General features: G+C 44.4%; 52 protein-coding genes and 1 pseudogene (1 of these 53 running past the window's edge). 7 read left to right on the plus strand and 46 right to left on the minus strand.

Features of this window, described 5'->3' with window-relative positions; translation table 11 throughout:
• From DXD11_RS12445 to DXD11_RS12480, 8 genes and pseudogenes are all read right to left on the minus strand, one after another.
• Positions 1-869 (minus strand): annotated as a pseudogene (locus DXD11_RS12445) (site-specific integrase); the annotation flags it as partial.
• A 286-nt stretch (positions 870-1155) separates the two neighbouring features.
• Positions 1156-1920: an endo alpha-1,4 polygalactosaminidase gene (locus DXD11_RS12450; RefSeq protein WP_243003535.1), complete on the minus strand. Its 765-nt coding sequence runs from the start codon at positions 1918-1920 to the stop codon at positions 1156-1158.
• 405 nt (positions 1921-2325) lie between these two features.
• A complete protein-coding gene (locus DXD11_RS12455) occupies positions 2326-3663 on the minus strand; it encodes an aspartate kinase (RefSeq protein WP_117550958.1) in 1338 nt (445 codons plus the stop codon).
• A gap of 318 nt (positions 3664-3981) precedes the next feature.
• Positions 3982-4323, minus strand: coding sequence for a hypothetical protein (locus DXD11_RS12460; RefSeq protein ID WP_022216291.1), 342 nt, complete (start codon positions 4321-4323; stop codon positions 3982-3984).
• 117 nt (positions 4324-4440) lie between these two features.
• A complete protein-coding gene (locus DXD11_RS12465; RefSeq protein WP_243105869.1) occupies positions 4441-5430 on the minus strand; it encodes a sensor histidine kinase in 990 nt (329 codons plus the stop codon).
• A 278-nt stretch (positions 5431-5708) separates the two neighbouring features.
• The gene (locus DXD11_RS12470; RefSeq protein WP_117874485.1) at positions 5709-6443 is read right to left on the minus strand and encodes a LytR/AlgR family response regulator transcription factor; all 735 of its coding nucleotides are present in this window, start codon (positions 6441-6443) and stop codon (positions 5709-5711) included.
• A gap of 115 nt (positions 6444-6558) precedes the next feature.
• Positions 6559-8229, minus strand: coding sequence for an InlB B-repeat-containing protein (locus DXD11_RS12475; protein ID WP_243003534.1), 1671 nt, complete (start codon positions 8227-8229; stop codon positions 6559-6561).
• A 42-nt stretch (positions 8230-8271) separates the two neighbouring features.
• Positions 8272-11391: a diguanylate cyclase domain-containing protein gene (locus tag DXD11_RS12480; RefSeq protein ID WP_118017139.1), complete on the minus strand. Its 3120-nt coding sequence runs from the start codon at positions 11389-11391 to the stop codon at positions 8272-8274.
• Between the two features lie 197 nt (positions 11392-11588).
• Here DXD11_RS12480 and DXD11_RS12485 point away from each other — a divergent pair, with 197 nt between their 5' ends.
• From DXD11_RS12485 to DXD11_RS12495, 3 genes are read left to right on the plus strand one after another with little or no spacing between them, the layout of a single operon-like run.
• Positions 11589-12416 carry a pyridoxamine kinase gene (locus tag DXD11_RS12485; protein ID WP_118017137.1) on the plus strand — a complete coding sequence of 276 codons (828 nt, stop codon included), beginning with the start codon at positions 11589-11591 and terminating at the stop codon, positions 12414-12416.
• A 23-nt stretch (positions 12417-12439) separates the two neighbouring features.
• A complete protein-coding gene (locus tag DXD11_RS12490) occupies positions 12440-13099 on the plus strand; it encodes a TatD family nuclease-associated radical SAM protein (RefSeq protein ID WP_117550966.1) in 660 nt (219 codons plus the stop codon).
• Positions 13100-13137: 38 nt separating this feature from the next.
• On the plus strand, positions 13138-14016 hold the full coding sequence (locus DXD11_RS12495) for a YitT family protein (RefSeq protein ID WP_117550968.1): 879 nt from the start codon (positions 13138-13140) through the stop codon (positions 14014-14016).
• A gap of 75 nt (positions 14017-14091) precedes the next feature.
• On the opposite strand, the gene DXD11_RS12500 is transcribed toward DXD11_RS12495, so the two are convergent.
• The 4 genes from DXD11_RS12500 to DXD11_RS12515 form a co-directional block, all read right to left on the minus strand.
• A complete protein-coding gene (locus tag DXD11_RS12500; protein WP_242992711.1) occupies positions 14092-15102 on the minus strand; it encodes a KAP family NTPase in 1011 nt (336 codons plus the stop codon).
• A gap of 159 nt (positions 15103-15261) precedes the next feature.
• On the minus strand, positions 15262-16614 hold the full coding sequence (locus tag DXD11_RS12505) for an MATE family efflux transporter (protein WP_117550970.1): 1353 nt from the start codon (positions 16612-16614) through the stop codon (positions 15262-15264).
• Positions 16615-16743: 129 nt separating this feature from the next.
• The gene (locus DXD11_RS12510; RefSeq protein ID WP_117550971.1) at positions 16744-17898 is read right to left on the minus strand and encodes an SGNH/GDSL hydrolase family protein; all 1155 of its coding nucleotides are present in this window, start codon (positions 17896-17898) and stop codon (positions 16744-16746) included.
• A gap of 68 nt (positions 17899-17966) precedes the next feature.
• On the minus strand, positions 17967-19013 hold the full coding sequence (locus tag DXD11_RS12515) for a GDSL-type esterase/lipase family protein (protein WP_117550973.1): 1047 nt from the start codon (positions 19011-19013) through the stop codon (positions 17967-17969).
• A 255-nt stretch (positions 19014-19268) separates the two neighbouring features.
• On the opposite strand from DXD11_RS12515, the gene DXD11_RS12520 reads away from it, so the two are divergent.
• Positions 19269-20630 carry an MATE family efflux transporter gene (locus tag DXD11_RS12520; protein WP_022216274.1) on the plus strand — a complete coding sequence of 454 codons (1362 nt, stop codon included), beginning with the start codon at positions 19269-19271 and terminating at the stop codon, positions 20628-20630.
• 85 nt (positions 20631-20715) lie between these two features.
• Here DXD11_RS12520 and DXD11_RS14360 read toward each other — a convergent pair whose 3' ends face one another.
• The 16 genes from DXD11_RS14360 to DXD11_RS12595 all read right to left on the minus strand — a co-directional run bounded on the left by DXD11_RS14360 (position 20716) and on the right by DXD11_RS12595 (position 36822).
• Positions 20716-20877 (minus strand): hypothetical protein, encoded by a 162-nt coding sequence (locus tag DXD11_RS14360; RefSeq protein ID WP_015533608.1) that lies wholly within the window; start codon positions 20875-20877, stop codon positions 20716-20718.
• 35 nt (positions 20878-20912) lie between these two features.
• Positions 20913-21332 (minus strand): hypothetical protein, encoded by a 420-nt coding sequence (locus DXD11_RS12525; RefSeq protein ID WP_055147572.1) that lies wholly within the window; start codon positions 21330-21332, stop codon positions 20913-20915.
• Positions 21333-21452: 120 nt separating this feature from the next.
• A complete protein-coding gene (locus DXD11_RS12530) occupies positions 21453-21731 on the minus strand; it encodes a TIGR04076 family protein (RefSeq protein WP_117550975.1) in 279 nt (92 codons plus the stop codon).
• The gene (locus tag DXD11_RS12535) at positions 21728-22546 is read right to left on the minus strand and encodes a pyridoxamine kinase (protein WP_117550977.1); all 819 of its coding nucleotides are present in this window, start codon (positions 22544-22546) and stop codon (positions 21728-21730) included. Before DXD11_RS12535 ends, DXD11_RS12530 begins: the two co-directional genes overlap by 4 nt.
• 39 nt (positions 22547-22585) lie before the next feature.
• Positions 22586-24718 carry a TaqI-like C-terminal specificity domain-containing protein gene (locus tag DXD11_RS12540; protein WP_117550979.1) on the minus strand — a complete coding sequence of 711 codons (2133 nt, stop codon included), beginning with the start codon at positions 24716-24718 and terminating at the stop codon, positions 22586-22588.
• 305 nt (positions 24719-25023) lie between these two features.
• Positions 25024-25527, minus strand: coding sequence for a DUF2798 domain-containing protein (locus tag DXD11_RS12545; protein ID WP_117550981.1), 504 nt, complete (start codon positions 25525-25527; stop codon positions 25024-25026).
• A 296-nt stretch (positions 25528-25823) separates the two neighbouring features.
• Complete coding sequence (locus DXD11_RS12550) at positions 25824-27740, minus strand: ABC transporter ATP-binding protein (RefSeq protein ID WP_199412501.1); 1917 nt, start codon at positions 27738-27740, stop codon at positions 25824-25826.
• 60 nt (positions 27741-27800) lie between these two features.
• Complete coding sequence (locus tag DXD11_RS12555) at positions 27801-29552, minus strand: ABC transporter ATP-binding protein (RefSeq protein ID WP_117550985.1); 1752 nt, start codon at positions 29550-29552, stop codon at positions 27801-27803.
• 423 nt (positions 29553-29975) lie between these two features.
• Entirely contained in the window at positions 29976-30530 is a 555-nt protein-coding gene (locus DXD11_RS12560) for a phosphatase PAP2 family protein (protein ID WP_199688746.1), read from the minus strand.
• Entirely contained in the window at positions 30530-30871 is a 342-nt protein-coding gene (locus tag DXD11_RS12565; protein WP_117550989.1) for a phenylpyruvate tautomerase MIF-related protein, read from the minus strand. The genes DXD11_RS12560 and DXD11_RS12565 overlap by 1 nt, the downstream gene beginning before the upstream one ends.
• A gap of 251 nt (positions 30872-31122) precedes the next feature.
• On the minus strand, positions 31123-33096 hold the full coding sequence (locus DXD11_RS12570) for an NAD(+) synthase (protein ID WP_118758532.1): 1974 nt from the start codon (positions 33094-33096) through the stop codon (positions 31123-31125).
• 36 nt (positions 33097-33132) lie between these two features.
• Positions 33133-33591, minus strand: coding sequence for a GtrA family protein (locus DXD11_RS12575; protein WP_117550993.1), 459 nt, complete (start codon positions 33589-33591; stop codon positions 33133-33135).
• 2 nt (positions 33592-33593) lie between these two features.
• Positions 33594-34535 (minus strand): glycosyltransferase family 2 protein, encoded by a 942-nt coding sequence (locus DXD11_RS12580; RefSeq protein WP_117550995.1) that lies wholly within the window; start codon positions 34533-34535, stop codon positions 33594-33596.
• Positions 34536-34547: 12 nt separating this feature from the next.
• Positions 34548-34880 carry a hypothetical protein gene (locus DXD11_RS12585; RefSeq protein ID WP_117550997.1) on the minus strand — a complete coding sequence of 111 codons (333 nt, stop codon included), beginning with the start codon at positions 34878-34880 and terminating at the stop codon, positions 34548-34550.
• Entirely contained in the window at positions 34861-35649 is a 789-nt protein-coding gene (locus DXD11_RS12590; protein WP_119998051.1) for a hypothetical protein, read from the minus strand. The genes DXD11_RS12585 and DXD11_RS12590 overlap by 20 nt, the downstream gene beginning before the upstream one ends.
• Positions 35650-35946: 297 nt before the next feature.
• Positions 35947-36822, minus strand: a complete 876-nt coding sequence (locus DXD11_RS12595) for a phosphoribosylaminoimidazolesuccinocarboxamide synthase (protein WP_004850368.1) — start codon at positions 36820-36822, stop codon at positions 35947-35949.
• A 434-nt stretch (positions 36823-37256) separates the two neighbouring features.
• Between DXD11_RS12595 and nrdD the strand changes: the two genes are divergently transcribed.
• Complete coding sequence (gene nrdD, locus DXD11_RS12600; protein WP_022216859.1) at positions 37257-39452, plus strand: anaerobic ribonucleoside-triphosphate reductase; 2196 nt, start codon at positions 37257-37259, stop codon at positions 39450-39452.
• 121 nt (positions 39453-39573) lie between these two features.
• On the opposite strand, the gene DXD11_RS12605 is transcribed toward nrdD, so the two are convergent.
• From DXD11_RS12605 to DXD11_RS12680, 16 genes are all read right to left on the minus strand, one after another.
• Positions 39574-39789 carry a hypothetical protein gene (locus tag DXD11_RS12605; protein WP_117551001.1) on the minus strand — a complete coding sequence of 72 codons (216 nt, stop codon included), beginning with the start codon at positions 39787-39789 and terminating at the stop codon, positions 39574-39576.
• 12 nt (positions 39790-39801) lie between these two features.
• Entirely contained in the window at positions 39802-40005 is a 204-nt protein-coding gene (locus DXD11_RS12610) for a hypothetical protein (protein WP_055280430.1), read from the minus strand.
• A 131-nt stretch (positions 40006-40136) separates the two neighbouring features.
• Complete coding sequence (locus DXD11_RS12615) at positions 40137-41579, minus strand: DUF6034 family protein (protein WP_117551003.1); 1443 nt, start codon at positions 41577-41579, stop codon at positions 40137-40139.
• A 70-nt stretch (positions 41580-41649) separates the two neighbouring features.
• Positions 41650-43128 (minus strand): DUF6034 family protein, encoded by a 1479-nt coding sequence (locus DXD11_RS12620; RefSeq protein ID WP_117551005.1) that lies wholly within the window; start codon positions 43126-43128, stop codon positions 41650-41652.
• A gap of 173 nt (positions 43129-43301) precedes the next feature.
• A complete protein-coding gene (locus tag DXD11_RS12625) occupies positions 43302-43580 on the minus strand; it encodes a hypothetical protein (RefSeq protein ID WP_015533590.1) in 279 nt (92 codons plus the stop codon).
• A 46-nt stretch (positions 43581-43626) separates the two neighbouring features.
• Complete coding sequence (locus DXD11_RS12630) at positions 43627-44091, minus strand: threonine/serine exporter family protein (protein WP_055222929.1); 465 nt, start codon at positions 44089-44091, stop codon at positions 43627-43629.
• A gap of 13 nt (positions 44092-44104) precedes the next feature.
• Positions 44105-44917 (minus strand): threonine/serine exporter family protein, encoded by an 813-nt coding sequence (locus tag DXD11_RS12635; RefSeq protein ID WP_118758533.1) that lies wholly within the window; start codon positions 44915-44917, stop codon positions 44105-44107.
• Between the two features lie 42 nt (positions 44918-44959).
• Positions 44960-45607: a DUF6709 family protein gene (locus DXD11_RS12640; protein ID WP_118758534.1), complete on the minus strand. Its 648-nt coding sequence runs from the start codon at positions 45605-45607 to the stop codon at positions 44960-44962.
• 29 nt (positions 45608-45636) lie between these two features.
• A complete protein-coding gene (gene truA, locus DXD11_RS12645; protein WP_118758535.1) occupies positions 45637-46380 on the minus strand; it encodes a tRNA pseudouridine(38-40) synthase TruA in 744 nt (247 codons plus the stop codon).
• A 99-nt stretch (positions 46381-46479) separates the two neighbouring features.
• Complete coding sequence (locus tag DXD11_RS12650; protein ID WP_117551011.1) at positions 46480-47109, minus strand: sugar O-acetyltransferase; 630 nt, start codon at positions 47107-47109, stop codon at positions 46480-46482.
• A 537-nt stretch (positions 47110-47646) separates the two neighbouring features.
• Positions 47647-48399 carry a PAQR family membrane homeostasis protein TrhA gene (gene trhA / locus DXD11_RS12655; protein WP_117551013.1) on the minus strand — a complete coding sequence of 251 codons (753 nt, stop codon included), beginning with the start codon at positions 48397-48399 and terminating at the stop codon, positions 47647-47649.
• A gap of 134 nt (positions 48400-48533) precedes the next feature.
• Positions 48534-50132, minus strand: coding sequence for a putative ABC transporter permease subunit (locus DXD11_RS12660; RefSeq protein ID WP_118758536.1), 1599 nt, complete (start codon positions 50130-50132; stop codon positions 48534-48536).
• The gene (locus DXD11_RS12665; RefSeq protein WP_117551017.1) at positions 50129-50839 is read right to left on the minus strand and encodes an ABC transporter ATP-binding protein; all 711 of its coding nucleotides are present in this window, start codon (positions 50837-50839) and stop codon (positions 50129-50131) included. Before DXD11_RS12665 ends, DXD11_RS12660 begins: the two co-directional genes overlap by 4 nt.
• Positions 50840-50899: 60 nt before the next feature.
• A complete protein-coding gene (locus tag DXD11_RS12670) occupies positions 50900-52342 on the minus strand; it encodes an MATE family efflux transporter (protein WP_117551019.1) in 1443 nt (480 codons plus the stop codon).
• A 207-nt stretch (positions 52343-52549) separates the two neighbouring features.
• Complete coding sequence (locus tag DXD11_RS12675) at positions 52550-53098, minus strand: hypothetical protein (RefSeq protein WP_117551021.1); 549 nt, start codon at positions 53096-53098, stop codon at positions 52550-52552.
• Positions 53099-53132: 34 nt separating this feature from the next.
• On the minus strand, positions 53133-53972 hold the full coding sequence (locus tag DXD11_RS12680; protein WP_117551022.1) for an ATP-binding protein: 840 nt from the start codon (positions 53970-53972) through the stop codon (positions 53133-53135).
• A gap of 145 nt (positions 53973-54117) precedes the next feature.
• On the opposite strand from DXD11_RS12680, the gene DXD11_RS12685 reads away from it, so the two are divergent.
• Positions 54118-54804, plus strand: coding sequence for a Crp/Fnr family transcriptional regulator (locus DXD11_RS12685; RefSeq protein WP_117551024.1), 687 nt, complete (start codon positions 54118-54120; stop codon positions 54802-54804).
• A gap of 103 nt (positions 54805-54907) precedes the next feature.
• Positions 54908-55144 carry a hypothetical protein gene (locus tag DXD11_RS12690; RefSeq protein WP_015533578.1) on the plus strand — a complete coding sequence of 79 codons (237 nt, stop codon included), beginning with the start codon at positions 54908-54910 and terminating at the stop codon, positions 55142-55144.
• An 89-nt stretch (positions 55145-55233) separates the two neighbouring features.
• Here the strand turns inward: DXD11_RS12690 and DXD11_RS12695 are convergent, their stop codons facing one another.
• Together DXD11_RS12695 and DXD11_RS12700 are read right to left on the minus strand one after the other, a co-directional pair.
• Positions 55234-56967, minus strand: a complete 1734-nt coding sequence (locus tag DXD11_RS12695; protein ID WP_117551026.1) for an ABC transporter ATP-binding protein — start codon at positions 56965-56967, stop codon at positions 55234-55236.
• 1 nt (position 56968) lies between these two features.
• On the minus strand, positions 56969-57671 hold the final stretch of the coding sequence (locus DXD11_RS12700; RefSeq protein ID WP_117551028.1) for an ABC transporter ATP-binding protein. Its footprint extends 1061 nt past the window's final position; 703 of the gene's 1764 nt are visible here — the last part of the coding sequence; the start codon falls outside the window, past its right edge; the stop codon is at positions 56969-56971.

Below are 57671 nucleotides of genomic sequence, written 5' to 3' on the forward strand. Positions count from 1 at the left end.
ACTATAACGCATAAAAATACCCTCCTTACTGGTTGTCCAGTAAAGAGGGTACATATCAAAACTACCTTAAACATCTTCTGTGACATCGGTTTTTCGTCCTTCTTTTCAACCTCCGCCTGTGCCTTTCTAAACTCTTCCATCCGTTTCAATTCTTCCTCTGCATCATCAAACCCAATATGCGTGTACACATTCATGGTAACGCTAATATCCGAATGCCCCATGAGGTATTGTAATGTCTTTGGATTCATTCCCGATTTTGCCATATTCGAACAATAGGTGTGTCGGCATACATGAGGTGTAATATTTGGCATCTGCACCCGGTAGATGTCATTGTATCTGCCGACCATATGATTGAATCGATGTTGCCAATGCATCGCAACAAGTGGCATTCCATTATCATCGTAAAACAGGAATCCGCTATATCCGTCTATGGATTTCTCCACTTTCGGTGCATTTCTGTCCTCAATGATTGCCTGAAACATTTGTGCCACCTCCTCTGTGATTGGCAATACTCTTGTTCCGGCATCCGTCTTTGTGGTTTCTATGATATACCGCATATCTGATGTTCTCTGCAACTGGTGGTCAATATTTACAGTTCTGTTCTCAAGATCAATGTCCTTCAACGTCAGTCCACAAAATTCCGATATTCGCATTCCCGTATGAAAGAGTATGTACACCACTTCATAATATTTACAGTACACCACATCGTCATGCACAAACTTCAGGAACATTCTCATCTGGTCTTTTGTGATTGCCTCTCTTGTAACTGCGTCATTTACCAATACCCCGGCAAGCTGGAATCCGAATGGATTCTTTACAAGAATGTCATCATCCACCGCCATCTGAAATGCCGGGTGCAACACTCCCCGGCTCGGTAGGCGGCAGAAGCGATAGCGGACTGTCCTGCGCTTCTCTTCTTCCAGTGCCATTCTACGCAGTGCCTTATCAATATCCCGTTCCAGGAAAAGCAATCGCATACCCAGTCACTATTTTTCTTTACATTTTTTCTTCAGCAACAGCAGCATTCTCACTTTGGCATCCCGCTTCGATGATAGAGTTGAGCGCAGTCGCCTAATCAAATTTCACCTTCTCTGCTAGTATTCATAGGTCGAACTTTTTTAATTTGCTCATCTTTTTCGTATTTCTCAACACTCATTATCTAAGTTCAAGGGAACTGGAAATATAAAAATGGAAATCTTGCTCCTTGCAGTATTCTTTTATTTTTTTAATCAGTTTTTGATTAGTTGTATATTCCAACAGATACACTTCCACCCCATCCGCCTTGCACGTTTCCAAATATTTGCAGAAATAATCTCTCGTCTCGCTCGTTTGTTCACCAAAAGTTCCGCTATCAAAATCAATACTGCTCCATACTGATTCCTGATTTGCACCTGTCATAATCTGATCAATCGCCCCATAGCGTTCCCTATATTTCGCCACATAAGTATCTCCACCGTTGATGATGACCGCTTTTCCAAACGTCATTATGTTTTGTAGAATCGCTGTAATGCCTTCAAAAATACTCTCGTGCGGATCGTAATAATATACATCACAATTATCTATAAAGAATCCGTCAACACCTTTTTCATATAGTTCCTGAGAAAGCTGTCCTATAAACTTCTGCCAGTCTGGGTTTGCTACATCTACCCATTCTTCTTCCTCCCAGTGCTCATACTCACCGATTGCCAGTTCCGCATAGGTTGTATAGTACTCCCTGAAGTTTTCAATCGACCCAATATTTAGATATGTATATACGACTGTTCCATTTTGATGGAGCAATTCAATATCCCTTTTTGTAAAATACTGTGCATCAATTACAATCGTTTCATACATTTTAAATCGTTCCAAAGATGAGGCGTCCGCATTTAAAAACACCCCATAATCGTTTTTCTCAAATTCCTTTGCTTGATTGGCTTTCACAAAAAAACATCCACCAATAAACATTAGAACAAATAATACAGCCAAGGCTACTAGTTGTTTGGTCCTCTTCCCGCACAATGCCTCCCACACCCTTTCGGTAATTCTCGTTTTTTCCTCATGACTATCACATTTTACACATTGATGATTACGTTTCCCCAGATTTTTTGCTCAATTTGCATTCAAATTATACCATAACACTTGTGAACAGTTCTACCGTCATTTCTCTCATTGCTGCTTTTTGTGGGCTGTTTTTTCTTATTGCCATAAAAATAACCTCCAAACTGAGTAATTTTATCTTACATCAGTTTGGAGGTTTTCCGCCATATTCTGCCCTGTGCTGCCCCATTCTGCAAAGGTATGCATTATCAATACGTGCCCACCCCTACGATGCTTAGCAATCTGTTATTACTTGTCTGTTATAAATGTGTTATATATTGCCTTTATGGCTGTCTCAAAATCACTGTTCTTTACTCCGATTATGATATTCAGCTCTGATGAACCCTGGTCTATCATCTTTATGTTGATGCCTTCCTTTGCAAGTGCACTGAACAACTTGCCTGCTGTACCACTTGCTGACTTCATCCCACGGCCTACAACAGCTATAAGTGCAAGTCCTGACTCAATCTCAACTGAATCCGGCTCTGCAAGTCTATGGATGGCAGATATAACTCTCTGCTCCTTGTGTACGAATTCATCTGCATGAACTACGATAGTCATCGTGTCAATACCTGATGGCATATGCTCAAATGAGATATCATTCTCCTCAAATGCCTGAAGCACCTTTCTTCCAAATCCTATCTCTGAATTCATCATAGCCTTCGTAATAAATATTGTACAGAAATCCTTCTTACCTGCAATACCTGTTACAACATAATCCTGCTTCTGGCAGGTACTCTCAACGATCCATGTTCCTGCGTCCTCAGGCGCATTTGTGTTGCGGATATTGATTGGGATACCACAGTGGCGTACAGGGAATATCGCATCCTCATGGAGAACTGATGCACCCATGTATGAAAGCTCACGAAGCTCTCTGTAAGTAATATATTTGATCGGCTTTGGATCTGGAACAATACGTGGGTCAGCTACAAGGAAGCCTGAGACATCTGTCCAGTTCTCATATACATCGGCTCTGCTTGCCTGTGCGACTATCGAGCCCGTTACATCTGAACCGCCTCTGGAAAATGTCTTTACCTTGCCATCCTTGCCAAGTCCATAGAATCCTGGAACAACCGCATGCTGTGTCTTGGCAAGTCTCTCACCAAGTACCTTCTCCGTCTTATAGCTATTGAGATTGCCCTCTGCATTGAAAAAGATAACCTCTGCAGCATCTATAAACTCAAAGCCAAGATATGCAGCCATAATCTTACCATTGAGGAACTCTCCTCTTGATGCCACATAGTCCAGTGTGCACATTGGGTCCGGATTGGTAAGATCCTCCAACTGCTTTGTAATCTCCTCAAAATCCTTATCAAGTGAAAAATCCTTAATCTCAAGGCCTGTGATGATCTCATCATATCTGGCCTTGATCGCCTTCACTTCCTCTGTGAAATCATTCCCTGCCTTCGCAGTTTCATACACATGAAGGAGCATATCTGTTACCTTTGTATCATCTGAAAATCTCTTTCCAGGTGCAGAAGGAACAACGTATACACGGCTCTCATCTGATGTGATGATTGCTCCAACCTTTTTAAACTGCTCTGCACTTGCCAATGAACTTCCGCCAAATTTTACTACCTTTTTCATAATTCCACTATTTCCTTTGCCATATTCTTATTTGAATGTCTTTCTTCTTAAGATTCGCTGGCGAATCTTGCCGCAAGCTGCCAGTCAGCTCTGCTGACATATATCATATCAGCGGCTCAGCAATACTCACGGAGTGTATATCTCCGTCGAAGATAGAGAGTCCAGACTGAGATATAAAACATAAAAATACACATGCATTTTATACGTCTTTTTGCAATATAGCAAGAGAAATTTAATTTTTGCTATTAAAAAAGGGCAGGCACTCCAATGCGCCCGCCCCTCTGGTATACAGTCTTCACCACATGATCTAATAATAAACTATTTTGAAATTTCTTCCTTAACCTGAGCAACCCACTCATCAACCGTACCATACCAGTCGATCATTTCCTGAAGCTTTTCTTCCTCAACATCATCATCGCTCTCTAAGATCTGTTTATGCTCATTGAGCACTCCGGCCATGTCGACCATTGTATCAACCAAATCCTGATCATAAGCCTGTGGATTTTCGTTGATAATGTTTGCAACCTCATTAAAAGATGTACTTGTCTTATTGAACGCATCAATCGCAGGCTGCTTATCTGCACCGCCGCACGCCACCAGCGACATTCCCATCATCATGGTCATTATGAGAACCATCAGTTTTTTCATTGTCTTTTTCATAATAATTTCCTCCTCTTTATTGCAATCACATAATCTGAGTATATTTTATTATGTATTTGCAATCAGTGAGGTCTAAATGCACGAATCGTACCAAAAATGTATCGAATCGACACTCTTTTACAATGACAGTCTGAGCGTAAACTTGCCATCATTTTCTGCAAAGCTGAAAACCCCGCCGTAACGCTGCACGATCGCACATATGCTCTGAACGCCTATACCATGTCCTTCCATATCAGACACAGGTATTCCATTTTGAAACTTTATGGGAGCTTTACAGTCATTTACCACCTGTAAAAAAAGGTGTTTATTTCTTTCATAAAAATTCACATCAATCTCGCATGATCTTCCCTCTGCAGCCAAAGGCACACATGCATGCAAGGCATTTTCCAAGGCATTAGATAAGAGCACACACAGATCACTTTCCGACACCGTAAGATCTGCGGGAATTGCACATTGTATCTTTATTTCAATTTCTTTCTTCCTGGCTCTACCCGCAAATGAAGATAGGATCAGATTCACTGCCTCATTTTCACAGTATATTTGGACCTTCTGCGCCTCAATCTCCTTACATATTCCCGATATATAAGCCTGCGCCTGTTCAACTTCACCATTTTCTATACATGTAGACACATACTGCAGGTGATGACGCATATCATGGCGATACTGTCTGGTCAATGTCTGCGACTCACGCAGACTGCTGATTTCCCTCACCGCCTGACTTAACTGCAGATCCAGATTATTCCGGATCAGCTTCATCTCATTCTGCATCTGTTCCTTTTTGGAGTTATATAAGAGAAAGGCCAGATATGCAACACAGCATACAAAAGGCATAAATTCCGCTACAACGTAACTACCACTCAAAAGAAGGTTCGTATACACTATTGTAAAATAGTCAAATACATAATATAGCGCCGGTATGATTCCAAACTGCCATTGCTCCCTGAGACTTTTATCTGACAATCCTCTGACTGCAGGTGACACAAAATGAAGCAGAAGCAGCAATGCAGGGATTGTAACCACAAGTTCGGTAATATCCTGCATCATCTGCCTTCCCGAAAATGCAGCAACTGTGGCAAGTGCAACCCATCTTCTAAGTTCACAGCACAAGTATGCCGCCTGTACAGAAAAAACAGACCACAGCAATTTTCCCGTCAACATCCAGAGAACAATGACCAATGGAAGATGCACCGCCAACGGATAAATATGTCTTACAAAATCAGCGCCCTTGCTGAAATATAATATGCTCTGTATCAGCGGGAGTAAAACCATGCATCCTATGAAAATGAGTTTTCTTTTCCTGGTGGACAGCGCATTACAAAAAGACGCTGATAATATTCCCCCAAAAAAGCTCACAGCCATATTGTTAAGAAGCGAAATATATAGGCTCATATCATTACCTGCCTGTTCTGGAACGCATATTCAAGGAATGCATCCTTTACTTCATTGTATTTTCCCCGTGGAACCGGTATTTCTGCAAGACTAGACATGGTAATCCCCCTAAATGTTATGTTTTGCACATATTCCAGATTTACCAGATAAGAACGGTGAGGTCTGTGAAAAAAAGGATACGTGGAAAGCTGCTTTACAAGCTCATCCATGCTGCCGGCGCTTTCCAGTACTTTTCCTGTATTCAGGTGAAATATAAGGGTGCGGTGAATGACTTCGCAATATTCCAGGGCTTTTATATCTATACGGGTGATTCCACTCTTACATCGCAGAATGAGGCTGGTCTCCGCCTCCTTTTTACAGGCTGCAAGCACAGAATCAAGCAAACGGAAAAAGCTCTCTGCCCAGATGGGCTTTAATTGATAATAGTATGCACCTATAACGTAAGACTGCACCGCAAACTCAGAGGACGAAGTGACAAATATGATCTTGACGTTTTTATCGTATTTTCGTATCTCCGTTGCCGCTTCAATTCCATTCTCTCCCGGCATCAAGACATCCATAAACAGGATATCATATCTGTTTCCCTTCTCTATTTCCGCCACCAGGTCAAAAGGATGATTAAAAATACTGTATTCTATTTTGCAGTCTCTCTCCGCACAATACTGTTCCATAAGCCTTTGCATCTCAGCAAGCACAGAAACATCATCATCACAAAACGCAATCTTTGCCATAATCCCCTTTATGCCTCCTTGGCGCCAAATATTTTCTCCAGCACTCATTATCGCATATTTTTCACAATTCGACAACAAAGGGGCTATTCTTCGTTTTGCATCGATTTATACGAATTTATTTTCTCACCCACCTGGCATAGAGTTTCCTGCTGCCGGTGCTGCCGGCTGCAATCTTCGTAACCTTTTTCTTGAATTTTGGATCGCTGTACCACCCCTTGAATGTATAACCCTTTCTGACCGGCTTCTTCAAGACTATAGTCCTAGATCTGACGGTATAACCGGCTGGATTGGACCGGCTGTTTGTCCCCTTGCCAAGCCTGTACTGGATCTTATACTTTACCAGCTTCCATCTTGCGTATAATGTCTGATTCCTGGTGGTCCTCACAACCGAGCTGCTGCCGATCCTGCTGCCGCCACTCTTTGCTGTGTACCAGCCTGCAAATGTATATCCCCTTCTGGTCGGTGCCGGCAGTGCTCCGTAAGTTTTTCCACAAATGACTGTCTTACTTCCAGAACTCACACGCCCTCCATTTGGAGCAAATGCTATTCTCACGCGCTTTACTGTGTCCGTATATTTTGCAGTAAAAGAAAGCTTGGTGGATGCTCCCGCCACACGCAATGTAACTTTTTTACTTCCCGCCTTCCACGTCATCTGATTTAAGGCATATGCGATAATCCCATTTTGAATACCCGAAATGCTCGGCGGATATGACGCATTGTCAGTGCTAACTTCGAATTTGGTTTTACCTGCATTGAGATTTTTCTGAATCCTGTCAGCGTAGGCCCGCGCCCACTTTGCGGCATCTCCGTTTCTGACAAAGTAGTTGTCTGCCAGGCTTGTAGAACGTGTACCATAACCGCTTGCCATATAAATCTTATTATGACCGTTGTGTGCCAACGCCATGAGTTCATCCGTCAGTCCAAAATACAAATGCGTAGGATCAAAGTTATAATAATTGTCTTTTGTATCATCCCATGTACAGTCCACCTGATACCATTTGCCATCCAGCTTCATGGCATTCCAGGTATGTCCATCATAGGTATCCCTTGTCTCAGCATTTGTTATGCCGGCTGCAGTAAGCAGTTTTGAATAGGCACTCTCATAGGCTTGACATGTCCCCAGCTTTCGTGTCAGTGCGCTCTCTGCCGAAGACCATTTCAGGGAATGATCGTAATCAAGCTGCTGCAACAGCCAGTCATGCAGCCACAATGCCTTTTCATAGTCTGAACCATCAGTCTCCTTGCTGCACTTTTTTACCGCAGCATTCACGATGTCACCCACGCTCGGATAAGCCCTGTCAGATACCTGTATATTTGTGCTCACACGCATATAATAGACCCCTGAGGTTTTATCCATTACATAAAACCTGAAGTTATAGACTCCCGAAGCAGCCATTGTGAATTCAAAGTCGTGAGATTCGCACTCATCTGTGTATTGAATCCACGCTCCGCGGCTTGGATCCGCCACGGATTCAAAACTATACTCACCCGGGTTGGAATAACTCGGTGCATCCATTCTAAACAAATACCGGCCACTGCCACCATCCGCCGAAACGTGGAATGTTGTATCCTCTCCTAATTTGGGTTCGTTCCATTCAACCTTTAATGCGACACCTTTTTGAGAATCACTTTCAGCACTGTACTTATATTCTGTAACTCCATCTTGGGGATTTGTTGATGAACCAGAAGATTCTTCCTGCGCATAGCCTATCACACGAATCGTCGATACACCTGTCATCACCAGTATTAATGTCAACATAAATGTTGCAAATTTTCGTTTTATCATAAGCAATACCTCGTCACTTTCACAAATCATGCACCCTTAAATCTACTCCCCATGCCTCTTCACCTCAATCCTGCCTCTTCCACTCTCCTTAACATCATAGAGGGCGTTATCCGCCTCCTCATACATCTCGTTGAATGTCAGTTCAGTTCTTGCGATCACCGCACCCATGGAGATTCCTGTTCCTCCCTCTGTGGCCTTCACAGTCAGGTTCACCTTGTCAAATATCTGCTGGGCACGTTCCCTTATCACATCATCAGACACACTCTTGTTGAAGAACAGCATAGCTGCAAATTCATCACCGCCCATACGGCATGCATGGTCATCACCGCGAAGTGCTGCCTGCAGTGCCTGTGCCACAAGGACAAGATATTTGTCACCGTTGTGATGTCCGTAAGTGTCGTTGTACTGCTTGAATTTGTCCACATCCATCATGATCATCACCGCTGTGTGCGTACACTCAAGAAGTCTCTGCTCCATGTCACTTCTAAATGCCGCATGGTTCAAAAGTCCTGTGAGGGGATCTGTACGATAGGTATTCTCCCAGTTTCTGAGTCTCACATCCGCCTTATTCTGCTCCGCATCTGTCAGCATCTTCAAAGCATATGTACTTGATACATCCACTATTACTATTTCTCCTCTGTCTTTCTGAAGTGCCGAATCATAAAACATTCTTCCAGTACATAATACATATATATCCCTGCCATCCTTCCGGTGTATCTTGTGTTCCTGAAATACAAATGTGCTCTTTGCCAGATTCGCATTTACCTGACAGAGATATTCTGTTTTATCCTCGTCCGGTATAAGGTCGATCTGGGTTATGATATTATTCTCTATGTCCTCCTTGCTGTAACCCGTAAGCTCCTCAAAATTATCGTCTACAGATATGATCCTCCAGTTTTCATCCACCAGATATCTGCTATATTTGACTGTATGTACACGAAACGCATCCTTGCCATATTCAGTAGAATCCACCATCTGTCTGCGCGCCATAATCCGGATCTCTGTCTGTTCGTCGTCTGTGCTGGCGCCATCACCATCAGCGTCCGCCAGACCATCTCCTGGGGCAGTTCGATCACCAACATTCTCTCCATTACCATCTGCACCGACACCACCATCAGCAGCCCCTTGCTTTGAGTCAGCTGCCAGCGAATCTGCATACTTCTCTGATACAAGCCTTATAAACTCCGAAACTATATATGGATCAAACTGGCTGCCCGCGCAGCTCTTTAATTCTTCTATCGCTTTTGATATCGGCATGCCCTTTCTGTAAGGTCTGTCATTGATCATTGCGTCAAATGCATCGACCACCGCGATCACACGTGACAGAACCGGTATGCTTTCACGGCTCAGTCCATCCGGATATCCATTTCCATCCCATCTCTCATGATGATGCCTTATCTCCTCCGCGATCTGTCTGAGTTCTGTGTTGCTCATGGCGATCTCATAACCCTTCTCAACGTGGGAACGCATGATCTTCCATTCCTCATCCGTGAGTTTTCCCGGTTTGTTAAGTATCTCCATAGGAACTCCTACCTTTCCTATGTCATGGAGCAGACAGAGCAGCGCCAGCTTGCTCTGCTGGCTATCTGACAGCTCTATTCGTCTGCCAAGCTCAGCCCCCAGCTCCTGTGTACGACGCACATGCTGTTCCGTATCGCTGTCGCACTCCTCAAGAGCCCTTATAAGCGATGTCAGCATATCTGAGTGCGATGATTCACTGTCCACAAGCTTTTTTGTCTTCATGGCTGTTGCCGCATCAGTGATTGCAGCGACGATGCTCTGTCCCTCATCCGCAGCCACCCCCACTGCATACTGTATACTTCCATCATACTGTTCTTTGACCTTTTCGACACATGCCGCCATCTCTTCCTCACTGCTGTGACTGCAAAGTGCTATCAGGTGCGCATCAATACCCCTGACATAATATGTTCTCTCTGGAAAGTTCTTTCTCATGATGCCCGCAAGTGCATTTATCCTCTGGTCACCCGCCTGATTACCCAGGGTGCTGTTGATCACAGACAATCCGTTGATATCGCATATTGCCACTCCAACCGGAAACGTAAAATGGTCCACCTCTTCCATGGCAAGTCTCTGAAAGCTATCCCATTTCTGAAATCCTGTAAGCATATCCGTCTCCAGAGATATATCAGAAAATACAAACATCTGACCAAGTCTGCGGCCTTCCTTGTTGTCAAGCCTTCTGATATCACACCTTAAAGGTCTGTCTCCATCATCACCTTTTATATAACACTGCAGAGAAAAACTGTCATCATCAGCTGCAAGATCAACGGACAGATCGTACGTCTCAAGAAACTGCTGAAGATTCTCACATCTGCAGAGGAACTCCTTTCCAAGAAAATCATCCGCTCTGTCATTGTGCAGGATCAAATGATTGTCATAATCAAACAAAACTATTCCCTGACCTATATTCTCGAATATATTCGTCTTTAGTTTGTTGAGCATTCCGTGGGTTGAATAATTAAAGCAGCTCCAGTACAGAATATATGATGTAAGACTGTAGCCGCAGATGGAATAATCCAGGAGCTTGTACACCTCAGCACCCGGAACATAGAGAAATACTGCATTTATCCCAACGAGCACAGAGAGTCCCAGAATGACACTGCTGTACTGCAAACGATATTCATGCGGAATCGTGCAAAGCTTCTTTACAAGGAGTATGAGTACCACACCCACCAGCGCATATGAAAAAACCAGATGCATATCATACAGCGGCTTCATATCATAGCTGTATTTTGCTATGACGGTGTCCCTTCTGACATACCCTATCGCTATATTTTTGAATGGGTTTATGGCAAATATTACAAGCTCATACAGACAGTAAAAAAAGCATAAGCCTATCGCCGCCTTTCCATACTTTGAAAAACGTCCGTTTGTAAAATAAACAGTAAATATGAGCAGACATACCAGCATATAATCAATGCTTACAAAATATATACTCGACATGACGGACATGGCCATATACGAATCGCTTATAATGCTGATAAGATAACTGATATCAACTATAGCTGCTCCTATGCAGGCAAGCCCCAGAAACCTTCCCGTCGTCTTATTCTTTTTTATGGATTTCATCGCCAGTATAATATCCATGGCGGCTATTATAATTGACGAAAAGACATATATCTTCAAAACGACTTCATTCATACTCATTCCTCCTGAACACCAGCCATACAAAATTTGCCTATATTTTACTACTTATCAAGATATGGGGCAATGCGGAAATTTTACATATTCTCTCCCTTTTGCACATAAATTTCACTTGATCTGACGGAATTCAAATATTGAACACACCTGTATTTGATGATAAAATCTACTATATTTATTGAATTTGGAGAACTAAGATGCAGAAAAAAATCGCTCTAATAAATGATGTTACAGGATTCGGAAGATGTTCCATCGCTGTCATGGCACCGATAGTGTCCGCCATGAAGATCCAGGCTGTCACTGTGCCAACAGCAATACTATCTACACATACACAGTTTCCTATATTTTACTTTGATGACTACACACCCAAAATGCGGGATTACATCCAGACCTACAAAGATATGGATCTGCAGTTCGATGCCATATCCACAGGATTTCTCGGCTCTGAGGAACAGGTTGATATAGTTATCGACTTTATCAAATACTTTAAAAACGAGAAGAATTTTGTTATCGTCGATCCCGTCATGGGTGACTACGGCAAGCTGTACCCAACCTATACCGCGTCTATGTGCAGCAAGATGAAGGAGCTTGTAAAATATGCCGACATTATCACTCCTAATCTGACGGAGCTTTGCACCCTCCTTGATCTTCCATATCCGGAGCACACTGTGACCGTGAACGAGCTAAGGCAAATGTGCATGACCCTGGCGGAGCAGGGACCGGAACATATCGTTGTGACAGGAATACATTTCAATAAGACTCAGATAGCCAACTTCATCTACAACAAGGATGAGGATTTCCAGATGGTCATGGTTGACAGGATCGGCGGCGACAGGAGCGGCACTGGAGATGTGATCGCAGCCATCATTGCGGGTATGTATCTGAACGGACACAGCGTCTATGAGTCCGTGAAAAAGGCCGCTTCATATGTATCAAAGTGCATAAGCTACTGCGTTGAGAACAATGTTCCGGAGAACTGGGGATTGTGCTTTGAGATGTACATGAAGGATCTGACTGAGGAATAACTTAAACGATTGGAGATTCAACTATGGTTTTATACACTGTGACCGGAAAAGTTGGTGAGGAGGGCTACCTCGACATAGCAGAGAGCGGGGACCTCACCGGTAAAAATATATACGTGAATATGACTAACCAATGTCCCTGCAGCTGCGTGTTCTGCCTGAGGCAGACAAAAAAGCAGCAGGAGAACAATACTCTCTGGCTGAAGGATGGCGAGCCTTCCATAGAAGAGGTTCTGGAACTTTTCTCAAAGTATGACCTGAGTGTCATAAATGAACTTGTATTTTGCGGATTTGGCGAGCCTCTTGAGAGACTGGAAGACGTATGCGCGGTGATCGATTCACTGAAAAACACATATCCCAATCTCAAAGTCCGTCTCAACACCATCGGACTTGCCAATCTTATATATGGGAGAGATGTCACACCAGAGCTTGAGGGCAGATTCGACACTGTATCAATATCCCTGAACGCCCCTGATGAAAATGAATTTCTTGAGCTGACCAGATCACGCTATGGGATTCAGTCCTACGCGGCCATCAAGGATTTTGCCGTTCTTGCCAAAAGGTACGTGCCACACGTTGTCATGACAGTTGTTGACAAGGTCATGCCCGAGGATAAGATCGAGCTATGCCGCCAGATATGCAAGGATTTAGGCGTGACTTTGAGGGTTCGCCCATTTGAAAATTAACCGCATTTTACAGTGACACTTACAAAGGAGGTACCGCTATGTTTCAATCTCTAGAGTTAAAACACCCAAGATTTTATCAGGTATTTCGCCTGTTCATCGTCGTATTTGCATCTATACTATACGCATGGAATCTCCGATGCTTTGCCAAGACCGCAGGGCTGTTTCCAAGCGGGTTCTCCGGAGCATCCTTGCTTCTCCAGAACATTGGAATAAAATTTCTGCACATAAGCGTGCCTTTTGCAGTTTTCAACATTGGGCTGAATCTGTTTCCCACATACATATCATACAAATATATCGGCAAAAGATTCACCCTCTATTCGATCATAGTCATACTTCTGTCGAGTATATTTGTGGATATCCTGCCATCATATGTATTCACTGACGACATAATGCTTGTAAGCCTGTTCGGCGGTCTCATCAACGGACTCGCCATCAGCCTGTGCCTGAACGTTGGAACCAGCACCGGGGGAACTGATTTCATCAGCATATTCCTGTCCCACCAGAAGGGTATAGATGCGTGGAACTACATACTGCTCGGAAACATCGTGATGCTGATCGCCGCCGGTGCACTGTTCGGCTGGTCAAAGGCTCTGTACTCCATCATCTACCAGTTCTGCAGCACGCAGGTGATCCAGCTTCTGTATAAGAGATATAAGAAAGAAACGTTGTTCATCATCTCCGACAAGTCAAATGAGATCTACCACGCCATCAGCGACCTGACTCACCATGACGCTACTCTGTTCAAGGGTGTCGGATGTTACGAGGAGAAGGAGAAAACCCTCATCTACTCCGTCATCAACTCGGAAGCGAAGCGTGAGCTCATACCGATGATCCGTGGGATCGATGAGCACGCATTTATCAACGTGGTCAAGACCGAGGAGCTGGACGGTAGATTCCATGATATTCCGCACGACTGATGAGCGGCTCATTATATCATGCAAGCATGTTGGCTCACTTGCGCTCATTATATCATCTGTAATTTCACGAATTCATCAAATCTTGGAAGTGCTAGGGTTATCTTGCCATACTCTCTGGTATCGACAACCCCTTTTCTCTTCAACCGCTCTATATACTGAGAATAACTCTGATTTCATTTCCAGCTTCTCCCGCAGATTCTTGACACGGCTCTCTTTACTTACAGAGATTTCCAGAAGTATCTTTTTATCAAGCTCTGACAGTTCTAACCATATCTTGCTATATACATACTCCTCCAGATATTGGTCATATTCAGGCAATATCTGATCAATAGTTTTCGTATCGCGCTCTTCCCAATACAGATAACCCAGTACCTGAAACGCAAATGGATACCCCTTGGTAAGCGCCGTCATCCTTTCTGCATACTGCGCATCTATGCCAAATATATCCATGTAGTGTCTCCGCACCGCAACATAATTAAGCGGCTCAAGCATTATCTTTGGTGCTCTGTACAGAAACGTGAGAGATTTGTCATTCTGAAGCTCGTATATATTGTCATATAATCCTGTCATCAGCAGATATATCGGGTAATCGTGCTTTACAAATATCTGAAATGAACTTGCAAATATCCTCATATATTCAGAATTTATGACCTCATCTATTGTTATGAGCAGCCTTTTGCCAGCCTTTTTTATATGATCCAGCATGCATTCAAGAACATTTTCAATGTCTGTGACCGGGTCCGAATTCTCTATGGACACACCGAGTCCAAATGCAGAGAAGTCCAGTTTTGCACTTATGAACCTGGCGTGCATCTCCGGTATACTGTATATTTTGGAGGCAAGGCTCTGCAGCAGATCTCTCTTGGGATTGAGTTCCACCGTTATCCAGTTCTCATCTTTTCCAATCTCCGAAGATATATTCGTCATCATGACTGTCTTACCCGAGCCTCGAACTCCGGTTATCATAAATATCTGATTTGACGAGATATCAGCCTTGAAATCATCTATTATCCTGTCTGTCTGCGCTATTCTCGAAATATATTGCACCGGTTTCTTTCCAAATGACAATGTAAATGGATTCCCCATAGCTCCTCCTTGTATAGATATAATTACTATCCTTCTATTGCTCTTATGTAAAGTTATATAAATTTTTATAACTTTATATAAGTTTATATAACTTTTTACAAGTCGCAGCTTTACGAAATGAACGCACAATAAACATTCCTATCACCCAATACATATCTCTTATAAGTTGGCCTTATACAGCGTACCGCGCCTCTTCATCCACACAAATGCTCCCACGCATATCACTATGGATATAAATGATCCAGCCGGTGCCGCAAATCCCATCGGGAACAGGGTGTCTGGATACATGACAGATGCCAGATATGATCCCGGAATTCTTGCACATACTATGGCTATCATATTGTGAATAAACCCTATATAGGATTTGCCATAGGCACAGAAATATCCGGTGAAACTGAAATGTATTCCCGCAAATACGCAGTCCACTATATAACTGCTGATATACTGAACTCCCATCGCTACAACTACTTTGTTCTTACTAAAGAGTCCCACAAGTTCCGGTGCAAATATTTCAACTACCGCAATAGCTATGGCTCCGTATACCACTATGATCCCCAGTGCATACCTTAGTATCTGCTCCGCCCGGTCATGCTTTCCTGCGCCAATATTCTGTGCGGCAAGTGCCGATACTGTGGCGAGCATTGACGATGGAACTATGAAGATAAAGCTTATCATCTTCTCCACAACGCCCACTGCCGCCGCGTCATTTACACCACGTTTATTCGCAATGACGGTTATGATGATGAATGCTATCTGTATACAGCCGTCCTGAACAGCCACCGGAAGACCTATCTTTACGATCTCTCCGAGCACAGATCTTCTCGGAACAAAATCATTTTTCGTAAGTCTCAGCCCTGTGTTCATTCTCTTTATCGCCACAAATGATATTATAACGCTGAAGGTCTGTGCCAGCGTTGTTCCAAGTGCTGCGCCAAGAGGGCCCATGCCGCAGACGCCTATAAATATATAATCAAGTGCAATATTAAGGCCGCATGCAACCGCGATGAAGTACATTGGACTTTTGGAATCGCCGAGTCCCCTGAATATGGAACTTATCACGTTGTATGCTGTTATAAATGGAATTCCTATAAAGCAGACTATCAGATAATCCGTGATTCCTTTGACAGCCTCCTCCGGGGTATCCATAACTGCAACTATTGGATTTATAAAAATGAGCAGCATTACTGTAAGCAATACTGATATTATCATGAAGATGGTGACTGTATTTCCGATGGCCGCCTGTGCATCCCGAAGCTTCTTCGCCCCCACTGCTTTTCCTATGACAACTGTGGTTCCCATGGCAAGTCCCACCAGAATAACTGTGAGCATGTGCATGACCTGGGAGCCATTTGCCACCGCTGTGGTGGCCCCGGCATCATTGCCACAGAACTGCCCTATGATGAACAGATCCGCCATCCCGTATAGAGTCTGTAGAAAATAAGATAATAGATAAGGCAGTGCAAAATACGCCATCGTCTTTGGCACACTGCCGGTCGTAAGGTTCTTTTCCATTGATTTGTATGGCCTCGTCTTTCATGTTGATGTGGACGGAGGGCGTCCGTTACCTCCGTCCCCACATGATATTAAACCTTACAACAGTTGTAATGTCAACACATCAACTCTACCAAGGATACTGTCCTATCAGACAGCTATTACCGCCATAAGGTAGAATGGTGTAGTGCCGGCACACTCATCATCAAGAACCGTTATCTCAAGTGTGTGTTTCTTCTTCTCACCATGATGAAGCACAGGCTCTATATACAGACAGTCACCCCAGTCCTCATCAAAATTGCCATCCAATAAAACCGGGTGCTCGACGTCCCCATCAAGCACAGCCTGAGCCCTGACAGCAGGTCTTGATATTGTCTTTCTGTACTGAATTCCTATGCAGCTTCCCTCAAGTTCAAATGTTATGCTATCACCGGCATGTACACCTGTCCATCCATTCTTGAAATGATCAAGGTGTCCCATCTTCTCATGAGTATCAGCCCTGAACCCTGAAAGCTTAGGACATATCTCGCGTATGGTAAGCCTCTTTGCATACTCATAAGCATTTGCGGTAACAGGGGTAGGAAGTACACATGAGCAGGCTGATTCGTCCTGGATATCATTCTCTGTGTCCGCGCCAGCATCTGCGGTATCCGTATTTGAGTCATTAGCCAAATTCTCATCTTGTATGAGATCATCCATAATTCTCTCAAGAAACTTTGTTATCTCACCGGCTACCAGGCCATGTCCCTTGTCATTTGGATGAAGTCCATCCGGGGTTATGTCGATCCTGTTATATTCTCCCGCCTTCATCCGCCTGTATATGGTGTCGTGCACGCTCACATGTGGCACTCCATAGTGATCTGCAAGTCTGTTGTGAATATCCTGGGTGCTTACACCCGTGTCGTAGAAAACGTTATTGAGCACCACCACCGCCGGTCTTGATGACCAGCAAAGCAGTGTTCTCAGCACACCTTCAAAGGTCTCTTCACAGTATATGTTATCCACATCATTTACACTGAAATCCACAACCACAAAGTCCGGCTGGTACATGAGCACATCAGTCACAGCCCTGGACACACCATAGTATGAGTCTGTGCCGCCGATTCCGCCATTCACATAATTGAACTTTGCCTGTGGAAATGTATCACACCACCACTTGTATACCCTGTATGCATAAGTATTTTCATGCTCCGTCGCCAAACTTCCCTGCGTTATCGAACCGCCAAGGAACCCTATTGTAAGTTCCTGTCCACTCTGGGCGCGCTGTATAACTGATTTTATTCTTTCAAGATCATAATTTTCCATGGTTTATCCTCCATATTTGAACATCAGCTCATTAATAATCCTATATTACCTCTAAGTTAGGATATAATTTAATTCCACCCTTCAATTTCGAGACCTTCTATATATTCGGCCAGCTCCGTTGCCATCTCACACGCCTCCGGTATCCTCAAATGTCCTGGCGTGCCGCATCCGTTTCTTCCATATACATAATGAGTTATCATTTTATCATTCATAGTGTCAACCACTTCATCTATAGCCTTGTCCCATGAACAGTCGTGACAAAGAAGTGTGGTACAGCAGATTATGTGTGCATCCGGATATGTCTTCCTGAGTTTTCCCAGAAATTTCATGTAATGGTCACGCCACGTTTCCGCCTGCCTGCCGTTATAGTCATTTTTCATAAAATCATACGGATGGTTGTCATTCTGTCCTATAGCAACTATAACAACCTGAGGTGTGTACTGGGAGAAATCCCACTGTGTCACCGGACCAAATGTAGGGTTGTAGTGAACCTTATCCCACACACTTTCCATGCCAATCTGATTCGGCTCTTGGAACCATCCTATCCTGTCCATGAGAGCTATCCCTCCCTGGGCTATGTCATGAATCTGTGCTTTCAGCTTTCTTGCAGTAATCCACGCATACGAATACCAGCTATTAGAATAACCGCCATTGTGTACCGGATCTTCCTTTCCAACAAAGTCGACAGCCTCAGATACTTCACCCGCTGACACCGAATCTCCATACACCTCTATTCGTCTGCCTGACAGCGGTTTCAAAGGAAGAAGTCTCTCCCCATCTCCGATCTCATACTCAAGTATTGTTACCTCATGACATGCATCCTGTCTCTTGAAGAACAGCACACAATGTTCATTTGTATCGTTATCCGGAACAACTATATCAAGTTCCGTAATTCCCTCTTTATTTAAAAGATAACTTCTCTGCGACTGATCGATTATACATCCAAGATAATTGTCCCAATAGTTATTCCTGTTGGACACCTTTATCTTAAGAGTATTACCCGTAAATTTCATCTCCGCAGATGTACAAGGATATACCCACACCGGCTTCTCCGCATCTGTCCAGTCAATACGTCCTGTATACCTGATCATAACATCATTTGGCTTGATCTTCATAATATTGTCTCCTGTCATTCCATTTGTTCTATATACATTATACATTTCTGTTTTCATATTAGTTAAGCTCTACCTAATAGTCAAACTTAATTTAGTTAAATATTAATTATTTTTTAATCATTTTAAACAAAATATGATTGAGAAGGTAGTTTCATATCTATAACACACCCCCATATACGTCTATTGATTATTTTTAACTGCAGTTCTATTATATGAAAGTAAACTATTCAATACATTTTGTAAGGAATGAAATCTATGAAAAGAGTAAACTTTGAAAATGGAAAGATAACTCAAAATATACTCGGTGTGGCCATGCCTATGCTAGTGGCTCAGCTCATAAGTCTGCTGTACAACGTGATCGACCGGATCTACATAGCAAGAATACCTGATGTGGGCACCGCTGCTCTCGGCGGAGTCGGTCTCTGTTTCCCGATCACCATCATAATCACTGCCTTCAGCAATCTGTTTGGCAGTGGCGGTTCCCCTCTGTTCTCAATCAGAAGAGGGATGGGGGATGATAAAACCGCAGATACCATAATGAATACAGCCTTCACTATGTTATGTGGTGCTGCCATTATTCTCATGGCTGTCGGTATGATATTTGCAAGACCGCTGTTGGTCCTGTTCGGAGCATCGGAAAGCGCACTCACATATGCGTACCCATATATGATGATATATCTGCTTGGCACTCTGCCATCCATGGTATCAACAGGCATGAACCCATTCATCAATGCACAGGGATATTCTGTAACAGGTATGCTGACAGTGGCCGTCGGTGCTGCCGCCAACTGTATTCTCGATCCCGTATTTATATTTGTCCTACATCTCGGCGTCAGAGGTGCGGCCATAGCCACCGTGATATCGCAGATCATGTCTGCCGCTTTTGTCCTCTACTTTCTGAAGAACAAAGCCGAATTGCAGGTAAAGCTGCTTTCATTGGGACAATTCAGGGAGTGTGTGACATATGCAAAGGATATTGTCAGTCTGGGAACCGCTGGATTTGTGATGCAGCTCACAAACAGCCTTGTATCAATATGCTGTAACAGTGTCCTGTCACGTACCGGAGGCGATGTCTATGTGTCAGTCATGACCATCGTGTCAAGCGTCAGACAGATCGTCGAAACTCCTATCTGGTCAATAGCCGAAGGTGCTTCCCCAGTCATCAGCTACAATTATGGAGCCAGAAAGCCCGATCATGTCAAAAAATCCATAGCCATCATGTCTCTGCTTGCAGTGATATATATGGTCATAGCATGGGGAATCATCCTGATTGCTCCGGGAGCACTTATATCTGTATTCAGCTCAGACAGTTCACTTATAAGTGACTCCATCCCGGCTCTCAAAATATATTTCGCTGCATTTGCATTTATGCTGCTTCAGTATATCGGCCAGACTACTTTCAAATCGCTGAACAAGAAAAAGCAGGCGATTTTCTTCTCTCTGCTCAGAAAGGCGATCATCGTAGTCCCTCTTACATACCTGCTGCCGTATGCTTTCCATCTCGGAACAAATGGCGTATTCATGGCTGAACCTATATCAAATATACTCGGAGGAAGCGCATGCTTTTTCACAATGCTGTTAACCGTAATACCGGAGCTTAACCGGATGAAAAAATAAAAATGATCCCACAGATATCCATAATAATATCTGTGGGATCAATAATTCTCTCTCTATTTTATTGTCTGGTTAAACTGCTTATCATCTAAGCTGCCTTCTTATCCTGAGTCATGTCTTTTGCATCTGGAGCCGTGATATCCTCTGATTCACGGTGCATCTTCTCACCCCAGTTTTCGTCCACAAAGCATTTGATTGCTGCTGCAAGTGCTATAACCCCAAATGTATAAGCCAATATATCCATTGCCATAATTATCTCTCCTTCACTGGTAATCTCTATTACATTTAATTCCCAATGAAGGTGCGTTTCTTCCCGTCTGACCTGTGTATATATTCCAGGAGTATCCATCTGCGGCTGTTTGTCATCTCGGGATATCTGCCTGCAGATGCACATACACAGAATATCAGACTCAACAGCAATGCCGCAAGAACCGCCGACAGCATCCATGTATCGTCTATGGATTCTTCTGAATTTCCAGTCCGTATGTTTCTTGTCTGGATCACAAGCCCCGCAGAACTGTCAACCATGAGCACATCGTTGTTCCCGGCGTCTATTCCCCGACTCTCACCAAGCAATGATACCGAATGCGCAGAATAATTCCTGACATTCGGGTTGTAAAGCCCACAAACTCCAAGATATGAGACGCACATAACCACAGCAATTATCCATGCATATATATTGTAATGCGCTCTGCATCCTGCCATATGTGCCACCTCCCATACTTGATAAATACATCTGTCTTACTTACCATGTATTATATTATATAAGGGAGTTTTTTTCTTCCGATACACCGCTTCTTTAGCTGTCTCTTTGCCGTTTATTTGTCAATTCTTATCCTGCTCAGACTGGACAACCTCTATCCTGAACACATTGATCGTGTCCACATCAGGACAACAGAACACTGCAGTTCCCGGCTCATTTCCCGGGATGGTTCCACCATATCTAAGAATATCCACATATGGAAATGCCACATGCATGGCCATGGGACAGAGCTGCCCTCGCTCAGTATCAAAATCGTAGCTGTCACCTATCTTATGCCCCCTGTGGCAGCCGTGAGGGCCTTTGCGGTCTATGAGTGTTATCTTGATCTGCGGTCTGCTCATTCCGTTATCACCTCTATGTACTGTTCAAGAGGGATTCCCTTGTACTTGTCAACATTGTCCTTGTTCAAGGCTATAAGCTTCTCCACCACTTTCATGGCTGACTGCACACTGTCTTCTATGCTGTGTCCGCCTCTGTACTTTCCGATAAGCACAGCAGAGAATATATCACCGGTTCCCGGAAATCTCACAGGAATCTCTGTATATGGGAACACGTTCATTTTGTCTGTCTCGCCATCCAACAGGAGAGTGCTTGTCTGTCCATCTATATTTACACTGGTTATAACCACTGTCCTTGCCCCATATCCGTGAAGTGTGTGCGCAAGCTCCTCTGCCTCTGCCATAGTCAGGATTTTCTTGTCCGTGTATTTGCCCGCAAGAAATGCCGCCTCAGTACAGTTTGGAACTATCAGATCCGCAACCTTACACATCTGCCTCATATATCCCACAGTATTTTCTGTGACACCATTGTACAGTACGCCATCGTCACCCATGATCGGATCGACAAATATAAACGTCCCTTGAGATTTCTTCTTCTCACAGTACTCAGCCACCAGCTTCGTCTGCTCTTCGGATACAAGAAAACCTGTTGCTATAGTGTCAAATGCAAATCCAAGTTCATCCCACACTCCCATGCTGTTCTTCATATAGCCGGTGGTCTCAAGAATATCGAATTTACCGTAGTCCAGTGTGTTTGACACAAGGGCTGTCGGCAGGTTGTACACCTGAAATTTCATGTTGGACATGATCGGTATCATGGCTGACAGTGCAACCTTGCCATAACCAGCCATATCGTTTATAAGCAGTATATTATTCATAGTCTCTTCCTCTTCCTGATCAATTAAAGTATATTATTTTTATAACATATATTTGTCACCGGATAAAGACTGCTTTATGAACTCGTACTCTTCATCGGTAACTGAGTACAGCTTCCTAACAATGTCATCTATCTCTTCATACAATCTGTATCGCTGCAAATGGTCTTTACCTGTCTTGTACGTCTGCATTTCTGAATTCACAGAACTTTCTGTGATAAGTTCTTCTGCCATAAGCTCTTCTGCCTTTGAGATTATGCGTCTCTGTGTCTCCTCGTCTGCGACTGGAACAGGAATATTCTCTATATGGGATCTCAGAACCTTCACTGCGTTGTACCGCTTCTCATATATGTACTGCGCCACCCTTGAATTGAGTATCGCCATGATATATCTCATATCAAGTCCCGGTATATGTGGAATGACCACATTGCAACTGTTCAACGTAAGCCTCTGCCTGTCGTCATATGCAAATACAAGCTGTCTGTTGATAAACCTGTAGATCAGTTTCTCCGGAGCCCGGTAAAGCTCCAGCGGCGCCGCCTGCTGATACAGGGTAAGTTCCGGATACATATATTTTTCCGTTTTTCCGCATCTGTATCTGTATACATCTGCTCCGGTTATCACTGCCTCCATTCCCTCTCCGCATTCTGTAGACACATATTTCGCATTATCCCCGGTCACTATTCCCAGTGCAAAATCTGCCTGTCCACGCAGAAATTCACAGTTATCTGTATTTTCTATTCTGCAAAGCAGCCTGTACTCATCATCAGTGAGCCTAAGCATAAAATTCTCACTGCCAAGCGGCCTGTCCGTTCCTACAACAAACTCTCTGCCGTCTCTCTCGATCACCGCACCTTTGCTATGTCCAGGATCAAAACTCTTTTCAAGCTGCAGCACCAACGATGGACATTGCACACCATAGAATGCATCGCCAAGGAAACTCACCCGGCTCACATTTGCCGATTCGGCTATGATCTCCCTGATCGTCTTATGATTATGTACATCTAACAATGCCTCCGGCAGCACAAATGCAAGAACTCCTTCATCTGTCAACAGCTTCAGCGCACACTCCACGAACACATCAGACGACTCCACGCCCCTTCCGGCTGCAGTTCTGTATGCTTTCCTGAGTAATGTCCGTGTCTCCCTGTCAAATGTATATCCCCACGGCGGGTTACCGATGATGATGTCATATCCCGGATCAGCCAAGAGCTTCTTATCATCCCCACCACATTCTGAATCATTCCTGTATTCTGAAATGAAGTCTCTGCGCTCTATGTGCTCATATATTGTCCGGATCGCTTCGTCCACATTGACATGTCCTCTTCCGGACAATCTCCCAAGTGCCAGATTGAACCTCGCAAGCTGTACACTGAGTTCATCTATATCGCACGCATATATATTATTTAGTTCTATATCATCCGGAAGCTGTATAAGGAAATTACCGGTTCCGCAACATGGATCGAATAATCGCTTACCACCCTCAGATATTCTGCTTCCCATATCACCGGTCACATCACTTATCAGCGTTCTTACTACCTTTGTCGGCGTATAATATGAACCAGCCGCCTTCCGGCTGCCTGCATCTCTTATAGACATATAGAGAAGTCCAAGTACGTCCTCCCCCTTTTGATAATAGTAATTGGTGTCCATAAAATTTTTGTTATTATTTGCCCATGATAATGCTGCTTTTTTGTCCTGAATTATATCATCGATCAGCGCACTCCATACACCAATTGTCAAGCTTCCATCTATATATGCAGGGAATATTTCTCTGTCAACAGTAATCTCACCACTGCTTACCAGCAGCTTGAGTGCACAATCCGCCAGCAGAGTTCTCATGACCATCTCAGTCACACATATATTCTGCCTCTCCAGCTTATCCACCAGACTTTTTACTGTGTCTGTACTCTCGCAAATGTCTGACACATATCTGTCATACAATCCTTTGCCGGACACATACCGCTTATTCCGCCGGCTTCTGAGCGACCTTCGTTCGCCAGTTTCCAGTGACTGTTTCAGATTACTTACGTACTCCTCTGTGAAATACATCTGACCGGCCGGACCTATGCCCTGTGATTCAATTTTCCCAAGTCTGAGCCAGTTCCGCCCCGTTGCCCTCGATATTGAAAGCTGCTGACACAATCCATCCAGCGTTATGTATTCCTCACTCATACACAGCCCCTCGTTTCTTCATATGTCTGCCTCATATGCTTTTCCTGATCATATTCAAATATATTCATACGCAAAATCTCCGCCTTATTCTTCTTCAAAAAATCAGCCAGAATATTATTCCTGCTCTTATGAAAAATGTGATATAAAAGCATGAGAAATTCGCAAATTATAGATACGTTGGAATGGTCCGTTTCTTACGTTCGGACTCATAGAAACCTTCGACTTGAAACCTATGCTTTGAACGGATTGTAACACCTCGCCCAGCCTTTGTCTATACTTTAGGCAAAACTCTCCAAAACGGAGAATTATGACTCTGGCTGAGGTTCTTTGGATGGCTCTACACAGCCAGAACCCGCAAGCTGTCTCTTAAATATAGTTCTAAATATCAATCTCACAAGCGGTCCGCAATAGCAGAGCTGCCAGAGCAGTGCAACAGGGAGATTCATTCCCCATGTCTGGATAAATGTACCAACACTTGGTGAATCCTTGAACAAAACAGTTGCTATAAGGCTCATGATTGGACACATCATTATGCAGATGTAGAATGATATCATGAAGGTTATCACCTGTGGTCTGTCAGTCGGTCTCACGATCTTGAACGCAAGCATTGGTGCAAGCTTTCCAACCACGAAAAGCTCAAGCACAATAGCTATCGGCCACATGATCGGCATCTCATGAAGTGCCATGACAAATGTCTGATTGGTGAAACCTCCTGTGCTTAATGCTACATTGTAGCAGATCATTCCATAGACCATGAACATGGCCATGATTGTTGTGAATACGAATTCCTGTAATTTGTTTTGTGGCATAATAATTTCCTCCTTACGAAAATAATATTGAGCATGCGCATTCAAAGGCGCTTCGCGCAGGCGCATGCGTGCTTCGCAACATGTCGTCAAGCGTAGCTTGATGACCTGCGCGCACATCAGTGCGCTTCCTCTGCAAGGATTTCTCCCGCTTACGCGGGCCCCTCCTTATGAAAATAAAAAGCCCAACGAAACTTTCATCTCGTTGAGCTTAACTGCGACTACCATTAATTGCCCCTATGGTAGCACAAATATTTTTAAATTGCAAGTAATTTTCTGTTTTTTATAAACAATTCGGCTTACGCCTGCCCAGCTACGGCCTTCTTGCCAGTGTACAGCTGATAATATCTGCCCTTCATATCTATGAGCTGGTCGTGGGTGCCTCTCTCTATGATGCGTCCCTGCTCCATGACCATGATACAGTCCGCATCCTTGACCGTGGAAAGTCTGTGGGCTATGACAAATGACGTTCTTCCCTCCATGAGGGCATCCATTCCCCTTGATACCATGGCCTCAGTTCTCGTATCGATGGATGATGTAGCCTCATCAAGGATCAATGCCGGTGGATCCGCAACCGCTGCCCTTGCAATCGCAAGAAGCTGTCTCTGTCCTTGACTGAGGTTTGAACCATCGCCAGTAAGGATTGTGTTATAACCGTCAGGAAGTCGCTTTATGAAATCGTGAGCATTTGCAAGCTTTGCAGCCTTGATGCACTCCTCATCCATGGCATCCAGCTTGCCATATCTTATGTTGTCCATGACTGTTCCTGTGAACAGATGTGTATCCTGAAGCACTATTCCAAGGCTTCGTCTGAGATCCGGCTTTCTGATCTTGCCTATGTTGATATTGTCGTACCTTATCTTGCCGTCCTGTATATCGTAGAACCTGTTTATCAGATTGGTTATCGTCGTCTTGCCCGCACCTGTACTTCCGACAAATGCTATCTTCTGACCAGGCTTTGCATACATATTGATGTCGTGAAGAACAATCTTATCCGGATTGTAACCGAAGTCAACATTCTCAAATTCAACCTCACCTGTGAGCTCCCTGTATGTGATCTCGCCAGTCTCATGCCTATGTCTCCAAGCCCAGAGTCCGGTCCTCTCCTCAGTCTCTGTGAGATTGCCATCTGCATCCTTCTTTGCATTTACCAGCTCAACATAGCCCTCGTCCTCCTCAGGCTTCTCGTCTGTCATGGTAAATACCCTGTCAGCTCCGGCAGCCGCCATAACTATGGCGTTGATCTGCTGGCTTATCTGCGTCACCGGCATCGTAAAGCTCTTGTTAAGCGTCAGGAATGCCACAAGCGTTCCTATGGTAAGACCTGACCAGCCATTTACTGCAAGTACACCTCCCAGCACTGCGCAAAGAACGTAGCTTATATTTCCAAGGTTTGCATTCACCGGCATGGTGATGTTGGCTATCATATTGGCCTTGTAGGCGCTGTCCTGAAGAGATCTGTTCAACTTGCAGAAATCATCATATGCCTTTTCCTCGTGGCAGAACACCTTGACAACCTTCTGTCCACTCATCATTTCCTCTATATAGCCGTTGACCTTTCCAAGATCCTGCTGCTGCTTCATGAAGTATCTTCCCGACTTCGCGCCCAAGCTCGACGTCGCCTTTATCATGATAAGCACCATGACGACTGACAGCACCGTGAGCGGTATATCAAGAACTATCATCGCAATGAGTGTTGAGATAAATGTGATGCTTGAGTTGATAAGCTGCGGCATACTCTGACTTATGACCTGACGGAGTGTGTCAACATCATTGGTGTACACCGACATGATATCTCCATGTGCATGTGTGTCAAAGAAAGATATCGGAAGAGATTCCATTCGCTCAAAGAGCTGAACTCTGAGCCTCTTCATGGTTCCCTGAGTCACATTTACCATGATCCTGTTGTACGCGTATGCGCAGATTATTCCCAGCACAAGTATAAGTCCAAGCCCCAGCATCCTGTGGGCCAGGGGACCATAATCAGGTGAGCTCTGTTTCATCATCGGTTCAATATATACATCGATAAGTTTCTGCATGAACATCGATATACTCAGTATCGCAAGCGCCGATATAAGTATGCTGACCACAACCGTAATACATGCCAGCTTGTATTCCTTAAGAATATATCTGATCAGCCTTCCAAGTGCCTTCATGGGATTTTTGCCCTGATCCTTTCCAGGTCTCTTCAGCCCTGCATCCACTTTATCATCCATCTTATTTTCACTGTATTTCTCTGTATTTCCTGTCATTACACTGCCTCCTTTCCTTCATAATTAATTCATCTTCTCATCGAAATCACCGCCGCCAGACATCTGTACGTCGTAGATCTCCTTATATATCGTGTTGTTCTTTAACAGATTCTCATGTGTGTCGAAGCCGCTGACCATTCCGTTATCCAGAACTATGATCCTGTCAGCATCCTGCACACTTGATATTCTCTGGGATATGATGATCTTGGTGGTGTTCGGTATCTTGGTTGCAAATGCCTGCCTGATCTTCGCATCCGTAGCGGTGTCAACTGCGCTTGTGGAATCATCGAGAATGAGTACCTTCGGGCTCTTGAGCAGCGCTCTGGCAATACAGAGTCTCTGCTTCTGACCACCAGACACGTTGCTTCCGCCCTGCTCGATCCAGGTGTTATATCCATCCGGCATCCTGTCTATGAACTCATCCGCACAGGCAAGCTCGCACACCTCACGGCACTCATTCTCCGTGGCATCCGCCTTGCCCCATCTCAGATTATCAAGTATCGTACCCGAAAACAGCACATTCTTCTGGAGCACAACCGCCACTTCATTTCGGATGACCTCCATATCGTAATCACGCACGTCATGTCCTCCGACACAGACCGAACCACCGTCCGGTTTCACATCATACAGTCTGCTTATCAGATTGACAAATGTCGACTTACCACATCCGGTTCCACCTATCACGCCGACCGTCTCACCGGATTTTATGTGAATATCTATATCTTTCAGTGTATCCTCCGCACTTCCGGCCTTATACACGAAGTCCACATGGTTAAAATCTATTCTTCCATCAGGGACCTCCATGATCGGCTCATCAGGATTGGTCATGGTAGGTGTCTCCTCAAGGACCTCAGATATTCGTCTCATACTTGCCATACTCATGGAGATCATGACAAATACCATGGACAGCATCATCAGCGACATCATCATGCTCATGACATAGCTGAAAAGTGATGTAAGATTTCCAGTTGTCATGCTACCACCGACTATGAAGTGTGCTCCGATCCACGACAGGAGCATCATACATGTAAAGATGACAAACATCATGATAGGATTGTTGAAAGCCAGCAGGCTCTCTGCCTTTATGGACAGCTCCGCAAGCACCTCAGCAGCCTTGCCAAACTTCTTGTCCTCATACTCTTCCCTTACAAATGCCTTTACGACTCTTATCGCAGATACATTTTCCTGAACACTAGCATTCAGGTTGTCATAGTTCCTGAATACCTCGTCAAATATAGGGGTTACCTTGAATATGATGAAGAACAATCCAAATGCAAGAACCACAAGTGCTGCCACAAATACAAGTGACAGCTCCACGTTGATTGTAAAGCACATTATCATACTGCAAATGAGCATGAGTGGCGCACGGACTGCGATTCGTATGAGCATCTGGTACGCGTTCTGTACATTTGTCACATCCGTCGTCATACGTGTTATAAGACTGGCGGTGCTGAACTTGTCGATATTTGTAAATGAAAATTCCTGTACGTTCCTGTACATGCCCTCCCTCAGATTGCATGCAAATCCCGTCGAGGCACTGGCAGCAAATTTGCCCGCCATCACTCCAAAGAAAAGGCTTAGGAAAGCCAGTACAAGCATGAGTCCGCCATACATATACACCTTGCTCATGTCCTGTCCGTTGATTCCTTCGTCAATTATTTTGGCGGTCACAAATGGAATGAGGATCTCCATAAAGACCTCTGCCGCCGTAAAAACAGGTGTAAGTATCGAGTTCTTCTTGTACTCGCCCACCTGACCAAGCAATGTTTTGATCATTCTATTTCCTCCTTGTTTCAGTTTGAAATGCTGACAGAATCCTCAGATGCACAAAATCAGGAATTTGATTTATGATATGCGATATCTGATCGTCAGCTATGTGTGATTTGACGCAAGTTGCATAAATAGTAATACTTCTATTTTTTAATGTCAATAGTATACAGAGGCGTTTTATTTGTGAAATTTCTGTGTATTTAAAGTATTTAATGTCATATTAAAAATGAGGCATATGAACAGCTTCTTAGTCCATATGCCTCATTTTATAGAGATCTAATATGTAATTTCCGCTCTTTTTCAAGATATTCCTGAATCTCCAAAGTCAATGTCTTCAAAACTGTCTACCACTCATGATTGTATTTCTCCAAACCAACGACTCGCCAAATCATGTTGCTCATGGAAATCTTTATCCTCACAATCTGGTTTTCACTGATTTTCTATATCTGTACCTGCCGCCCTGGCTGCAAGCTTCTTATCAATCGCTCTAAGTATAAATCCTGCTGCCACTCCGGATGCCACTCCTACCACTATACCACCCAGAATATCCGTCGGAAAATGTACATACAGATACATCCTTGAAAAAGCAATAAACACAGCCACAACACATGCTATACTGCCCAAAAGCTTCTCTTTCCTCATGAACAACGCCGTGACAGCCGCAAATGATGCCGCCGTGTGTCCCGATGGGAAGGAATAATCCTTTGGTTTCTTCACTATCAGATCTGTAAAATTCGCCACATCATATGGTCTTGTCCTGGCGACCAGATTCTTTAACAGGCAGTTGGTTATGAGAAGATCAAGAATAAGTGCGATGGCCATGCAAAGCCCTGCCTTCCTCGTCTTTGGAATGATCAGCAGCACCGCTGCCATTACTATCCACAATATTCCCGCATTTCCAAGTGATGTGATCGCCACCATGATCTTGTCAAGCCATGGGGTATGTATATTCTGGAGAGCGTCAAGGACTTCTATCTCCCACATCAGAAATTACCGCCGTTCCAGCCCCAGTCATGTACGCCGTGGTAAGTCACGTACACCGCATTTCCCGGGATTCCAAGTACATCTGCAAATATATCGCAGATCTTTCCTGTCATGGCATCACATGCCTTAGGAGTCACATCACCGAATACGCTGACTTCCACATATGCACCCTTATCAAGTTTCTTTCCGCCCATGAACAGGTCATATCCATCGTTTATACCAACCATAAGGTAGCTCTCCGTCTTGTTCATCGTTGTTATCGCCTGACCAAGACTGTTCTTAAGAGTCTCCTTCTGGTCATCGCTCATCTTCACTGTAACCTTTGAATCTATAAATGGCATTTCTTTGTCCTCCTAAATTATATTATTCATATAAAATATATACACGACTTTTGTAGACATTTGTCTTTGTATGCTATATTGTGGCAAAATCATAATAGCACTACCAAATCAGGGGAATACGATGCCGCCGGTCCTTAGGTGGCGCAACAGGCGGCACCTTAGTACCGTTGCAGGCTGAGTTAAGCGGGAGCGACCCCTGATTGGTATGCTATTATGATTCTGCCATATTAATAACTATCCCAGGCAAATGTCTACAAAAAGTCCTCAAATTCTATCTCAGACGGCAGTCTCAGATCTCCTCTCGGGCTGACCGACACGGTTCCGACCTTCACGCCATCCGGCATACAGTTCCTCTTGAACTGCTGGCGGAAGAATCTCGTGTAGAATACCTTCTGCCATTTGTCGATCTCGCTGTCTGAGAAATTGTACTCGTCACTCTGTCTTACAGCCTCCTTGCACAACTCATTTACCTCCTCAGGGGACATTCCATATCGAAGTGTATAATATAAGAAGAAATCGTGCAGGATGTATGATCCCACGGTGTCCTCCGTCTTCTGCGCGATGGTTCCGTCCGGGTTCGGTGGAAGCAGCTCCGGGCTGACCGGTGTGTCTATGATATCGTCTATGATCGGCGCGATGCCCGCAAATCCGTCAACCTCCATGAAGTGTCCGACTTCGTTCACAAGTGAGCGCACCAGCGTCTTTGGTATACTTGTATTCACCGCATACATGCTCATATGGTCGCCGTTGTAGGTGCACCAGCCAAGTGCCAGCTCCGAGAGATCTCCGGTTCCAACCACGAATCCGCCCTCCTTGTTGGCGACATCCATGAGTATCTGTGTTCTCTCCCTCGCCTGACAGTTCTCATAAGTGACGTCATGCACGCTCTCGTCCTGTCCAATATCGGCAAAATGCTGTCTCACCGATGCAGCTATGCTTATCTCTCTGCTGTCACAGCCGAGCAGTCTCATGAGTTCCGTGGAGTTGTTCTTCGTCCTATTTGTCGTTCCAAATCCCGGCATGGTGATTCCCACGACAGTTGTGGATGGAAGTCCCGCATTCTTCACCGCCTGTGCCGAAACCAGCAGAGCCAGTGTGGAATCAAGTCCGCCTGACACTCCCACGACCACACATTTGCAATGGGTGGCCTCTATCCTTCTCTGAAGTCCGGCAACCTGCATCTTGAATATCGCCATGCACCTCTCAAGCTTATTTCCCGATGGGACAAATGGTGTCATCTTCACCTTCATAAGCACATTCCCTTTGTCCATGAGTGGGGTATCGCACACCACCGTCTCATACTTTCTGAATGCGAAATCACGCTTACAGTCAGCAAATGATTTGTTTGCTATCCTGTCGTGTCTGATCTTGGTGAGACTTATATCCCTTATCAGCACTCCTTCCTCAAATGGCTTTACCTCGCCGAGGAGCTTGCCGTTCTCGTACATCAGATTGTGTCCTGAAAATACCAGATCCGATGTGGACTCGTACATTCCCGCCGACACATACACATATCCGCACAGGCAGTCCGACGACACACTTCCTATCAGCTTGTGCCTGTATGCAGCCTTTCCGATGACCTCATTTGACGCGGAAAGATTGAGTATGACCTCTGCTCCCGCCATGGCGAGAAGTCTTCCCGGTGACACAGGCGTCCAGGCATCCTCACATATCTCTATACCAAGCTTTACTCTCTGGTCTCCGCTGCCCATATCTATCATCACATTATTGCCAAACAGCACTTCACTGCCAACAGCCCTGCTGCCATCATATTCAAGCTCATCTCCATCATCTTCCGGATCCATGAGATTTACCATCACCGCATCATACTTTCTGGCTGAGAACCATCTCTTCTCGTAGAACTCGCCATAGTTTGGAAGGTAAGTCTTCGGCACGATGGCCATGACTCTTCCGCCCTGCAGGAACGCCGCACAGTTGAACAGCTCCCCGTCCACCTCAAATGGCAGACCGACCACCAGTGCCGACTGACCGGTACAAGTCGCCATGGCAAGCTGAAGAAGACCTCTTCTCGCGCCATCTATGAGCTTTCTGTTCTCAAACAGATCCGCACAGGTATATCCCGTGATAGACAACTCTGGCGTCACTATGACATCCGCAGCATCCTTATACTCTTCATATATATCCATTATCTCTCTGACATTTCCGCTGACACTTCCGATATGAACCTTCGGCGTAACGGCCGCCACACGCAGCATATTCTTCATGTATGAATTCCTCCTTACATTTGGCTTTCATCTTGTTTAGTCTTTCTTAAATATAATCAACTTACTTATGATGTAATTAAGTAATATAACGATAATCTGTGCAACAATCTTAACTATCATACTATTAAAACCAAGTATAGATATAAATACTAATAGAATTACTTCTTCTACTACCAATGTAATTATTCGTCCACCAAAAAAGGCTGCCATCTGCTTCAGAAAGTCTTGCACACCACTTGTAGGAGAATCAAAAACCCATATACGATTTGTCAAAAAAGCAAATAATACAGTAATTATCCACGATAAAATATTCGCTATCAACTCATTGATACCCAAATACACATTAAATAGTGCATAAGTACAAATGCTTACTATAAAACTTAATCCTCCAAATACTAAATATAAAATCACTTCTTTATACTTACTATATAGTGGTTCAAATACTCTTAGCCCCGGAAGTTCAAATATTTTATCAAAAATATCCTTTTTTTTCATTGCTAATTAACCTTCTTTGAATTCTTGTCATTCGTTTCAGATATTATATAATGTGGTCTCTTTTTTGTTTCCAAGTACATCTTAGCTATATACTGCCCCATTATTCCTAAACAGAAAAGCTGTATTCCACCTATAAATATGATTACACATATTATAGATGCCCATCCGGCAACAGGATCTCCGAATACCAATCTTCTGACTATCACCAAAATAAGGCTTAAAAAGCCCACAAAAGTCATTGCCATTCCAAACCAAGAGGCCACTGAAAGAGGAGCTTGTGAAAAATTAATAATGCCATCTATTGCATATTTCAGCAGTTTCCAAAAACTCCAGCTAGTCTCACCGGCAACTCTTTCAATATTCTCATACGGCAGCCAATATGTATTGAAACCGATCCACCCAAATATGCCTTTTGAAAATCTATTATACTCGCCCATTTCCACTATGGCATCGACCATTTCGCGCTTCATAAGACGGAAGTCTCTTGCTCCGTCTACAATATCGGCATCTGATATTTTATTAATGATCTGATAAAACTTACGGGCAAACCAGCTTCTGATTTTTGGCTCGCCTTTACGATCAGCCCGCCTTGTAGCTACTGAGTCGTATTCTCCGGATTCCAGAATTTTTAACATCTGTGGTAACAATGATGGTGGATCCTGCATATCAGCATCCATAACAGCTACATAATCCCCCTTTGCATTACAAAAGCCCGCATACATTGCAGCCTCTTTGCCAAAATTTCTTGAGAAAGAATGGTACTTAACATGTTCATCTTTTGCAGAAAGCTCCCTCATTATTTCCAATGTTTTATCTTTTGAACCATCATTTACGAGCAATAGCTCATATTCTACCCCCATATTTCTTACTACCTTTGTTACTTCATCATAAAAAATCGGTAGTGATTCTTGCTCATTATAACAAGGAACTATTAAACTAATCATCACACATTCTCCTTATCTAATATTCTTTCTTCTCTTCGCAACGAGTAATTTTATACCAATAAATAATACAACTATAAAACCTATAGCTGAAATTATTTCTGAAATTCTCCAACTTATCGGCTCTCTAAATCCTATAGTTAATGTTCCATTATATCTTGGTGGTACCTTGAATGTCACACAATTATTTACAGAACCAACCAAATCTAATTTCTTATTATTTTTATCAAATACCGTATAATACTTATAATTAAAAATAGGCACTTGAACAATCGCATCATCTATTGTGCTATCGTTTTTTATTGTTAAATATGCATCTCCTTTGTTTTTATGATAATCTGAAATCAAATCTCCATGAAAACTGAATACTTCCAACCTGATACCCTAATCCATCTATTCCCAGAATTTGCTGGATACTACCCCATGGGAAAAATTTACATATGAATAATGTGTTTACAATACCAAACGCACTGAAGATTTTTATACAAAAAATTGCTTTTTCATTACCTTCTTTGGAAGAGTATTTATATAGGCAATATAATGTAAGCCCCAAAGATAAAATTAAAGCTGCACCTAAAGTGATGCACTTCCAACCTTCATTTCCAGGAGCAAACAGCTGAAATATGTCTATTATTTCTTGTGAGCTATTATCTAAAAGTCTTAAATCCCCAGCCTGTACTATGGTTTCCTGGCTTACGAAGTAATCAATAAATGGAAGCAAATACCAAATTGTAAGTACTAAGCACATTATGGCAGCTTTTATGAATGCCATAATTCTTTCTTTTTTTAATGTTATTTTTAATAAAACTATACATAAAATAATAAGATTTACGACTACTATCTCGCAGGTCAATACATGACTCAATATAATCCCAGACATTCCCAACGCCAAATATATCCACTCATTAATGCGCGGCTTTTTACTATTATAAATAAGATATACCCCAACAACTATAAGTGGTAAAAACGTCATATAATATAGAAAAGCCACAGGATATAGAAAAAAATCACAATAGTATATCGGAGTTGGATAACTGTATCCGTTATCCAGTGAGGTCCCCATTCTAATAATAAAATTTCCATTTTGCGCAGAGAAATTTTTTAGATCTAAATCCAAAACTGTCCTTGGTTTTATAAGTGTCTCACAAATTTAGTTTATAAAATTGCCGTATATAACTTTTATTTTTTACTTTATCATTTAATGCCATTTTAATCAATATACTTCATTTCCTGCGTACCGTTTTACCAGGATTCAGAACCTCTTGTACTTCTAGTGCAGCGCAGTTTCAAAATACCGTTTAAAGAGCACAGCCTGGGAAGCGTAAAAACACAAAAATAAGACTCCCGGGCACATCATTACGCCGGAAGTCTTATTCTTAATAATATAACAGTCTGATGCTATATAGTGTAGGATTTACTTTCCAAGTGGCTTGCCAGTAAGCTTCTCATAGCCCTCAAGGTAGATGTCAATAGTCTTCTGAGCGACATCCTCTGGAAGCTTCCAGCCCTTGTCAGGATTAGCCTTCAGCCAGTCACGTGCGAACTGCTTGTCAAATGATGGCTGGCCATGACCTGGCTCATATACATCTGCTGGCCAGAATCTTGAGCTGTCAGGTGTAAGCATCTCATCGCCGAGAACGATATTGCCATTCTCATCGAGACCAAACTCAAACTTTGTATCTGCAATGATGATTCCTCTTGTAAGTGCGTACTCTGCACACTTCTTGTAAAGTGTGATGGTGTACTCCTTGAGCTTTGAAGCGTACTCCTCGCCCTTGCCAGGGAAGTACTTCTCAAGGTGAGCAATGCTCTGCTCATATGATATATTCTCATCGTGATCGCCAATCTCGGCCTTTGTTGATGGTGTGTAGATAGGCTCAGGAAGCTTATCAGACTCCTTTAATCCCTCTGGGAGCTTGATTCCACATACTGTGCCATTCTCCTTGTAGCTTGCCCAACCGCTTCCTGTGATGTATCCACGAACGATACACTCGATCGGAAGCATCTCAAGCTTTCTGCACATCATGCTGTTGCCATCGAACTTCTCCTGCTGGAAGAACTCAGGCATATCCTTTACATCAACTGAGATCATGTGGTTAGGAAGAATATCCTGTGTCATGTCAAACCAGAACTTTGACATCTGTGTCAGAACTGTTCCCTTCTTGGAAATTACATTGTCGAGGATGACATCGAAGCAGCTTATACGGTCTGTAGCTACCATGATCAGGCTGTCTCCATTGTCATAAATCTCACGTACCTTACCTTCTTTGATTGGCTTTAATTCCTGCATTTTTTTATCTCCTTGATATTTGTATTAATACCTGTTAGAAATTGTATTCATATAAGTGTGTATCACTTTTTATGGTTGCTTGTCAAGGCTTTGGAAGCCCTCAAAAATTTTTTCTCAAAATTTGTCAAGGTTTATGCGCCTCACGGGATTTTTATTGTGTAAAAGCACATTTTTCATCTTTACAATATCATTTGTGATGACTATAATAACAGAGCACAATATCTAGTGGGTGCTTCACATTATTTCCACCAAATATATTGTGTTCACAATAATTATTGCATATTTTTTCTTTATAAATAATTCCATGCGGCACAGGCAGCCGCATCTACTATATTACGTCGAACCAGACCTGATTGGCCTGATTTAAGTTAACTTGAATGATTGGAATATTACGAATAAATTTACCATTGAATTGGAAGAGGGAGGCTATTGCTGTGTCAGAGGAAGCTAAAACACACGTACACGTAATCAAAAGGAATGGAGAAGAGGTGACATTTGACCTGTCAAAGATCGAGAATGCCATCAAAGCTGCCAACAATGAGGTTGACAAACTCCACCAGCTCAACGAATATCAGGTTCACGCCATCGCGGACAACCTGGAGAAACAGATAGAATCAATGTCCCACGCAGTTCACGTGGAGGACATTCAGGATATGGTCGAGACCGGTATCATGGAGATGAGAGGATATGAGGTTGCACAGAAATATGTGCGTTACCGTTACAAGAGAGAGCTCGCACGTAAGTCCAACACCACGGACAACGGAATCCTTGCGCTCATAGACCATATGAACGAGGAAGTCAATCAGGAAAACTCCAACAAGAATCCGGTGATCAACTCGACACAGCGTGACTACATGGCCGGTGAGGTATCAAAAGATCTGACCAAGAGAATGCTTCTGCCTGAGGATATAGTTGAGGCACATGAGGCCGGAATCATACATTTCCATGATTCTGACTACTACGCTCAGAAGGAGCACAACTGTGACCTCATCAACCTTGAGGATATGCTACAGAACGGAACAGTGATCAGTGAGACCATGATCGAGAAGCCGCACAGCTTCTTCACGGCATGCAACGTCACCACGCAGATCGTGGCACAGGTTGCCAGCAACCAGTACGGCGGGCAGACGTTTACCCTGTCTCATCTGGCACCATTTGTGGATGTTAGCAGGAAGAAGCTCCGTGCACAGGTCATCGAGGAGCGCAAGGACTGTGGCGAATCCCTTGATGATGCCATTATCGACAAGATAACAGAGAAGAGACTTCTGAACGAGGTCAAAAGTGGAATACAGACTATACAGTACCAGCTCATCACCCTGATGACATGTAACGGACAGGCACCATTTGTCACCATGTTCATGTACCTGGATGAGGTTCCTGAGGGACAGACAAGGGATGACCTGGCACTCATCATAGAGGAGGTCCTGAATCAGAGGATCAAAGGAGTTAAGAACGAGAAGGGAATCTGGATCACTCCGGCATTTCCTAAGCTCATATATGTTCTGGACGAGGACAACATCACCACAGATTCCAAATACTGGTATCTGACTGAGCTTGCCGCCAAATGCACCGCAAAACGTATGGTTCCTGACTACATCTCCGCCAAAGTCATGAGAGAGATGAAGGACGGCGACGTATATCCATGCATGGGCTGCAGATCATTTCCTACAAAGGAGGACGGCATCAGGAATCCTGATGGATCCCGCAAATATTACGGACGTTTTAACCAGGGTGTCGTGACCATCAATCTTGTTGATGTGGCATGTTCATCATACGGCGACATGGACAAATTCTGGAAGATCCTGGACGAGCGTCTTGAGCTTTGTCACAAGGCACTCAGATGCAGACATGAAAGACTGCTCGGAACCATATCAGATGTCGCTCCTATACTGTGGCAGCACGGTGCGCTGGCAAGACTTAAGAAAGGCGAGAAGATTGACAAGCTGCTCTTCGGCGGCTACTCAACTATTTCCCTTGGCTATGCCGGTCTCTGCGAAATGTGTGTCCGTATGATCGGCAAAACACATACATCCGAGGAAGGCAAGAAATTTGCGCTCGCTGTAATGCAGAAGCTCAACGACAAATGTGCTGAGTGGAAGGCCGCTGAGAATATCAGCTATTCCGTATACGGAACACCTATGGAGTCCACTACTTATAAATTTGCCAAGAATCTGCAGAAGCGTTTCGGCATCATCCCGGGCGTAACAGACAAGAATTACATAACCAACAGCTATCACGTACATGTAACCGAGCACATAGACGCCTTCAGCAAGCTGAAGTTTGAGTCAGAATTCCAGAAGCTGTCACCGGGCGGCGCCATCAGCTATGTTGAGGTTCCAAACCTCCAGAATAACATAGACGCAGTCCTTGAAGTCATGAAGTTCATATACGACAACATTCTCTATGCAGAGCTCAACACCAAGAGCGACTACTGTGAGAAATGTGGCTATGACGGCGAGATTAAGATCGTGACAGACGATTATGGCAAGTTGGTGTGGGAGTGCCCTAACTGCGGCAACCGCGACCAGAACACTCTCTTCGTTGCAAGACGTACCTGCGGTTATATCGGAACCCAGTTCTGGAATCAGGGACGTACACAGGAGATCAAGGACAGAGTCCTTCACCTGTAGAATTAGTCAGCTTAAAACTGATACTTTCAAATAAAAATACAGACAGCACAATTGTGAATGAAGTGACCTCAAAAAACAATTGACTGTCTGTATTTTTATTACTTTCTTATAACTACAATATCTAGCATACCCTCATGTAAGCGGCATCATCTGCAAAATCCGGCTGATCCGAAACAAACTTTATAACATCTGCGGATTTTACGCCTGGATTTCTTTTGATATAAGCAGTGAGCATTTCTAATCTTTCTGCATTCTTCTGAGCATAATGCTCCATAGCCGAGACAAACTCAAAATAAGAATCATCTATATTGTTGAGCAGTTTTCTTAATTCTTCCATAACTACGCCCCCTTACATTTCTATTCTCATATATATATTATAGTTATCATATCCATGATTCTCAAAATAATACCAATATGGTTTATTATCTATTCCATACGAAATATGTACTGCGTATGTTTTTCCTTCGTATTTACTATAATTCGTATTTATTTCTCTGCAGATTTTTGCATATTCTGCCCTATCCAAGATAAATGTATTATAAACAAATCTCACAACTTCTCCTATCATTCATAATATCATCTGCACATAAATTACACAAGCTAACACCAAAACATATTATATACCCTAATTTGTGATAATAGATGCAAATGTAATTTTTGATAGATTTAGATGTAATAATCCATTTAATACGTCTCCCACAACTTCATATTCTTGGCATTATCCACTATGTCAATGCAGCTTCCGTCAATTGCATTTATACATACAATCTGGGATATCTCCCCTACCGTGTCCTGTCCCCGGAGCTCCTCGCTCTGTGTAAATATCCATGCAGGAATGTAGCAGAGCTTTCCATCGTCATCTGCTGTCGCCATGTATCTGAGTGCCACGTTGTTGAACTGAACCTTGCCATATCTGGTCTGGTATTTCTCATAATATGTTGCAATGCCCTCATTTGCCTTTGCGATCATGTCGTTCCAGCTCATGAGTTCCACATCCTCCGCCTGCAGGGATGAAGGATCTGTGTAAAGCTGGGCAAACATATCTACAACTCCATCATCATCAATATTTAATGTTACACTGTCACCAGGCTCAAACATATAGCCATTCTGTGTCTGGAGATTGTCAACGTTATATAATTCGCCCTCTCTCTCCTTTGCTCCGTATATAGACCTGCTGAGCGTTACCGAGTATCCACTCACCTTGGTCTGCTTTACCTCGCCATTGTCATCCGACCATATTCTGGCAAGCGGCTCTGTCTTTGTACTCTCCATACCGTCTATCCCCATCTTTGAGAGGAAATTCATCGCTTGGGATATGGCATCGTTCTCCGTGAGTTTGCTCTCATTTGTGACATTGGTCAGATCTATGTCTGTGGCATTGCTGATGCCCGTCACATAGGTGTATGTTGCGCCGCTCACACCATCCAAAAGCTTGTTCTCCTCACTCTCGGATTTGTAAAATGATATATACACACCTGCGTCTGTATTGTCATCCTCACCGCCATACTGTGATATACTCACCGTATATTCCTTGTCTCCATATTTGCCTGTATACGATGAATACGGGTCATCATAATTCTCCAGCAAAGGAAGTGAATCCGGTGCATCTGCCATCTGCTTCTTGTATGTCTCTATCTGGGTATCATACCAGGCATCCGACGAATCATCCCCCTGACCCTGAGCCTCCTTCTTGAACTTCTCTGTACTCTCTATCATACTCTTCAGCTCATCCTTGGTCTGCACTCCATCCTTGCGGATATATATGCCCTGGGACTTGTCCAGGAGTCCCTCGACAATGCTCTGTATCTGTGCAGCATCAAGCTTCATAGTGCTGTAATATACCCTCTTCATGGAATCCGTATCAGGAATATCTATCGAACCGGAACAGCTTATCTCTGACAAGCCCGAATTGCCCACATCAAATGTCTCATCACACTTCTCCGGGATTCCCAGACTCTTTGCAAGGCTGCCACCCGCATCGTTACTGCCATCATCACTGTATCCACTTGCCGAACCCGACTCTCCATCCAATGTATAATCAACCTTTTTATTTCCACATCCTGTCATCTGCATCGCCATCACTCCTGCCAGCACACATGCTGCTATTCTTGTCGCTCTCTTTCCCATGATTATCTTCCTCCTTGTCATTTCGCAAATATTCATATATTAGACATTTCACCTGACCATATCAGCACATTTATTTTGATATGGTTTTTGTTCCTGCCCCAGTCTCCGGGTCTGTTCCGTACCATGTCTCAAGACATTTTGCAGTCTCAATTATATCTACACAGCTTCCATCCACTGCGTTTATGTACACAAGCTGCACTATATTATCGTATGCGCCATGCTCCTCTGAGATGTCATTATTTTCAGACTGGGTCAGTACCCATGCCGGTATGTACACAAGATTTTCTCCATCCTGTATACAGGGAACATACATAAATTTCACATTGTTAAACCGCACCTCTGAATAGTCGGTAGGATATTTTTCATAATATTCCGCTATGCTATCGTCAGCCTTATTCACCATATCTTCCCAGCTTAGGAGATCCACCTTTTCCCTGACAAATGAATCCGTATCCGTACTTAAGATTGCTCTCACATTAAACACTCCGCTGTCATCCACACATACGGATATCCTGTCACCTTCGTACATGACGTAACCATTTTTATTCTTCAGGTTATCCACTCCTGTCGGGTCTATATAGGCAGTATCCACTCCGCCGATCTGTATTCCAAATTCGAACATGTACCCATTCTTTTCAGCTTTTATAATTTCAAATCCGCTGTCCAGCCACGACCTCACCACAGCCTGACTTCCGCATTTTGCCATTCCGGATATTCCCATCCTATCCAGAAATGCCTGAGCTTCATGCTCTGCTGTATTTTCATCTATCCCACATTTATTTTCCTGGTCTTCAATATCGCCGCCAAAATAGTTTTGCCCGGCGGTCTCCGTCATCACTGCATCTTCCACATCTGCAAGATATTTCTGCTCCTGATCACCCGCCGGCTCATATACTATGCTTACCCTGCCAGATGCATCTGCTGTGTCATCCCCGGATATCCACAGGCTGTACTGTTCACCGTCATGCTGGCCTATGTATATCTTATTTGTCGTATATTCTCTGACCGGCGTATACGAATCGGGGGCTTCCTTCATCCGCTTCTTCGTCTCTGCTATGTCACTCTCATATATCTCCGCAACATCCTGCTGCCCTTCTTCCAGCGCCTGCTGCCTGTACACCTCTATGAGGTCTATCTCCTTCTGTATCTCCTCCTTCGTCATATTCTCGTCGCCGTCATCACGGCAATATATTCCCTGGTCTTTGTCAAATACACTCTCCACCATGTCCTGTATCCTCGACGTATCCATCCTCATCCTGTCAAAGCTTACAGTATACGCCCTGTCCACATTTGCAACCTGTATGTCATCATCCAAAAGACTTATCTCCGAAAGCTTTGAATGACCGGTATCAAATGTTAGATCACAGCTATCAGGAACGCCAAGCCTTATACCGAGTAGTCCTCCGCCATGATCCTCCTCAATGGAATCACCATATATGTATTCTGTCCTGTCCTCATCACCGCTCGACCTGTTCTCACAGCCACATATGCCACATACGGCAAGTACAGACATGACCAGCGCAGTTTTCCGCCACGAATTTCCTGACATTTTCTGCCTCCCTTCACATTAAACTTCAGAAATGTCTCTGCTCATAATGTATTGTAAAATGGGTGTACATTAAGAAACAATTGCCGGGAACTTTAAGATATTCTTAAGACGAAAAAATCCCTTCCGTATGATGTACCTAATCATACGGAAGGGATCTGTAATCCACATTATATTTAGAATTTGAAAAACATCAGCAGGAGTATGATCCCCACAAGCGTGAGTGCCGCTCCCACCAGAAAGGCTATCTTAAACCACTTCTCATCACCTGTCACCCTGTCAAATGTATCATCCTCAACCTCAACAAAGCTGAGTGCCGTCATGGTCATAAGCCCAAGTCCGGTAAAAATCGCAGATGAAGCAGGTATCCTTATGGCCGGTATAACCCACAATATAAAATATACTACATCACATCCAAGCAATATAAACAGCTTTTTTCCATACTTCTCAAGCATAACCCTCGATCTCCTTAATATAACACTTAACCTGTATCATAACACCTTATATGTGTTTACTCAAGCTTTCCGTCTTTTTGTTCTTAAGCCTCCTTATTATGTCATCACATCCACAGACTGCGCTTATTCCCACCGCAATCCCAAGCACGAACAGCATTGTGGAATTGCCATATGCGCTTGCGGCCTTCCAGTCTGAATCAAATGCCGCGCTCAGTGTGTAATAGAGCGGAGCCCCCGGCAGAAGCGGGATAAGTCCGACTATGAGATACTGATTTGCCGGTGCTTTCATGATCCTTGCCGCTATCTCAGCATATATGGCAGCCCACAGGCTTGCCGCAAGAGATGGGATAAATACGTCATCTATGATATTTCTGACCAGAATGTATACTATCCATGTGCACATTCCATTGACCGCCGCCGGTATCACATTTCTCTTTCCTAGATTGAACATAAAAGCAAATCCCAGCGAACCTAATAGAGCTGTGACAACCTGTATGATCGTTTGCTGCACTTGTCTGCACCTCCTAAATCGTGATAAATACCGCCAGTGCAAATCCGCACGCTATCGCCGCCGCCCAGAGCAGCGACTCAACCAGCCTCAGACTTCCCGTTATGGTATCCCCTACAAACATGTCCTTCACTGCATTTGTCAGCGCAAGCCCCGGGATCAGCAGCATGATATCTCCTATCATGACCTTGTCCTCATGTATTGGAAGCACGTGCCCTGCCAGTCCGATCAGTACGCCCGTGACAAATGAACTCAGAAAATTAAACAGTATGTTGTTGGTACATATCGGGGCGAAATATATCTGCATCAGCCATATCCCCACAGCAAATGCCGCCGCCATAGCTCCATCAAGTATGGTTCCGCCGAAGAATACCGCAAGCGCTCCCGCCGCCAGCACGCTTCCCACGCACACCCGGAATCTCGGCGCTGATGCCTGCTCTATCTCTTCAATTCGTTCTTTCAGGTCCTCAGTGGCTAGTGGCTGTCTGCAATACTCTCTGCTCAGGGCATTTATCCGCTCCAGCTTCCAGAAGTCCGTCTTTGTCCCATCCCTGGTTCCTCTGGTCATGGAGCACACCGATCCATCCGGCATGTTCATGGTACATACCAGAGTGGATGTAATAGCAAATACGTCCATACGCTCTGCTCCATAAGCAGCTCCCATTCGTCTGAGTGTATCCTCCACTCTCTTCACCTCCGAGCCATTCCGGATCATCATGGCTCCCACATCCATGAACAGGCCGAGCATTTTCACATCCTCCGGACTTCCCTGAGGCATATCCCGCAGCTTCTCCATTCCGCTGTGCCTGTCAATATCCGCCATACCCATATGCCACCATCCTTTTTGTACAGATATACCTCATGCCATTATCTATCTCATTGGAACCTGCTGGAAGTACTGGTGTCTTCTCTCATCCACCATTTTCTCCAGTTCCTTCTGATTGTGGTTATATATCTTATTTATCTCATCGTTGTATCCTATTATTATGTATGGAACCATGCTTTCTATGTATGCAAGGATGTCATCACAGTCCTTCTCCTTCCTCATCGGAAGCGCCATTCCGCTGCCATCATTCAGCCTGACCTCGATCTGGTAAGACTTACCCGCCTTGATTCCGTACACTTTGTTCTGGGTTATGAGCTTATATACCCACATAAGCTCCCTGGTCTCGGCAAAATTCACCGTGTCACCCTTGATATGCATGAAGAACTCGTTATTTAATCTGAGGCCATTCACTGCAGCACCTGATCTGTAAAACTGCTCTATCCTCTCCATCTCATATTCAGGATTTGGCTTCTTCTTGCAGTAATCCAGTACGTCTCTTATGTTGCTCTGCCTTATTGCCAGGGATACAAACCATGCCGCAAATGCGAGGAACATCGCGGATCCAAGCCCTATCCATATCGATCCTTCATCTACCCCCATTGCTGCAGCAACACCGGAGATTCCGATTGCTGCAAATATCACTGCTCCAATAATACATTTTATCCTGTACTTTGTTCCAAGCTTCTTTATCATCTGTTTTAACCCCATTTTCTTAATTGTACTCAGTCATATTCCACCTTCATCAGGCAAAGTCCATGTGGAGGCGCCGTAGGCCCCGCCAGCTGCCTGTCCATCCCGGCTATGATCTCAGGAATATGCTCCGCACTCATATTCCCATATCCAACATCTACCAGTGTTCCGGTCAGTATCCTCACCATGTTCTGCAAAAAGCCATTTCCATGGAATCTCATGTGGACGTAGTCTCCCTCCTTGACTATATCCACATCGTATATAGTTCTGACCGTGGATTTCTTCATCTTATTGTTGCCACAAAAAGATCTGAAATCATGCTTTCCGACAAAATACGATGCAGCCTTTTTCATCACATCCACATCAAGTATACTGCCCTGTGGCACACACCACACATAATTTCTATCAAATACAGGTTTCTCAGCACCTACATACAGCGTGTATTCGTAGACTTTACCGGTTGCATTCAGCCTTGCATGAAACCTGTCCCCGGCCACAGCAACATCAAGCGCGCAGATATCCGCAGGCAGATATCTGTTCAGATAATCTTTTATCTCTTCCGGAGTCTTATCTGTTTCTAGCCTTCCGTTCGCCACCATGGCTCTGGCATGTACTCCCGCATCAGTCCTGCCTGCACCATGGATATCGACCTTTGCATCGACCATCCTGGTTAGGACCGTCTCTATTCGCCCCTCCACTGTATCCGCATTTGTCTTGCTCTCCCAGCCGTGATAACGTGTGCCATCATAGCTGAAAGTAAATCTGTAATTTACCATATGTCCTCTCCAGGGACGCTTCTTTTGTCACAAGGAGTGTCCCTCTGTCATATAAATCCAATCCAGGGGACACTCCTTGTGACAAAAGAAGCGTCCCCACTACAGCACCTGCTCGCCTGTGTCTGTCTCAAATTCCTTTACCTGTTCAAGCCAATATTGCTTATCTTTTTCTGTTATCGGTCTCATGACTTTACATGGATTTCCAGCAGCTATCACACCATCCGGAATATCCTTTGTGACAACCGCCCCTGAGCCTATGACAACATTTGAACCTATGGTCACACCCGGATTGATGACCGTATTTCCGCCGATCCATACATTATCGCCTATTGTGACCGGCTTGCCAAGCTCCACACCGGCATTTCTGATCATCGCATCTATCGGATGACATGCGCAGTATATATTGACCCTTGGTCCCAGAAATGCATGATCTCCAATGATGACGTCACACTGATCCAGAACTATCAGCCCTGTATTTGCATAGAAATAGTCTCCCACATGTATATTTGTTCCATAGTCGCAGTAAAATGGCGGCTCTATGTAACACTCCTTTCCCATGTGTGCGAATAATTTTCCAAGATACTCGCCTGTTCTTGTCATTGTCTCAGACCTCGGAGCACCGTTGAACTTATCAACCAGATCCTTCGCCTTCCCCTCCGGATCCCAGTCCACACATTTATATAACTTACCAGCTTTCATTCTGCCAAGCATTTTCTCTACTCTGTCCATAGAATTTCCTCCTCGTATTATAATATTTACTCATCATGTTTATATCTGCCTAAAAGATACCATTCTTTATGGCTGCAATCAACCGCAAATATAATTACTCGTAAATCGAATCCAATATAAGCAATAAACTTCTATCGGTAACAGAAAAACTGCTCTCCAGATATTATAATAAGCCGTGTGCCTGTATTCTGAATCGATAGCGTAATCGACTGAACTTCAGCTCTTATTGCCGGAGCGGCGCACACAAACGCCCTTATCGTGCGCAGAGCGCAGTGCAAATATAAGCAAGCTGAAACGAAGGAAGATTAGCGTGATTCATAACCAGCCATTTTCAGGCGATATAAAAAGGCCATGATATTATGTGTGCAATCGATAATGCAGACTGCCTCTCTTTACTGCTTCCTGCCGAGGTGGCGACCGCAGCGCCCTTATTGCGGTCAGAGCCGAGTGCATATGGAAGCAAAGTAAAGTGAGGCTAGGCAAATGTGATTGCACGCATATATCATGGCCTTATACGCTTGAAAATGGCGTCCGTCATCAATACACATAAAGGTACATCCCAAACCAATGCAGCGCGGCCCCCAGCATCACAAAGATATGCCAGATAAAGTGCGCCCCCTTGGTGTCCTTCACAAATGGAATCATGCCAAGCGTATAGACAACACCTCCGCCCACGATCCATCCCAGAAGCGGCTTGTCATTTCTGAACCAGCCCGGAATGAACATGATAGCGCTCCATCCGATGACGAAGTACAGCGTATAGTGTATCGGTCTGAACCTGCCCGGGCCGAACACACATATGATGGTGATCCCCGCTATAATAAGTGCCCACTGCACACAGAACAACACTATTCCAAGCACATTTCCCCAGTACACAAGGTACAGTGGAGCAAATGTTCCGCCTATCAGCAGATATATCGAGGAATAGTCAAATCTTCTCCAGAGCCGCTTGACTGCCAGACCGGATTTGTATGAATGATACAGACAGCTCATGAGAAACATCAATATCAGTGATATTCCATAAAAACACGATGCCATCACTTTGAGTCCTGTGTCTGACTTCAGGAGAAGAAGGACAAGTCCGGCTATGGCAAGCCCTGCTCCTATTCCGTGGGTAACAGCATTTCCCACCTCCTCGAGAACGGTGAGCTTTGGCGGCTCATTCAGTTCCCTGTAGTGCTGCCTTTTTGCTCTTTTTGCCTCTTTCTTCTCTTCTTTTCTTTTCTCTTTGTCCAGTTCAGCTTTCTGCTGACTACTCATATCTAATTCCGAGTTCTTTATTTCTGCCATATTTAATCCTGAAACTTCTTTCTATCTATAACTCTATCTATAATTTATTCTGCTATCTATAATCTACACTGTCTTACAACCGCAGTCTCCAGCTTCCATGCAGAGCACAGCCCTGGATTCATCATCGCAGACCACTAGAGCGCCTCAAACACCTGCACCCCACGTCTCTTCAGCCATATTCTAAACAAAACTGCAGCGGCTGCCGTCAATGCAGTGCTTATTGCTAGATACATTGTCGCTCCGGTAAAACCTCCGAATAACAAATATCCCACCACAAGTACAATAATATATACAAAATTCGATAAAATAGCAACAAGTACACCCATGCTCTGCTTCACGACTGATGCTTCCGACGTCCAGTCAAGCTTTGGCATCTTGAGATTGACTGCAAGCCCTATGTATGCAGTCAGGCACACATAAAGACATGGTATCAGTAACATCATCACGCCATCTACAAGTGATGGTGTCACAAAAACAAGCATCACTATATCAAGGATCAGCGCCGGAATCAGGGTAAGTATCACATGCATCCTCAGTTTTGCCCTGAGTATCTGCCACGATGTGACTGGAAGCGAACGCACGATCCAAAGATTCTTTCCCTCCAGAGATATCGATGGTGCAGTCAGATCATTCATCGACGCGGCGGCACATACGGCTATACACGCCCCAATTATAAGTACACCATCCGGTAGTCCGGGAGTTTTCGTAATCATATCTACTACATACTGTCCTTTAACAAGACAAACCACTGCCATAGCGATCATTATCAATGTCCCCAGGGAACAGTTGAGCATATATACGGCAGATGCTGCCAGTCTTTTGAACTCTTTCTGAAGAAGTGCTGCATCCTGGCTCTGCGCCTTTGCAGCTTTTATTATATTCTTCCTTTTGGTATGTCCGGCTTTTGTCGTCACGATTCCGATGAATGTTCTCTCAAGTACCAGCCACACTGCAAGAGAGATGATCAATGTGCCTGCTGCCACCAACGCCAGCTGCAGTCCATCTCCTGTAGCCGCACGACCAATTGAATAGAGCGGATATGCAGCACCTTTTATCTTTGCACTGTATTCTCCGCTGTTTGCCAGGATCTTTGAGAGCAGCTTATTTGCATTCATGTATACAGCATAATATGCGGCTATAAATGCCAGTGACAATACAACTGTCACAAAGCTCTTATTTCTGGTCTTATTGCCTATCTTCCCCACTACCCAGCCAAGTATACATGAGAGCACCAGTATGACAAATGTCAGAAGAACCAGCACTATAATAGATGACACGACCGGCCACACACCGGGATGAGCTACTATTCCATATACTATGATACCGGGAACCATGGCGGTCACGGCGAACATCGCACCCATGATGTACACCCCTGACAGTCTTGCAAATAATATAGCCCTGACCGGGATGGGCAGTGACAGCATCAGGTCATTGTCTTTTGCCTGATACAAGCTCGCATATGTATTGAACACACTTCCTAATATACCGATGGTCAACGCCATCATAGACATCATCGCCATGTACATCCAATCAAGCCCCGCAGAACAAAGTGGCTCACACACCGAATATGCCTCCATTCCGAACATGGCTCCCATACAGCCCTGCAGCACTGCCACATAACTGATGATACCCAGAACTACAGCACCTTTGGATCTGGACTTTCCAGTCTTCCGGTCAACGAAAAATCCACTGAACAGCATCTTAAGCTGTTTCTTCATCAATATCCTTATCATGACTCACCCTCCAGATCAAGGAACACGGATTCAAGTGACTCGTCTCCCTTCACCTGCTCCATTATTCCCGCCTTCACCAGTCGTCCGCATTTGATGATCGCCACTTTATCGCACAGCTTTTCTGCGACTTCCAATACATGTGTGGAGAAGAATATCGCCCCTCCGTCATCACACATTTTTCTCATCATCTGCTTGAGTATATGGGAAGCCTTTGGATCGAGTCCGACAAACGGTTCATCCATGATGACAAGTTTCGGCTCATGTATCCATGCCGATATGATTGCCAGTTTCTGTTTCATACCATGAGAATACTCGGATACCAGCTGTCCGAGGTTGTCTTTTATCTCAAATGCGTCAGCATATTTGTCTATGAGCTCGTCCCTGACTTCCTCCGGCACGTCAAATATATCTGCTATAAAATTCAAATATCCGATTCCGGTCATAAAATCATACATATCTGGATTGTCAGGAATATATGCCATCTGTTTCTTGCATTCCAGCGGTTTTTCCTTTATGGACACACCATCTATAAGGATATCTCCCTCCTCAAAATTCAGGATCCCTGTACACGCCTTTATAGTGGTTGTCTTACCTGCTCCGTTGTGTCCGATGAAACCATATATCTCCCCCGGCATTATATGTAGGCTTAGATTGTCCACCGCCAACTTATCTCCGTATCTCTTTGTGAGATTTTTTATTTGCAGCATATTATTTTCTCCTTTTTCAAAACAGGGGACGGAGGTACCTGACCTCTCCGTCCCCATAGATTATCGCGCTCTATGCTTATTTCGCTTCATCCTGCCCCTGAACTCATCAAGTGCCGCGCGACCAGGTCCCGTCATAGGTTTGATCCACCTTCCCTTCAGTAGATACGGCGTGAGTATGACAAATCTCAGAAGTTCATCCGTGTAAACAAATGAGAACACTGCGAGGAATGGCAGCTTGAGCACCATTCCTGCTACCCATGTAGCCGGGACCGAAAACAACATCAGTCCACTGATCTCCATAACTGTTCCAACGATGGCCTCACCGCCTGCACGGAAGCACTCGTTCTGTATATAGCAGCATGTTCTGACTGCTCCGAAGAACAGATATATTATAAGCATATACTTTGTGTACATCATCGCCTCAGCCCCGAGTCCAAACAATCCGAACAGCGGATTGTGCAGCAGCATCGTGATGAGCACAATTGTGAATGTGATGGCAGGACATACCAGTGCAGCTCTCTTGGCATAGGAAAGTCCCCTGTCCAGATTACCCGCGCCAACTTCATTTCCCACGGCAACGCTGGACGCATTTGCCAGACCACCAAAGAATGCATATACAAACCCTTCACATACACGGAATGCAGCCATGGCGGCTATGGCGGAATCACTCTGATGTCCCATGACAACGTTGATTATCATCTGGCCCACGCCATAGAGGATCTCGTTGCATACGATTGGGAATGCCTTGGACGCATAGGACTTCACAAAACCCATATCAATATCAAATGCCTTTCGCGCGCTGAACTTTATCTCATGCCTGCTCTTTGCAAGATACAGAATGAGCAATGCTATGTTCACGATACCAGACACCAGTGTACCTATAGCCGCACCGGCAACTCCCATCTTGGGAGCGCCAAATCTACCGTAGATCAACACAAAATTTATACAAAAGTTGAGTAAAAGTGAGATGACCGAGCACACCAGTGGCACCTTCACCCTCTCAGTCGATTTTAAAAGTGCTGTAATGATCGCGGCAAATACCTGAAGCGGATACGACCATCCAACTATTCTCATATATGGCTTCGCAAGTGCTATGATCTCTACTTTATCTGTATATATTCCAAGTATCCACCCCGGTGCAACCACAGTCACCACCGCAAATGCTATTCCAAATATTCCCGCACATATGATCGCCAGACCAAATGCTTTGTTCATTCCCTCCGGATCCTTGGCACCCCAGTATTGAGACATGAACAGAAGAGAGCAGCTGACAAATCCCCAATATGTTGAAAACAAAAGTGATCCTATCTGTGCACACACGCCAACCGCCGCAACGGCGATCTCGCCCTCACTTCCTATCATGATGGTATCAACCATACTGGCGGTGGTCGCCAGCAGATTCTGCATCGCAATAGGCACAGCAAGCACAGCAAGCATTCTGGCAAATTCTTTCCATGTCACCTTTTTATTATTTTTTACAAAGCCCGTAGCAGCACTTCCCATTTTTGTTACCTTTTCCTGTTATTATCTCTTTCATCATTTAATTTGATGCGTCCGACTATTGTACTCCCGAATAATTGTATTTGCAATGGCTTTATACCTGTAGTATGAAGTATTTTCTTATTAATTTTAACAAGCGCACCACTTTCATTCCATCTGTGATGCGCCAAGCCTTGTTATTTTCAAGTATTACATTTTTGTGTGCCATTGTTACATACTGTTGTTGGTTGACAAATCTTCAAGCTCACGCTCTACTCTCTCAAGCTCGCCGTCACTCCAGTTCTCCCCCAGTGCAAATACTGCCCTGCACACACTGAAGTTCACCTCGCCATCTGCGTTGATCTCCCCGGAGATCACTCTGTGGGATATCTTCTGAAGTGTGGAAAGTATGTCTATCCGCACGTCCGATATGACAGAAGGCTCTGCCACATTGCCATCACTATTGCCTTCCTCGTGCTCTGTCCGTTCTTCTCTGTACACGCTCTCCCAATCATAATCTGCAGTCCTGCCACATGGTGCACCGCATACACTGCAGTCAGGGACAATTGTATGCTTATCAGCATGCACCCTTGCGATCATCGCCTTCATGTCTGCATCAGAGATGCCAAGAGCAATATCAGACATGTGCAAACCTTCTATTATTATGTTATTTGTATCATCAGTCACATGCATCATCCCATCAGTGGCTCTCACCAGCCCTATCAGAGCACCGACCAGACGACTGCCTGTCTCAGTTGTAATTCTTATTTTATCTTCCATTGTCTTTACCTTTCATGGTGCTGTGAAGAGAATGTCAGTCAAGAATTCTTCCATCTATTGATATTGTTGCAACCTGCCATGGGATAAACTTGCCGCTGTCCTGAAGTGCCTTCTTCGCAGCCATCTCCAGTCCTCCACAACAAGGAACCTCCATACGGACTATTGTAACACTTTGTATGTCATTTCGCCTGATAATCTCTGTAAGTTTCTCTGAATAATCGACACTGTCAAGTTTCGGACAGCCAATCAGAGTCACATGTCCCTTTATGAATTTCTCGTGGAACGATGCATAGGCATAGGCTGTACAGTCCGCCGCTATAAGCAACTTTGCACCATCAAAGTATGACGCATTTACCGGGGCAAGTTTGATCTGCACCGGCCACTGTGTGAGCTGGCTCGGGCGCTCATAATTATATATGTCACCCGCCTGCTGATTGACTGTTTTATCAGTTGTACTCTGTACGCATTCTACTGCTGCCTGTTCATATGAGCTTGCCTGTACTGCTTCACCTGAAGCTGCTGCCGGTCTCCTGAATATGCTTCTCGCCATAGAACCAGGGCAACCGGAGTGTGCCGGACTTTTTCCATGCATCACTCCTGAGCCAACCATATTTTTGGATTTTTCTGCATCGAATCTTGCCTGTTTGTTTGCCATGACTGCCGCCTCATCATACGCAGCCGCCTCTCTCTCCACAAATGTTATGGCTCCTGTAGGACACGACGGCAGGCAGTCGCCAAGTCCATCACAATAATCGTCTCTGAGCAGCTTTGCTTTGCCGTTTACCATGCCTATAGCACCCTCATGGCACGCATTTGCACAGGCTCCACATCCATTACACTTGTCCTCGTCTATCTGTATAACTCTTCTTATCATATATATTTCCTCCAATCTTTTTCCTGCTTTTAACGTCATTATATTCAGTCAGAGCATTTGTGTATGTTGAATTTTCAACATAAAAATGTTATACTTTTCAGGGATATTCCTTGTGACAAAAGAAGCGTCCCCACTAAGAGGTAATATGAACAAATACATGGACACATTATTGAAATCCAGTCTTTTTTCCAGTATCACCGCTGATGACGTTGACTCCATACTGGACTGTCTGGGTGCAATCATCAAAAAATACCAAAAAAATGAGTGTATTCTCATGGCTGGCAACACAACAGAATATATAGGATTGCTGCTTACAGGCAAAGCGATAGTCATCCAGGAGGATTACTGGGGTGGTCAAAGCGTCATGTCTGCCATCATGCCCGGACACACGTTTGCGGAATCATATGCCTGTACCCCTGGCTCCGTACTCGACGTCAGCGTATATGCTGAAGCTGCAAGTTCTGTATTGTTTCTGAATGTTCAAAAAATGCTCACCACCTGCCCGGTAACATGTGGCAGACATAATCAGATGATAAGAAATCTCCTGTGCGATCTCGCCGGCAAGAACCTGAGGCTCGGCGAAAAATCAAAGCACATGAGCCAGAAAACAACCAGGGATAAGTTGCTCTCCTACCTGTCATCGGAGATGCACAGACATGGCAGCAACGAATTTGATATACCATTTTCCAGACAGCAGCTCGCTGACTTTTTGTCCGTGGACCGCAGTGGACTGTCTACTGAACTTGGCAGGATGAAGACTGATGGGCTGATTGACTTCCACAAATCTCATTTTGTTCTTAAGTCTCCTGCCCAGGGGTGGACTGATGTGTGATGTTGATGTATCATGTAATTAACTGTTCAGGGAAATTCATTACAGATGGGGGATTTTCCCTGATTCAGGATTTATCAATATAATATGATCAGGAGGGATTTCAATGAAACCAATGAAAACTATCAAAGACGGATGGAACAAATTCACTGTTGTCGTAAAGGATAAAGACTACTCAACAAGAGAGGCCGTGCTTTTCGCTATCTGCACATTCCTCACAGGGCTTGTGCTCGGAATGCTCTGCTCTCCTAGAAAGAGCCAGACATTTGGCTCATACAACGGCAACTGCAGCGATGGCGGCTGTAACTGCGACTGCGATTATGATGAGGACGATTTTGAGTAGGCTGCGAACTGATAACTAATATCCCAAAGCAAAAGACAGGTGTCGATTATCTGACACCTGTCTTCTGTGTTTCACAGGATACATTTCACTTATATCTTCCAGCTAACTGCCAGTTCTCTCGAATCCACAAATCTCCTGTAGATTCCGTCCTGCTTCATGAGTTCTTCGTGGGTTCCCTTCTGGGCTATTCTTCCCTGATCCACCACTACTATCTGATCCGCATGTCTTACGGTCTTGAGTCTATGGGCGATCATGATGATCGTCTTCTCCTTTGTCAGGGCATCCACTGCAAGAGTAAGCTCCTTCTCGTTCTCAGGATCGACATTTGCAGTCGCCTCGTCAAGGATGATGATAGGTGAATCCTTCATGATGGCGCGGGCTATGGATATTCTCTGCTTCTCACCGCCTGAGAGGGTTGCACCGCCCTCACCGATCACAGTGTTGTAACCGTCAGGAAGCTTGCTGATGAAGTCATGGCAGCACGCCTTCTTTGCAGCCTCCACAACCTCTTCATGGGTTGCCTCCGGCCTTCCGAACTTGATGTTGTTCTCTATGGTATCAGCAAAGAGATATACATTCTGGAATACAAATGAGAAGTTGTTCATGAGACTGTTCATGCTGTAATCCTTAACATTTGTTCCGCCCAGGGTTATCTCTCCCGAATCCACATCCCAGAATCTGGCGATCAGATTGCACAGGGTTGTCTTTCCACCGCCAGATGGTCCGACTATCGCCGTCGTTGTCTTCTCCGGTATGGTGAGTGAGATTCCGTCTATTATCTTTCTCTTGTCGTAAGAGAACTCTATATTCTTAACCTCTATATCGTGATTTTCAGGATTGAGTTCCTTTCCATCTATATCCATTGTGTCAAGTCCGAGCACTACATTTGCCTTGTCTACGCACACACTGACCACATGTATCAGTGATGAAAATGTTCCCATGGTCTCAAGGCCCCCGTAGAGCATGAATGCCGCGATCGACATACCCACAGCATACAGAACGCTCATGCTGCCATTTATATAAAAGTAAGCCGAAAGTCCTATTATCGCTACCCCTGTAAGCTTTGTCACAATGCTTTGGAGAAAATGATATGGGACATAGACAAGCTCCATCTTTACATTTGCCCTGACGCAGGCTTCATTTGCCGCATTGAGTCTCTTCGTCTGCTTGCCGATGAGGTTGTAGGACTTGACCTCTGATATGCCCTGTATGTACTCCATGATCTGATTTATGAGTTCAGTGTCACAGTCAACCTTGGCTGAAGATGCCTGCTTTCCGGCATTCTGCATCACAGTATTTATCACAAGGAATATGGCAACTCCTGCAAATGATACCAGCGCGATCCTCCAGTCGCAGAGCAGGATCATGAGTATGATCATGGATGTCTCGAGGAGTCCCTGGGTCGTGAGCATGACAACTCTCGTAGCCACATCTCCCAGATTCTCCATGGTATTTGTCGTAACTGATGCGATCTCACCTATGCTGTTGGAATTGAAATATCCCATAGGCACATATCTGAGGTGCTCCGCCATCTCTATACGCTTGAATGCCGCTGTGGTGTAGCCACCCTCTGTCTGCAGCACGGTCGACGACATCTTGCACAGTATTCCAACTACGATCGATACCGCCATGATGGCTATTGAACCAAGTATATATTTTCCAAGGTCTTTTCCTTCTATAACGCCCATGAGGACACACATTATAGCCGGGATCTTCAGTGCCGATGCCAGTGCGTCTATCAGGCTTATCGCTATTGAACGCTTGAACTTGCGGCTGTTTTCCTTACCTGAGAACAGGAAGAACTTTTTTAATACTCCAAACATATTACTCGCCCTCCTTTTCATCGCCTGCCGTATCCTTGACCGAGATGTGCGCCTGCCACATATCCCTGTAAAGTGTGCATTTGCTAAGAAGCTCCTCATGTGTTCCATGAGCCTCCACATTTCCTGCATTTACCACAAATATCTGATCCGCATCCTTGATGGTGGAAAGTCTGTGGGCTATGACTATCAGCGTCTTACCCGCCACAAGCTTGGCGATAGAGCTCTGAAGTATGGCCTCATTCTCCGGATCGGTGTAGGCTGTTGCCTCGTCCAGTATAACTATCGGCGCGTCCTTCAGCATCGCCCTGGCGATGGATATCCTCTGTCTCTCACCGCCCGACAAATGTCCACCTGCACCGCCGACCACGGTGTCAAATCCGTTCTCAAGGTTCATGATGAAGTCGTAGCAACCACTCTTTCTGGCTACCTCGAAGGCCTCGGCGTCCGTGGCATCCGGTCTTCCCTGTCTTATGTTGTCCCTGACTGTCTCGTTGAACAGGTAATTATCCTGTGACACATACGCAAGCCTGTCGTTGAAATCCGTCAGCGCGATATCCTTTATGTCCACGCCTCCGATCTCTATGCTTCCGCTGTTCACATCCCACAGTGAAGCTATCAGCTTGGCTATTGTAGACTTTCCGCTTCCCGACGGACCGACTATCGCATTTACCGTTCCCGCCTTTATATCCATGCTCACGCCGTGG

Origin of the sequence: Coprococcus sp. TF11-13 (genome assembly GCF_003481085.1) — a bacterium.
GTDB lineage: Bacteria > Bacillota > Clostridia > Lachnospirales > Lachnospiraceae > Coprococcus > Coprococcus aceti.

Bases quoted from the DNA above. Each gene is read 5' to 3' on its own strand.
- DXD11_RS12570 (WP_118758532.1), bottom strand. From the start codon at position 33,096: ATGAAGAATATGCTGCGTGTGGCGGCCGTTACGCCGAAGGTTCATATC.
- DXD11_RS12535 (WP_117550977.1), bottom strand. From the start codon at position 22,546: ATGAATAATATACTGCTTATAAACGATATGGCTGGTTATGGCAAGGTT.
- DXD11_RS12460 (WP_022216291.1), bottom strand. From the start codon at position 4,323: ATGAAAAAGACAATGAAAAAACTGATGGTTCTCATAATGACCATGATG.
- DXD11_RS12455 (WP_117550958.1), bottom strand. From the start codon at position 3,663: ATGAAAAAGGTAGTAAAATTTGGCGGAAGTTCATTGGCAAGTGCAGAG.
- DXD11_RS12650 (WP_117551011.1), bottom strand. From the start codon at position 47,109: ATGGACAGAGTAGAGAAAATGCTTGGCAGAATGAAAGCTGGTAAGTTA.
- truA (WP_118758535.1), bottom strand. From the start codon at position 46,380: ATGGTAAATTACAGATTTACTTTCAGCTATGATGGCACACGTTATCAC.
- DXD11_RS12505 (WP_117550970.1), bottom strand. From the start codon at position 16,614: ATGGAAAAGAACCTTACGACCGGCAGTGTGCCAAAGACGATGGCGTAT.
- DXD11_RS12670 (WP_117551019.1), bottom strand. From the start codon at position 52,342: ATGGGAAGTGCTGCTACGGGCTTTGTAAAAAATAATAAAAAGGTGACA.
- DXD11_RS12545 (WP_117550981.1), bottom strand. From the start codon at position 25,527: ATGCCACAAAACAAATTACAGGAATTCGTATTCACAACAATCATGGCC.
- DXD11_RS12620 (WP_117551005.1), bottom strand. From the start codon at position 43,128: ATGTCAGGAAATTCGTGGCGGAAAACTGCGCTGGTCATGTCTGTACTT.
- DXD11_RS12695 (WP_117551026.1), bottom strand. From the start codon at position 56,967: ATGTTTGGAGTATTAAAAAAGTTCTTCCTGTTCTCAGGTAAGGAAAAC.
- DXD11_RS14360 (WP_015533608.1), bottom strand. From the start codon at position 20,877: ATGGCAATGGATATATTGGCTTATACATTTGGGGTTATAGCACTTGCA.
- DXD11_RS12665 (WP_117551017.1), bottom strand. From the start codon at position 50,839: ATGCTGCAAATAAAAAATCTCACAAAGAGATACGGAGATAAGTTGGCG.
- DXD11_RS12490 (WP_117550966.1), top strand. From the start codon at position 12,440: ATGGTTTTATACACTGTGACCGGAAAAGTTGGTGAGGAGGGCTACCTC.
- DXD11_RS12530 (WP_117550975.1), bottom strand. From the start codon at position 21,731: ATGAGCAGACCGCAGATCAAGATAACACTCATAGACCGCAAAGGCCCT.
- DXD11_RS12615 (WP_117551003.1), bottom strand. From the start codon at position 41,579: ATGGGAAAGAGAGCGACAAGAATAGCAGCATGTGTGCTGGCAGGAGTG.
- DXD11_RS12625 (WP_015533590.1), bottom strand. From the start codon at position 43,580: ATGCTTGAGAAGTATGGAAAAAAGCTGTTTATATTGCTTGGATGTGAT.
- DXD11_RS12575 (WP_117550993.1), bottom strand. From the start codon at position 33,591: ATGAAAAAAAAGGATATTTTTGATAAAATATTTGAACTTCCGGGGCTA.
- DXD11_RS12550 (WP_199412501.1), bottom strand. From the start codon at position 27,740: ATGGATGATAAAGTGGATGCAGGGCTGAAGAGACCTGGAAAGGATCAG.
- DXD11_RS12555 (WP_117550985.1), bottom strand. From the start codon at position 29,552: ATGATCAAAACATTGCTTGGTCAGGTGGGCGAGTACAAGAAGAACTCG.
- DXD11_RS12660 (WP_118758536.1), bottom strand. From the start codon at position 50,132: ATGATAAGGATATTGATGAAGAAACAGCTTAAGATGCTGTTCAGTGGA.
- DXD11_RS12580 (WP_117550995.1), bottom strand. From the start codon at position 34,535: ATGATTAGTTTAATAGTTCCTTGTTATAATGAGCAAGAATCACTACCG.
- DXD11_RS12595 (WP_004850368.1), bottom strand. From the start codon at position 36,822: ATGCAGGAATTAAAGCCAATCAAAGAAGGTAAGGTACGTGAGATTTAT.
- trhA (WP_117551013.1), bottom strand. From the start codon at position 48,399: ATGGCAGAAATAAAGAACTCGGAATTAGATATGAGTAGTCAGCAGAAA.
- DXD11_RS12680 (WP_117551022.1), bottom strand. From the start codon at position 53,972: ATGATAAGAAGAGTTATACAGATAGACGAGGACAAGTGTAATGGATGT.
- DXD11_RS12675 (WP_117551021.1), bottom strand. From the start codon at position 53,098: ATGGAAGATAAAATAAGAATTACAACTGAGACAGGCAGTCGTCTGGTC.
- DXD11_RS12565 (WP_117550989.1), bottom strand. From the start codon at position 30,871: ATGCCATTTATAGATTCAAAGGTTACAGTGAAGATGAGCGATGACCAG.
- DXD11_RS12485 (WP_118017137.1), top strand. From the start codon at position 11,589: ATGCAGAAAAAAATCGCTCTAATAAATGATGTTACAGGATTCGGAAGA.
- DXD11_RS12685 (WP_117551024.1), top strand. From the start codon at position 54,118: ATGAACAAATACATGGACACATTATTGAAATCCAGTCTTTTTTCCAGT.
- DXD11_RS12515 (WP_117550973.1), bottom strand. From the start codon at position 19,013: ATGAAGATCAAGCCAAATGATGTTATGATCAGGTATACAGGACGTATT.
- DXD11_RS12640 (WP_118758534.1), bottom strand. From the start codon at position 45,607: ATGATAAAGAAGCTTGGAACAAAGTACAGGATAAAATGTATTATTGGA.
- DXD11_RS12560 (WP_199688746.1), bottom strand. From the start codon at position 30,530: ATGTGGGAGATAGAAGTCCTTGACGCTCTCCAGAATATACATACCCCA.
- DXD11_RS12475 (WP_243003534.1), bottom strand. From the start codon at position 8,229: ATGATAAAACGAAAATTTGCAACATTTATGTTGACATTAATACTGGTG.
- DXD11_RS12480 (WP_118017139.1), bottom strand. From the start codon at position 11,391: ATGAATGAAGTCGTTTTGAAGATATATGTCTTTTCGTCAATTATAATA.
- DXD11_RS12510 (WP_117550971.1), bottom strand. From the start codon at position 17,898: ATGGAAAATTATGATCTTGAAAGAATAAAATCAGTTATACAGCGCGCC.
- DXD11_RS12525 (WP_055147572.1), bottom strand. From the start codon at position 21,332: ATGGCAGGATGCAGAGCGCATTACAATATATATGCATGGATAATTGCT.
- DXD11_RS12500 (WP_242992711.1), bottom strand. From the start codon at position 15,102: ATGGGGAATCCATTTACATTGTCATTTGGAAAGAAACCGGTGCAATAT.
- DXD11_RS12605 (WP_117551001.1), bottom strand. From the start codon at position 39,789: ATGGAAGAATTAAGAAAACTGCTCAACAATATAGATGATTCTTATTTT.
- DXD11_RS12520 (WP_022216274.1), top strand. From the start codon at position 19,269: ATGAAAAGAGTAAACTTTGAAAATGGAAAGATAACTCAAAATATACTC.
- DXD11_RS12690 (WP_015533578.1), top strand. From the start codon at position 54,908: ATGAAACCAATGAAAACTATCAAAGACGGATGGAACAAATTCACTGTT.
- DXD11_RS12470 (WP_117874485.1), bottom strand. From the start codon at position 6,443: ATGGCAAAGATTGCGTTTTGTGATGATGATGTTTCTGTGCTTGCTGAG.
- DXD11_RS12540 (WP_117550979.1), bottom strand. From the start codon at position 24,718: ATGAGTGAGGAATACATAACGCTGGATGGATTGTGTCAGCAGCTTTCA.
- DXD11_RS12495 (WP_117550968.1), top strand. From the start codon at position 13,138: ATGTTTCAATCTCTAGAGTTAAAACACCCAAGATTTTATCAGGTATTT.
- DXD11_RS12635 (WP_118758533.1), bottom strand. From the start codon at position 44,917: ATGGGTATGGCGGATATTGACAGGCACAGCGGAATGGAGAAGCTGCGG.